The following is a 57671-nucleotide window of genomic DNA, read 5'->3' on the forward strand; positions in this document are numbered from 1 at the left end:
TTGTCCCAGAATTGCTGTAGCGTCAGGATGATTTGCTGAAATGTGAGCATGTGACAAAACCGGCGTGATTTGTGAAAGTCGCTATTTTATTCCAATTTCAATTGGATAGTGGAACAAGGCGGGGGCGAGCGAACAATGCAGAAAACATTGTCTGTTTTATGAAGACAAATATCGACTAGTAGATCGTTCCGTTAAAACAATTACAAATAATCCGTTCGGACTGAGCTTGTCGAAGGCCGGTATTGGCGCTGGACTAGCGGTTCGACAAGCTCACCGCGAACGGTAATGGTTTTGCTTGAACGCACCACTAGCCAAGTGATGCCCGTGTCGAAATCCAGCCATTCAAAAATGGGCCGGCTTCAACCCATTGGACTCCCACCTGTTCGAACGTAAGCCTGATTTCGGCTCATCGAAAGGCGGGAATAACAGCATTTTTAGAGGTTATTGGATTACGACTTTATAGCCCGTAATACCGTAGCTCCTATGTCGGCTGGATTACGCACAACGAACATACCCAGTGCTTCCATCATGTCAATTTTAGCGGTTGCGGTATCGGACTCATTGCTGATAATCGCGCCGGCATGCCCCATGCGGCGTCCAGGAGGGGCCGATAAGCCTGCGACATAGCAGATTAGCGGTTTGCGCATGTTTTTCTTGGCCCAGCGGGCTGCATCTACTTCCTGTGGACCTCCGATTTCACCAATCATGAGTACAGCATCGGTATCTGGATCATCTTCAAATGCCTTTAATACAGTCGCGAAGTCAGTTCCATTTACGGGGTCGCCTCCGATACCGATAGATGATGATTGACCGAGGCCGAGTTCGCTCATCTGGGCGACAGCCTCATAGTTCAGTGTGCCGGAGCGTGAAACAATTCCGATTCTCCCCGGGCTGTAGATGTGAGAAGGCATGATGCCAACCTTGCCCACGCCTGGTGTAATAATGCCGGGTGTATTCGGGCCGATGATAATTGAGTTGGTGCCCAGCCGGTAGCGCTCCACACGCACCATGTCCTGAACAGGTATGCCATCCGCGATGACAACAATCGTTTTGATCCCCGCATCGATAGCTTCCATGATCGCATCGGCGGCGAAGGGAGGAGGGGCGAAAATACCGGAAACGTCTGCGCCTGTTGCCTGCACTGCTTCCTCAACGGTATCAAATACAGGTAAGCCCAAGTGTTGCGTTCCGCCCTTGCCTGGCGTCACGCCACCGACCACCTTAGTGCCAATTTTCATCGCTTCTTCGGCGTGAAAGGTGGCGTGTTGCCCGGTAAATCCCTGAAAGATTACACGCGAATCTTTATTTAATAACACACTCATGAGTGTTCCTTTTTTAGCGGTATCACTTTTTGTACAATATTGTTTACTTCAGTTACCGCTTTTGCGGCAGCATCATTGAGATTGCTGGCGATAATGAAGGGGAATTTGGAGGTGCTGAGAATAGCTCGCCCTTCTTCAACATTTGTACCTGCCAACCGTACGATGATAGGCATTTTTATATTCTGGTCACGCATGGCTTGAATAATTCCTGTGGCGATCCAGTCACAGCGATTGATCCCAGCAAAAATATTAATCAGGATAATTTTAACGGCCGGGTCCTGCAACACGATGTGAAAAGCATTAGCAACCTTTTCCGGTGTGGCTCCGCCCCCCACATCCAGGAAATTTGCCGGTCTTCCGCCATGCAGAGTAATCGCATCCATAGTTGCCATTGCCAGGCCAGCACCATTGACGATGCAGCCAACATCACCGTCCAGTGCAATGTAATTCAAGCCATGTCCAGTAGCCTCCACCTCCTTTGGATCCTCTTCGTCAAAATCCCGGAGTTCGGAAATTGTTGGTCTGCGGTACAGTGCATTATCATCAAAAGACATTTTTGCATCCAGAGCTAACAGCTGACCACTGTCTACGATAGCCAGCGGATTGATTTCAGCCATGATGGCATCATTGTCTCGCATACAACGATAAAGACCCTTCATGACCTTTACTGCCTGCGGCAATAGCGTACCTTTTAACCCAACCTTATAGGCAACCTTACGACATTGAAAATCGAGCAGGCCCACCGCTGGATCAATTATTTCCCTGATGATTCGTTCCGGTGTTTGCTGCGCAACCACCTCTATGTCCACACCCCCTTCGGCGGAGGCAACCAAAGTGATTCGCCGCGTAGCACGATCAATAACCAGCCCGATGTAATACTCGCGCACAATAGTGCTCGCTTGTTCAACCAGGACACGACGGACAAGCCTGCCTTCAGCCCCAGTCTGATGGGTAACCAGAAGGCTGCCAATTATTTCATCGGCGATTACTCTTACTTCATCAATGCTATTGGCTACCCGGACACCACCCGCTTTGCCACGGCCCCCGGAATGTATCTGCGCCTTGACAACCCAACGTGCCCCTCCTATTTCTTCCGCAACAGTGGCCGCTTGGGCGTCAGTGTGAACGACGCGCCCCGGTGGTACGGGAACGCCATAATGTTTAAGCAAATCTTTAGTTTGATATTCATGAATATTCATGGCAAATTACTCACTTAAGTCCAGGCTTGGCCGCCTGTATCTGATCTGCCTTGGCAACTAAAACCTGTGCCTGTCTGATGGATGCCGCATCGATAAGGCGACCATTAAGCGAAACCGCCCCCTTGCCTTCGCGCGCGGCTTGTTCCATGTTTTCCAGAATACTTCTGGCGCGGCTAACTTCTGCCTCGCTGGGTGTGAACACTTCGTTGGCTAACGCAATTTGTGACGGATGAATGGCCCATTTTCCTTCAACTCCCAGTGCGGCTACACCGCCCGCAACTGCCATAAAGCCTTCCGGATCGTTAAAGTCACCAAATGGGCCGTCGATCGGTCTCAGGCCATAAGCGCGACAAGCAACTACCAATCTCGATAGCGCGTAATGCCATTGATCACCCCAATGACGTGTTCGCTTCCCAGCTTCATCGGCGTCGGTAAGCATGGAGTAATTAGGGTTAGCGCCGCCCATATTGGTCGTGCGTGCCTGTGTAGACGCTGCGTAATCGGCCACACCAAATACCATCGCCTCCATACGGGTTGGGCATGCTTGAGCGATTTGTTCGATATTCGCCATGCCGAGTGCTGTCTCAATAAGCACGTGGATATTGACCGGCTTGAATTTCTTTGCCGCCTCGATTTGTTCCATCAGCGTTGCGACAAAATAGACATCGTCTGGCCTGTTAACTTTTGGAATCAGGATGGTATCGAGCTTATCTCCGGCGGCCTCCATCACATCTACGATATCGCGGTAGCACCAATGCGTATCGAGTCCATTGATTCGCACTGAAACAGAACATGCAGACCAATCCATGTCATTTAATGCCGCTATGACATTTTTGCGTGCCTGCTCTTTATCATCCGGCGCAACCGCGTCCTCCAAGTCCAGAAAGACCACATCAGCACCTGCTGTTGGCGCTTTTTCAAGCATACGTAGATTACTGCCCGGAACGGCCAATTCGCTACGATGAAGTCGAGTTTTAACTGCCACTATATTTTCCCCTTGATTTGTATATTTATTTATTGAGGTGATGCAACACCATGTAATCGGTATGGTTTTCCTGGGTGCAAACTATATCACGATGTTAGCTCGTCTTCATATTTGACCATTATGTGCGTCAAGATCTCCTACCATATCGATGCAACCATCTGGCCAGAAGATTGAATATTCAAACCTCGTTAGTTTTCTGGTTCTCGCTTGGGCATTAGTCAGAAGATTAATTATCGGATGCAATGGAAGGATCTATGAAGATAGCGTACATCAAAGGGAAGTGGTCTGCGTCTACCAGATTGCGCTTGGCTCCTTGGACACCAACCAGATCACCTGCACGGATCCATGATTTTTTTCGAACTCATTTTATTCTCACTCATCTTTAGCCTTTGTTCTCCAGGAATTTTTCTTGTAAATAGCAAAAAATGATCAAAAACAAACAATTTTTGTTGCAGATCAGGCACAAATTCTGTGAATTTCTGTTATTTATCGGTATGGTTGACGATCAAACCGTTTCCCGGTACATTCAGATTCGGTGAAAAAGGACGTTTATTTTCCCTATACACTGAACAACAATTATATTCAAATTTGGAATTTATAATACTAACAATCACAAAGGAAAAAATATGTTCAGTAAAATTTTGGTAACAATGGCAATGATCGGTTCAATGTCCTTATTTTCACAAGCAGCTCTTGCCAATATTGGCGATGCTTGCAACAAAGACAACGCTACGACAGTATGTGACGCTAAGCATAATGAAGCATGCCTTTTGGCAGTTACACCATCTAAATGTATCGCGCTTCATTCACTTCCAAAAGGTACGGCGTGTGTGAAACCTGCCGTATGCTCATCAGACAAATGCACAGCTGGAAAATGTGAGTAACTATTGCTGAGATAGTTTCTAGTTGAAGAACCCCGAATTTAATAAATTCGGGGTTCTTTGTTATTTATAACTGTAGCGTTCGTACATGGATGACTATGCATTACGCCAGAATGCTATTTGAAAGGGGTCTCTACGCCATTTAGTGATTAGGCAAACCGGGCATGTCTTAAATGCTATAAGTCCAGATTTTTTGCGGGCTATAAGTAATTTTTTGCCAGTTGCATTTCTTGTCAAACTCTGCTGAAATTCAGCATCCCGTTAATTTTCTATATTAATTTTCATGCTAGCATCAGAAGATGGATTGCCATGCAATCGTGACGTGCATGAAGATCTGCTCCGTAAACTGCGAAAGCTGTTACCGCCAGAAGCCGTACTCACTGATAAAGAAGATCTACGTCCGTTCGAGTGCGACGGGCTATCGGTTTATCGCCGTTTGCCCTTGGTCGTAGTTTTGCCTGAAACGATCGCGCAGGTGCAGGCCATCATGCGTCTATGTCATGTGTTGCAGGTGCCCGTTGTGGCGCGTGGTGCAGGTACTGGTTTGTCCGGCGGGGCTCTGCCTTTGTCGGATGGCGTGCTGCTGAGCCTGGCAAAATTTAAGCGCATACTCCATATCGATCCAGAAAATGCGATGGCCACTTTGCAACCGGGTGTGCGCAACCTGGCAATTTCTGAGGCTGCCGCCGCGTATGGTTTGTATTACGCGCCTGATCCTTCCTCGCAGATTGCTTGCACCATTGGCGGCAATGTCGCGGAAAATTCCGGCGGGGTGCATTGCCTGAAATATGGCCTGACAGTACACAACATTTTGATGCTGAAAGTTGTGACGATGGAGGGAGAGTTGCTGACCATCGGTTCAGAAACACTGGATTCTCCGGGCTATGATCTGCTGGCATTGATGACTGGCTCGGAAGGCATGCTGGCGGTGATCGTTGAGGTTACGGTGAAGCTGCTGGCGAAGCCGGAGCGCGCGCAAGTTTTGCTGGCGGCCTTTGATGATGTCTTCAAAGCCGGGGAAGCAGTCGGCGCGATTATCGCTGCCGGTATTATTCCGGCCGGTCTGGAAATGATGGACAAGGTGGCCATTCAGGCGGCAGAAGATTATGCGCATGCCGGTTATCCTCGTGATGCAGAGGCGATTTTGCTGTGCGAACTGGATGGCACCAATGCGGAAGTATCCGAGCACATCATGGAAGTGCGCGAAATATTGCATCAGAGTGGCGCGACCGAGGTGCGCACTGCCGTTAACGAAGCAGAACGACAACTGTTCTGGAAGGGACGTAAATCAGCCTTTCCTGCAGTTGGGCGCATTTCACCGGATTATTACTGCATGGATGGAACGATTCCGCGGCGCCAATTGCCGCATGTATTGCGCCAGATTAGCTTATGGTCGGAAGAGTACGGCTTGCCGGTGGCGAACGTATTTCATGCCGGAGATGGCAATCTGCATCCACTTATTTTGTTTGATGCGAATAAGGAAGGCGAGTTGGCACGCACCGAGGAATTCGGTCAGCGTATCTTGCAACTGTGCGTTGAAGTGGGCGGATCCATTACCGGTGAACATGGCATCGGCATGGAAAAAATTAATCAGATGTGTATCCAGTTTAAAACAGCCGAACTCAGCCAATTCCATGCGGTTAAAGCTGCTTTCGATCCCGCCGGCTTGCTGAATCCCGGGAAAGCCGTGCCCACCTTGCAGCGCTGCGCAGAATTTGGCGCCATGCACGTCCATCACGGACAACTGCCCCATGCCGAGTTGGAACGCTTCTGATGTTGGAGCGCGATATCAGTGAGACACTGCAACAGCAGGTGCGCAACGCCGTCGGTAGTGGGACCCCACTCAAAATCGAAGGCGGCAATAGCAAAACATTTTTAGGGCGAGAGACGCACGGCGAAATTTTGGATGTCAGCGCCCATCGTGGCATCGTCGAACATGATCCACGCGAGTTGATTTTGACTGCACGTAGCGGCACGCCGCTCAAGGAAGTTGAAGCTGCGTTGGCAGAAGCCGGACAGATGCTCGCATTCGAGCCGCCGCATTTTGGTGACAACGCCACCTTGGGTGGCACTATTGCTTGCGGTCTGTCTGGGCCGCGCCGTCCTTTTTGCGGCTCTGCACGTGATTTTGTCTTGGGCTGTAGGCTGATCAATGGCAAGGGCGAGATATTGCGCTTCGGTGGCCAAGTGATAAAAAACGTGGCGGGTTACGATGTTTCGCGTTTGATGGTTGGCGCATATGGCACGCTGGGCGTGTTGCTTGAAATCAGCTTGAAAGTGCTGCCGCGTCCAGCCGCGAGTTACACTCTGGTACAAGAATGCACTCCAGCTGAAGCCATCAGCAAAATGAGTCGCTTGCTGTCCCAGCCCGTGCCGGTGGATGCGGCCTGTTATCATGCAGGGCATTGTTATTTCCGCGTGTCCGGTAGCGAGCAAGCGGTCAAGCATGCCCATGAGCATTTGGGCGGCGAAGTGATAGAAAAATCAGAACCCTTCTGGCATGCCTTACGCGAACATCATCTGCCATTTCTTGGTTCCGCGAATCTGCTGTATCGCGTGGTAGTGAAGCCCGCCGTGCCTCCTTTAGAAATTCCCGGCGAATGGTTGCTCGATTGGGGTGGTGCGCAGCGGTGGCTAGTGAGTGACGAACCCATTGCGTTGATACGCGAACGCGTCGGTACAGTAGGGGGGCATGTTACCCAGTTTCGGGGTAGCGAACACAATGGCGAAATATTTCAGCCGCTCGCCGCGCCCTTGTTCGTCATTCATCAACGCCTGAAATCCAGTTTTGACACAAACGGAATTTTTAATCGAGGGCGTATTTACGCCAACTTGTAAGCATTATGCAAACCGCCATTTCTCCTGAACTCCTTGTTAATCCCGAGATCGCCGAAGCCAATGCGATCCTGCGTTCTTGCGTGCACTGCGGATTTTGCAACGCTACTTGCCCCACCTATCAATTGCTCGGTAATGAACTGGATGGGCCGCGTGGGCGTATTTATTTGATCAAGGAAATGCTGGAAGGCAATCAATCCAGCGAAAAGACACAATTGCATCTGGATCGCTGCCTGACTTGCCGCGCCTGCGAAACAACCTGTCCATCCGGGGTGCAGTATGGCCGTTTGATTGACATCGGGCGGCAGGTAATTGAAGAACGCGCGCCGCGTCCACTGTGGCAAAAAATTGTGCGACGCAGTCTGTTGGCAGTGCTGCCGTATCCCAAGCGTTTTGCTTTCGTGCTAGGCATTAGCCGCGTAGTGCGCCCATTACTACCACTCTCTTTGCAACGTAAAATCCCAGCCCAACGATCGGCACAGTCAGTTCGTCCGCAAGCCACTCATCCACGCAGCATGCTGATATTGGAAGGCTGTGTGCAATCGTTGAGTGCGCCAAATATCAACACGGCTGCTGCATACGTGCTGGATAAGCTGGGCATTTCTTTAATCAGCGCCTCCAAGGCCGGATGCTGTGGTGCTCTGAACCAACACTTGGCTGATATTGATGGGGCACATGACATGATGCGCCGCAATATTGATGCTTGGTGGCCATATATTGAGCAAGGCGCAGAGGCTATTGTGATGAGCTCCAGTGGCTGTGGCTTAATGGTAAAAGAATACGGCATAACGCTGAAACACGATCCAAACTATGCCGCGAAGGCGGCACGTATCAGCGAACTTACACGCGATTTGAGCGAGATTCTGGGCCGCGAAGATTTGAGTGCATTGGCCGATGTAGGCAAAGGTGTGCGCGTCGCTTATCAATCGTCTTGCACCTTGCAGCACGGGCAAAAACTGCCTGGTGTTGTTGAAACTATCCTGCAAAACTGCGGATACACGCTGACTCCAGTTGCTGACAGCCACCTGTGCTGTGGTGCCGCGGGCACTTATACCCTGATGCAACCCGCGCTATCGCAACAGCTGCTCGAAAATAAACTGAGTGCGCTGCAACGTGGCGCGGCTGAGGTCATCGCCACCGCAAACATCGGCTGCCAGCTGCATTTGGAAAGTGCAGCCCGCTTGCCGGTGAAACACTGGATTGAGCTATTGCAGCCATTTCCCCTACAAGGGGAGACTGAAGAGCACCTCTAAAAATCCAATTTTCGTCACAATACGGCGTTACTCGAAAAAATTATCGCTTACATATCAATAATATATGCCGGGCTTAAATTTTTTTACTCGTGCCTTGTCTTGTTTAGAAATTGAATTTTTAGAGGCGCCCTGAAAGCAGTGAAAAAAGTTAAAATGCCGCAATTAATGAATCGCAACCCGCAAGGAGAAAAAGCATGGCAATAAAATCGTTCCATCCCCCGCAACGCATTTTGATGGGTCCAGGCCCTTCGGATGTCAGCTCACGTGTACTGGAGGCCTTGTCGCGCCCCACCATTGGCCATCTTGATCCAGTGTTCGTAACCATGATGGACGAAATGAAAGAGTTGTTGAAGTACGCTTTCCAGACTAAAAATGAATTGACTATGCCCGTTTCCGCCCCAGGCTCGGCCGGAATGGAAACGTGTTTCGTCAACCTGGTCGAACCCGGTGACAAAGTTATCGTATGTCAGAACGGCGTGTTCGGCGGACGTATGAAGGAAAACGTTGAGCGCTGCGGCGGTATTGCAGTGATGGTGCAGGACGATTGGGGACGCGCAGTTGATCCACAAAAAGTAGAGGATGCACTCAAGGCTAATCCTGATACCAAGATCGTTGCGTTTGTGCACGCAGAAACTTCCACAGGCGCTCAGTCTGATGCTAAAACCTTGTCGGCGCTTGCTCACAAACATGGTTGTCTGGTCATCGTGGACGCAGTCACTTCACTTGCCGGTTCGCCACTCAAGGTCGATGAATGGGAAATAGACGCTATTTATTCCGGCACGCAAAAATGTCTCTCCTGCACCCCTGGACTTTCACCGGTCAGTTTCAGTACGCTCGCGCTGGAGAAAATCAAGAATCGCAAGAGCAAAGTGCAAAGCTGGTTCCTGGATTTGAATCTGGTTATGAGTTATTGGGGCGGTTCAACTAAACGTGCCTACCACCATACCGCGCCGATCAACGCGCTATATGGCTTGCACGAAGCATTGGTGATATTGCAGGAAGAAGGTTTGGAAAATTCATGGGCTCGCCACACGAAAAACCACCTTGCCCTGCGCGCCGGCCTGGAAGCAATGGGATTGAAGTTTGTGGTACCAGAATCTGAACGTCTGCCGCAACTGAATGCCCTTACCATTCCAGATGGTGTGGATGATGGCGCTGTACGTTCCACTCTGCTAAACGATTACCAACTGGAAATTGGTGCGGGCCTGGGCGTAATGGCAGGCAAAGTGTGGCGCATAGGCTTGATGGGTTACGCCAGCAATCAGAGCAATATTTTGGTATGCCTCGGTGCGCTGGATGACGTATTAGGCAGGATGAAGGCACCGGTTCAGCATGGTGTGGCAGTAGCTGCAGCGCAGAAAGTACTAGCGAGCTGATTTGTTTATATGACCCTCAATGGATATTGAGGGTAAAAAATTATGATAATTATGATGTGAGTAAGTAGTCATGAGGTAGTACAGATATTTTTAATCAATATATACAATAATATTTGTTTTCCGGAATCCCCCTTTGTGTTGAAACAAAGGGGGATTTTTCATGGCGCATTCGGATACATCTGAACTAATGATGTAGCGGGTCCAATTCTGGTGAGTTGGCCCACCAAGTTGCTGGTTATGCATGGAATGCATTGACAATTGTATGAATTCTGGCCTTTGCCGGAATATATGACAATTGTGGTAAATGCAACCGTCATGAATTATGTAGATTAATAATATCGTGCTTTGTTTGTGTAAAGTAATACTTTACAGTTTGTGTCATGATTGAATCGTTCATGCACAAGGGACTGGAAGAGCTTTTCGAAAAAGGCAAGAGCGCTAAGGTGCAGCAAGCCTTGGTGGGGCGCGCATTGCGGCGACTGGATGCCATCAACACCGCCAAAACACCGGACGTGTTGAATCTTCCGGGCTTCGACTTCCATCTCTTGCAGGGCACGCCCAAGCGATACAGCGTGCATGTAAATAGGCCGTGGTTTATTACATTCGAATGGGAAGGCGAGAATGCGCTACGGATCAATTTGGAAAACTATCACTAGGAGGCATTATGCGGAAACGTAAACCGACTCACCCCGGCGCGATCTTGCGCGAAGACGTTCTGCCAGACTTGGGAATGTCTGTAAGCGCCTTTGCTCGCAATCTTGGAGTCTCGCGCCAAACCCTGCATGCGATACTGGCAGAGCGTAGCGGCATCTCCCCGGAAATGGCGCTCCGTTTGGGTGCATTGCTAGGTAATGGCGCTCAGTTGTGGGTGGACATGCAATCGAAATACGATCTATGGCAGGCTGAGGATAAACTTCACGACGTGCTGTCGAGTATCCAATGCCTTACCGACAACCAGGCATTGGCTTGATCCTCGATGTTGCCACTTGTGGCAGATCAAGCTGCGGAGCCGCAATCCTGCTGGTGGCGGTGATAGGACAGGACACCATTTCGCGCATTGAACGCCGCAGCGACTTGTTGCTCTTCACTCTATGCCATATATCCAGGCAATAGGCGGCGAGCTTGATCTAGTCGCTCGCTTCCCCCACCGTCCACCCATCTTGCTCGATCACATCGCTCAAGCTTCTACCAAGCCAATCGGCGCATCAAGCAAAGCGATTGCATGATGGCATATCAATCACCGGGAATTAATGGCACTAAAACAAATGCGAGGCTGAAGCTGACCCTTAGTTCTTCCTGTTGATACCGGTGGTTTGCTCAATAAGACAGCATTACAACCCGCCCTTGCTTTTAACGAAAAAGCGCTTAATATTGCCGCCATAAGGAGATTGATTATGCGAACAGTTAAATTTACATTTTGGCAGGACGGCGAGTTCTTTATCGGCTTCCTGAATGAATATCCAGACTACCAAACTCAGGGAATGCACAAGGAAGAGCTTGCCGAAAATCTGAAGGACTTACTGAATGATCTGGAATCGGGGCATGTGCCATATGTTCGCAAGGTCGAAGAGCTGATGGTTGCATAAATGAAAAGGCGTGACTTGGTCAAGGCGTGGAAGAAAGCTGGAAGCCAAGGAGTCGCGAACAGAAATTTATTGCTTCCGTAGGACAGGAACTGGAAGCCGTGGTGGGTAAGAAATTGCAACGCAATGTCACAGTCAGTGGCGTTTCCGGTCATCAGATTGAATTTCCTTTTGCCATTGACGATTCTGCGGCAGGCCGCCAGTTTATCCAGCCCGTGGCATATGGTGATAAGCGGGTTGGCTGGGGTAATGTGTACAAAGCTTCGGGCAAGATGTTCGATCTCAAATCCGCAGGTGCGGAAGACGGTCAGCGGATTGTCATTGTCGAAGATAGCCAAGACGATGAGGAATTGGGTAAAGCAGTAACGCTACTAAGCTACAACTCCAATGTGCTGCTGTTCAGCCACCGTACCCAGTGGCTGCCGCGTTTCCAACTCGCGGCCTGACAACTCGATTCGTTCCAACGAAATGTTGGAATGTTAGAACTGACCCCGCGATGCACTGACTGACCCCGCGATGCACTGAACCCCGCGATGCACAGGTGGCTTTTTTGACCTATCAACGCTGGCGATTTGCTGTGTTTGACACCGCCACAAGCCAGGCGCCTTAGAAGGGTTTACAAAGCGCTGCTGCTTTTGTACATGATGACAATGTCCGAGAAATTTGCTCTCCCGGCAGTGACCTGAACTCGCAGGGTGTTGCCGATTTTTTTGAACACGTTAGCGTCGATGATTTCTTGGCGAACATGCGGGCTCAGAGATGGGAGTTGGGTCGATGCGACGACTGGCGTTGTGATTTGCTGAGCGCTGTCGGGAATATCAAAATTGACGATGGACATCTTGAAGGTGACACCCGGCGAACCCGGATCCACCATGTACGAGAGAACTGACCGAATTCCAACGTTGATGGATGGGTCGAATCCCAACGGGAAATCCTTATCAGGATCCTGAGCAGCATCGATAAGGGTTATACCGTCCGATACCACATCGTAGTTTGCATAGTTTGGCATTTCTTTCCCCTGTTAACGTGTAGATTCCTTCATTCAGACCGCCGACCGGATCAATCGCTATTTCGCTTCCCGAATGCGATCGGACTTGTCCTCCAACCTGTCGGCACGAGATTCGGATGTATCACGTGCGGCTTCGGCCGCGCGGTCGGTAGCACGGCTGTCTATCCCCGGGTCTTGCCTTTCAATCCGGTCGGCTTTGGCCTCCCCGGCATTGCGTACGATATCCGCCTTCTTTTCCGCTAAATCCGCCTTGTTTTCCAGCACTTGTTCGCGGCGTTCTTCTCGCGGCGAATCGCAAGCGGTAAGAGCCAGCGCCAAAGTTGCTACGATGAGCACAGGTTTCAAGTAGTTCATGATTGATTACCTCCAGTCGGTGTTAAGGATCGGGAAAGCGGAGAATTGACATCCCGCTTCCTTCAGGCGAGTGTCTAAATAGACCTCGTTTCGCTTACGCGAGATAGAAGCATAATCAACGCAGCAATCGCATTCTGTGCGTTGCCGCACCGAGTGGACTAAAAATCATGAATGCGTAATCTGTCTATTGCCGGGTGAGCGTCCGGTAAGAGAAGCAAATCGGGTGGGCCGTCTTTGCTTCCAGCGCTTATTCCAAAAGGTTGCACGGGTATCTGAAACGCCAGCTTCGCGAAGGAATCTTCGTGCTATAGGCAAATCTCGAATATGCGGGAACACGCCATCTCCGGTTTTTGAGGGCAGGTTAATCACGTCCATTGCCGCATGGCCTGCCCCGCCAGTTAAGCTGATCATCCAAAACTTTAACACCTCAGGCGATACATCCATAGCCCCCGGCCTATAACCTGATAGATCGTTGATTGCTTCTGCGGTAGCAACATGGTGGAATCGTTTGAGGACTGGCGCTGGAGCAGTTACCCTTTTATCACGGGGCAGGAGGCACCCCCTTCGTGGCTGAATGCGGACTGGTTGCTTGGTCAGTTTGGTTTACAGCGGAGCAAAGCGCTCAGTGGCTATCGCCAGTTCGTGATGACGGACAGGGGTTTACCTAGTCCCATGCTGGAAACTCGCCATCAACTGTTGCTGGGTGACAATGCTTTCGTAGAACGCACTGGCAGACAAAAAATCCAGAAGAGCTACGGGAAGTTTCAAAGGCCCATCGAAGATCGGTCGCTTTGTCGCTGGATGAGTACCGGATGCGTCACCCGGATAGAGATCAGGTGATAGCTCAGGCTTACCTATCCGGGGCTTATACGATGGCAGAGATCGGGGGCCATTTCGGGGTACACTCCCATGACGATAAGTCGCGCAGTGCGGAAGTTTGAAGAAGACCGAAAAGAAATGTTGTAATGTTAGAACTGACCCCGTGCTTCGTGTGAGAACTGACCCCGTGCTTCGTGTGAGAACTGACCCCGTGCTTCGTGTGCTTTTTGGTGTCGATGCAAGCCCCAAATGCTCTCTAGGATCCGTTTTTTTATCCATTGCCTCGCCCTCTCATGACATTGTGTTGACGCCAAACTTCAAAACCTTACAATCCCTATCGATTCTGTTTTCCTATGGTTCAGTCCAACGAGGTTTATCCGCCGCGATAAGGATTAACTGGTTTGGGGAGGGTGGCAGATAAACGCTATACGTTGGGCATCATGGTGACCGAATTGCATAAAGCAGGAATACGCCTCATAGATAACATTTCCGGTGAAGCCTCTGAGCATTTCGCGGAATTTACAGATGGTGAATGGCGTCAACTGAATGACTACTTGAGTCATGTTGCTGATCTGCATTCCACCCAGTTCCTAATAAAAGGGGAAGGAGTTCAATTGAACTTCGCTTGGAACCAAGGAAGTAACCCGCAATGGCGGGCTAAAGCCCCTCCCGTCGACGACGTACTCGCTTTTCTTCATCGATTGCGCCCGCTGATCCTCCAAGAAGAGCCAGCCTGTTTCCAAAAGGTTCGTGCAGTTCTCAAGCGAAGATTGAAAGATGCTCCAATTCATCCATTCATGGGATGGCTCCTTGAAGTTTACGAGGGCAAGGAGATGCAAAAGATGATTTCCATACAGTCAAACAACTGCATAGTGAATTCAGAAAAGATGCTTTTTACATGGCTAAACGCATACGAATACCACCGGGAACGCGAGAAGCAGGAACTCCTCGAAAGCTACAGTAAGATCATGCCGACTGAATGGTCGCGTGGTGTATTTTTGACTTTACTGGTCGAGAAGGGAAAGGCCATCTCGAATCTTGGTGCTCTCGTCGAAGTTGTGCTCGGAAAGAGGAACGCACTATCGTTAAGTGTATGAGCCACCATGCTTTGCAGACTCTTAAGAAACACCTCCCAACCAACTGATTTTAAAAAGTAGAGTTAAGCGGGCTGTTCATTGACGACGAGTTTCATCCCCATTTTTTCAGCGCGCTGGGCTAGTTGCCGCAACACTCTTTCGCGATAGCGTTCTTCGTAGTAGTCCTGCCCTTGGTCGGTATATTCTTCTCCCTTGGTAAGCATGGTGTAAATCAGGCGTGCCAACTTGTGCGCGGCGGCGGTTACGGCTTTAGGTTTGTCCATGCGCCCGCACATCCTGCGGAAATATGCGCCCAGCGCCGACTGGCTGCTGCGCAATGCTGCTGCGGCCAATCTCAAGGCTTGGGCCGCCCGGTTGGCTACGCGCTTGGTCTTGCCGCTCATCACTTTGCCTCCGGTAATCTTGGTGCCGGGGCATAGCCCCAGCCAACTCGCGAAGTGCCCTGCCGTGGGGAAGCGCGACATGTCCGCCCCGGTCTCGGAGATCACCGCAAGCGCGGTGGTGACGTCGATGCCGTCGATGCGCGTAAGATCAACTCCGCACATCCTGAACAATTGCGTGCGCAGATCAAACTTCGGCGCGTTGCGGGCGCGACCACGCTTCTTTCCCTTCGCTGGTTCGCCGTCATGAACTTGCAGGCTTTGCAATTGCCCCTCGATCTCACGGTCGCACTCGGCTAGCTGTGTGCCGATGAAATCGAACATATCCAGCGCTTGCTTGAGCGCAAACAGATGCTCTGCGCGCCAGTTGCCTTGCAGGCTTTTTGCGATTTCGTCAGCGGTAGCGCGAATGCGCACATTCTTCATTGCGGCCAGCACTTGACCGTCGCGCTCGCCAGCGACAATGGCGCGCAGAATCTTTTGCCCCGTCTCGCCGACCACGTCCGAGATGACGTTGGTGAGCTGGATGTTCATCTGCGTGAGCGCCTTTTGCATGCGCTGCACATGCGTGCCCTGGCTTCTCAAAAGCATCCCGCGCTGGCGCCATAGAGAGCGCAATACGCACACGGCTTCGGTAGGACGAAATGCGCCGCGAAGCAAACCGTAGGTCATGAGTTGCTGCAACCATTGGCAGTCCAGCACGTCAGACTTGCGGCCCGAGACATTTTTGACGTGGCGCGCATTGACCAGAAACACTTTGAAGCCGCGCGATTCCAGAAGCTCGAACAAAGGGATCCAGTACACGCCCGTGGATTCCATCGCGACCGTGTCCACCCCGCAAGCGTCGAGCCAGTCGGCCAAGGCGTTGAGGTCAACCGTAAAGCTCGAAAACTCCCGGACAGGCTCGTCGTCCCTGTCCGGCGGCACAGATACGTAATGGGACGAACTACCGATATCGACTCCAGCCGCATGGGGATGGGTGATCGTTAAAGGCTCTCTGGATTTGCCGGGTTTGATACTGATTTTTTGCTTGCGTTGCACCATGATTATCTCCATCATTCGTTTTGGAATGTGGTGCCACATCGGGTACGTCGTCAAGCTCACTCTCTTAAACGGGATATCGGCCAAGCGTCCCAACAACGCCAAGCCAATTCACCAATGTCGATGACGTCACCCATGACCACGCTAACCCTCGGGCAATATGCACCATTGCTATTCCGGTCTTCCGTGGCACCTCATTCCACTTTGCCACATTCGGAGAGCGACGTGTTTCTTCGGCGCGATTTGCGGCACGGGGCCGATTACTACGCTAACCCGGCAGTCAAGAGGGCTGCGCGAATAAAAGCTCGCACAGCCCCCCTATTTTTAAGTTAGGTCTTTACAGGAGCGCCCGTGCGACATTTTGTTGCGTATCACAATGCTGAAAAGATGGGTTATGAATATGAGCCTATTGGCGAGTATGCGTTTTTCAGCCGAAAGACTCTCACATTCTTGGAACGAACAGTTGGTTCGATGGTGTGGGTTATAAATGGCTCTCGGTCGAAGGCACGCAATACGATCTATACACTTTGCGCGGTTTATATGCCGGATGAAGTCATTGACGCCAATGAAGCGGCTTTTGATTACATCATCGCGGGCACTGTCGGACATGACTTCGATCCGCCCATTGAATTAAATCATCTGCCTTGGTTAGCTGGTTTTCTCAAGTCTCAAAGCAACTTTAGCCTTGGCATCAGCGAAATAAAAGATTCAACTGCTATCGACTATTTGAACTCATTGGCGAAAAGCCCTGACGTTGAGCACCTTACGTCCACTGACGAGATTAACTTTCCGCTCGACTTGGATATTCTGGATGTCGAAGCATTAGAGGGCATGACAACTTACGTTTCTCATCTGCGTAGAGAAAGAAATAGAGCAGTCACAGACGCAAAAAAAGAACAGACCATTGCCCTATATGGTCAGCTGGTGTGTGAGGCTTGCGGGTTTGATTTCTCCGTTTTTTACGGAAAGCTGGGTGAAGGCTATTGTGAGGTTCATCACAAAATCCCCCTTGCCTCGCTTGATGGCAAGAGGGTTACCAAGCTTGATGATCTGGCTATCGTTTGCTCAAATTGCCATAGGATGATTCATCGAAGAACACCAATGCCGAGTGTGGCGGAACTTAAGGCGCAGATCCGGGGTGCAAAGACCTAACCCTACCTCAAGCGGGACTGCGTAAAAGCGCGCAGCTTTTTAGCTTCACGCTAGGCTTGCAAGACTTTCCAGTGCTAAAGCTGCTAAGATTTGCACATGGCTCCCACAGTATTTCGTCAAGGCGCATTTCGATTTTTCTTCTTTTCACGCGAAGAGCCTCGTATGCATATTCATGTTACACATACAGACGGTGAAGCCAAGTTCTGGTTGGAACCCCAGGTTGAGTTAGCCATGAATCAAGGGCTTTCAAAAAAGCAGATCAATGAAGCATCGTTGTTGGTGCAGGATCATTATGAGGAGATCATTCATGCTTGGCGTAGCTATTTCTAAAGTCGAAGTTTTTTTGGCGTCAAACAAGGGATTTTGGTTGCTGTTGAAGGACGAGGAACTTTTTGTATCCTATATAGAGTTTCCGTGGTTCAAGCAGGCTACTCTGGAGCAGATTACTACCGTTGAATGGCCAACCCCCAATCATCTTTATTGGCCTATGCTTGATGTTGATCTGGCTGTGGAATCTATTCGCAACCCCAGCCAATTCCCCTTAGTTGCCAAATCTATAAATGTACAGCGTACGGATAAGCCCTAGTTCTATGCGGAAGCGTGACAGGCCAGAAGGTATCCCTCGCCATCGCAATTTATTCGCCTGAAAGCCGATGGCCAAGGCAATGAAATAATTCATGCCAGTGCCGGCTTTACCTCTTCTGGCATACAGGTTGGGCATAAAACTGGTAACTTGATTATTCAGGTCGCCTTTTTTATTTTCTGCATCGTATCCGCTACAGCCGCATTGCTGACCTTGGTGGTAGCAGTCTTATCCACCAAGATTCCATCCACCAGAATATTCATATCCCTTTTTGCAATAGCCAACCCTTGGCCAGCAGTTTTTGTCCCAGCACCTTGCCGAATACATCTACCTGACTTGTCTTGAGGTATTCCACAAAGGGCAGGAAAGTATCGCGGCGCACTTCACAGGTCGATGAATAACGCCTCGCACCGCCATGAATTGCTGAGATCGGTTATGGAAGGTGTCGTCAGAAGGTATGCCATTCTCGATTGTCTGCAATATGTATTTCTGTTTTTTTTATATCTACTTGATCAGTCGAAACGATTTTCCTGAAATTTAATAGACTACGCTGGAAAAGGAAACACTTCCCACTGGTACTTGATGCGATAGCTTATGCGGTCTTCGGTAATGATACGAAAAGTTCGCTTTGTTCTGCTGCGGATGGTGACAAGCATGGCCTCATATCTTATGTGGGCTGCCGCACAGAGTTCGCAATGAGACAAATGTATTTTACGTTTATCGACGTTGGATTCGGTTCGAATGACGAACTACTTATCTACGCAACAATTCTCGATTGGTAACGGGGTGGGTGATCAGCCCAAGACCAGAAGTTAGCCAATTTATGAGCAATTCCAAACCTTTAGGGAGGTTCACATGGCAGAAAAAATTGATTGGAACTTTGTAGTACAGGCACTCAATGGCCCATCAGTCTCGGGGGCAGGCACGCTGAAGCTCGAAGCCTACGACAAGATCGCGGTGACGATCGCCGCTGGGGCGACCCAGCAGGTTAATCTGGCGCCCAGTGGGACTGTCTCGCTCCTCATCATCAATCCCGCCGTACCCGACGTTGACCTCAGCTATGAGGTCGGTGGCAATGCGGTTGCACTGGATGGCCCGCAAGTGTTGATCGGCGCGGGCGCAGTAAGCTTACTTGGGGGCGCGGCGAATCTTTCATTCACTAATAACACAGCCACCGACGCGACCATCGAGATCCTACTTGGCCGCGACGCTACACCGTAAATCCGTACCGTAAACATAACCATACTTTATTTAAAGGAGGAGCAACATGCCGGTCACCTTATCCTACCCTGGCGTCTATATTGAAGAGGTGTCCAGTGGCGTGCGCACCGTTACCGGTGTGGCTACCTCCATCACCGCTTTCATCGGGCGTACCCTGCGCGGCCCGGCAAATGATCCGGTGCGCGTGCAAAGCTTCGCCGAGTTTGAGCGCCGCTTCGGCGGGCTGTGGCGCGATAGCACGCTGAGCTACGCGCTACAACAGTTCTTTCAGAATGGCGGCACTGATGCCCTCATCGTGCGCGTTCACAATGGCGCGGCCACCGCCACGCTCACCTTGGCGGTAGGTTTCAATCTGGTTGCTTCCAATCCCGGTAAGTGGGGCGAGAAGTTGCGGGTGCGCATCGATCATCCTTCTCTTCCCCCCGATCTGACTAATACCCTGTTCAATCTCTCGGTGCGCGACACCGCTACCGGTGCGACCGAGCGCTTCCTTAACCTCTCGACCGATCCCAATAATGCGCGCTTTGTCACACGGGTACTCGAACAGGAGTCCAACCTTGTGCGGATCGTCACACCACCCGGCACGGTGCCTGTGCTGCGTCCCACTGCTCACGGCAATCCGTCCCCCGGTGCCGATCCTCTACTGGCCAACACTCCCCCCACATCTACAGCTTTCACCGCAACAACAGGAAACGACGGTTTGGCCATCACCGACGATCAAATCTCCTCCGGACTCGGGTTAGAAGCGGCGAAACAAGGCATCTGGGCACTGCAGAAGGCAGACCTGTTCAACCTGCTCTGTGTTCCGCCGCTGACGCGTGAGCCGGGCGGCGACGTGAATTCTCAAACCCGCAGCGCCGCCGCTGCCTATTGCCTCGCGCGACGCGCCATGTTTATCGTCGACCCACTTATGGCGTGGGACGAGCCCTCCGATCTTACTGGCGCCAGCGGCCTGGACAGCGTGGGTTGGGGCCTGGCCCGCAGCGCAAATGCAGCACTGTATTTCCCCTTTCTTCGCCTGCCCGACCCTTTACAGGAAAATCGCTTGGCTGACTTTGCCCCCTGTGGCGCGGTGGCTGGAGTCATGGCGCGCACCGACGGCCAGCGTGGCGTGTGGAAAGCTCCTGCCGGTAACGATGCCACGCTTAGCGGCGTGGCTGAGCTCACGGTGAAGCTAACCGATGGCGAAAATGGTCAACTCAATCCACTTGCAGTCAACTGCCTGCGCGCATTCCCGGTCACCGGCCGGGTGGTGTGGGGCGCACGCACGCTGCGCGGCGCGGACCAACTTGCCTCGGAATGGAAATACCTTCCAGTGCGCCGCACGGCGCTGTTCCTCGAGGAAAGCCTGTTCCGAGGTTCGCAATGGGTGGTGTTCGAGCCGAACGACGAACCGTTGTGGGCGCAGATACGCCTCAATCTCGGCGCCTTCATGCAGAATTTGTTCCGCCAAGGCGCCTTCCAGGGCCGCAGTCCGCGCGAGGCCTATTTCGTCAAATGCGATAAGGAAACCACCACCCAAAATGACATTGATCTGGGCATCGTCAATATCGTGGTGGGCTTTGCGCCCCTCAAACCCGCCGAATTCGTGGTGATCAAGCTCCAGCAGATCGCTGGCCAAATTCAAGTCTGACCCTGATAATTAGGAGACATCCATGGCAACATTCACCGTCAATGCACAGCGTTTCGATCCTTACAAAAATTTCAAATTCCGCGTCAAATGGGATGGCCGTTATGTCGCGGGCATCTCCAAGGTTGGCGCAATCAAGCGCAGCACCGAATTGGTTGAACACCGGGAGGGTGGCGATCCATCAACTTCGCGCAAGTCGCCCGGTCGCACCAAATTCGAGGCAATTACGCTGGATCGCGGCGTCACCCATGACACCGAGTTCGAAAAGTGGGCCAACAAGGTTTGGAACTACGGCTCCGGTTTGGGTGCCGAGGTCTCGCTTAAGGATTTCCGCAAGGACCTCATCATCGAGGTCTATAACGAGGCAGGCCAGCTTGCGCTCGCTTACAAGGTATATCGTTGCTGGGTGTCAGAATACCAGGCCTTGCCTGATCTCGACGCCAATGCCAACGCGGTGGCCATCCAGCACCTCAAGCTGGAAAACGAGGGCTGGGAACGCGATTATGATGTAACCGAACCCAGCGAACCCAGCTTCACGGAACCAGCCTGATGCACATGCAAGTTCCTGGCGAAGTGGAGATCCTCGCGCTGTGGGAGCGCGGCCTTGCGCGGCATCCGATTGACCGAGCACTGTTGCTTTACGCTTGGACCCGACCGGATTTACCGTCTTCCAGTTTCCCGGACCTGCCGCTGGGCACAATCAACAGGGCGCTATTACGCCTGCGCGAAACTTGCTTCGGACCGCGCATCATTGCCTGCATTGATTGCGAGCATTGCGGCTCACGTATGGAAATTGCTCTCGATACCGGGCAGCTACTCGCGGGAATCAACGAGGACGATTCATCCACCGAGTTCGACGATACACCGGCCGAGTTCGAGGTTTCCAGTCTTCGCTTTCGCGTACCATGCAGCCGTGATCTCGCGGCGGTTACCGGGGAGCGGGATCTCAAGGCGGCGGCAGTGAAGCTGCTGGAACAATGTTGTCTTGAACATCCAGAGAATATTGACGCAGGTTTTGCAAACCTGCTTGCCGAGGCCGAAGCAGCCATGGAGGAGCTTGATCCTGCAGCTGGCATCAACCTGTCCCTTAGCTGCGAGGACTGTGGCCACAGTTGGTTGGTTGAATTTAATATTGGCACGTTGTTGTGGGATGAAATTGATGTGCGTGCCCGGGCCTTGCTTGCCGAAGTGCATAGCCTTGCCCAGGCATATGGTTGGACTGAACCAGAAATATTTGCGCTCTCCCCGCAACGGCGTGCAGCTTATCTCGACATGGTGGGCGTATGAGTAGCTTCCTGAATCGACTCGCCGCGCAGGCCATGGGTAGCGCAAATACCCTGCGTTCCGCGGTACGCACCCCTTATGCAGCACCTCTTTCGCCTGCAAATAGGGTGGTGCCGGACAGGCAAGATCCTACGTTGAATACTGCTGGTAATGGGCGACAACATAGGGGCAATAGTGGTGCTGAATGGGATCCCGAGTCCTCTCAAGAAGAGCAGGTCAATATCTATAGGGAAGTCAGCATACAGCCTCGCGACAATGAAGTTACACCGTCGTCACCTGGGTCATCACCTGAAGAGTTCGTTGTCCAATCGGACACAGGACTTTACACAAAGCCGGACCGTCTCCGCGGCCGATCCTCATCGGCGAAAGCGATGCGACAATCAAATTTAGAAAAAACGGTTGCGGGCGAACCTCCAGTTTTGGTTGATGGAATTGAAATGCGTATCCCGGGGAATAATTCCACAACTCTCCCGGATAGCAATTATCCTTCGCCACTTTTGCCGTTGAAGAATGCTGCACGTCCCTCGGCTTTGAATGCGAGTGCGGCAGCGTCGAGTGTGGCAGCGAAACAGGGCGAACACAGCGGTACTGGCCGGCAGGGTCAGGTCGATCAAATCACAGAAGTGCATGTGAGCATAGGCCGCATCGAAGTCACTGCCGTACATGAGTCGCCGCCGCCAAAACGCCAGGGTCCGACGCCAGCCAAGCCGTTGTCGCTCGATGAATATCTTGCTCGCCGAGGGAGAGGAGCATGAGCAGCGCTCTCGCTATTGCCGGGGTGACCGCAGTGTTGCGCGATTTGCTTAATAACGGGCTGATCGATCAAAAAGCAGTAGATAGTCTTGGTTATTCCGTTTCAGTAAGCGTCGGCCCGCCTGATCGGGTGATACCGGCAAATGGTGGCACTGAGTCCTCCCAGCTCAATCTGTTCATGTACCACGTTACGCCCAATAGCGGCTGGCGCAACGAAGGGCTTCCTTCGCACGATGCCTCCGGTAGCCAGCGACTCTCCAACGCGCCGCTCGCCCTCAACCTGCACTATCTGCTTTCTGCTCACGGCAGCGAAGATCTGCACGGCGAGATTCTGCTCGGTTATGCCATGCAACTTCTGCATGAAATGCCTATACTCAGCCGTAAAGCTATTCGGAAGGCGCTCGATCCATCGCCTCCGATAGGCGGTACGGCACTTCCGCCGGCGCTGAAAGCGTTGGCGGATTCTGGACTGGAAAGCCAGATCGAACTGATCAAAATCACGCCGGAATATCTCAATACCGAAGAAATATCCAAGCTCTGGACCGCCACCCAAAGCCATTTGCGTCCAACCGCAGCCTACATGGCCAGTGTGGTGTTAATAGAATCGACCCAATCGGTCCGATCTGCCCTGCCAGTGCTTACGCGGGGGCCGGTGGTAAAGCCCGAACCGCTTAATGTAGATACGTGGTATGAAAGTGGCATCACTGCTGTGGCTGGCCTGACCCCCCCTTATCCGATGCTCGCTGGCATAGAATTGCCCAACAAGCAGATAGCCGCGCGCCTCGGCGAGGCAATCAAACTGACAGGATACAACCTCAACGGAACAAATCTTGTCGTGCGTTTCGCGCATCCTAGCCTGACGACACCGATTGATATCTCTTTCGGTACAAATGCAAACGAAGAGAGTTTTTCAGTGACCTTGCCCAATACAGCTCAGGACAATATCGACTGGTCTGCGGGTATCTGGGAAGTAAATGCACTTTTACAACGTCCCGGCGAGACCGAAACACGTAGTACAAATTTGCTTGCGCTGTTTCTGGCACCGCGTATCGACGTAGCGACTTCCACTGCCACACGCGATTCTACCGGTGTGACCATCAATCTTGCCTTTACGCCGCAAGCTCGACCCGCTCAACGAATAAGCCTCAACGCAGGAGGATATGAGGCGTGGCCGGAGAAATTTACCGTCCCGACAGCCAGCCTTCAATTCAAGTATGCGCAATTGCCCGCGGGGAACCACCTGTTACGCTTGCGCATCGATGGCGCTGACAGTTTATTGGTGATCCGGCTTACTGCGCCGCCGCAATTCGATAACACACAAGTGTTAACTGTACCATGAGTGCCTCCGACCCACGCCACGAATGGACTGATGCAAATCAACGCCTGATGGGGGCTGAACTTGCTCGCATCAAGGCGCGCTTGGGTGGTGAAGATCAGGGATCGGCAATGGCTACAGCAGCTGAAATTCGCGCTGCATTATCGGCACAGTCAGCCATAGATCGCTTGGTGGAATGCTTCGGTTTGAGTCCTTTCGAACGAGACATCCTCCTGCTTTGTGCAGGCGTGGAAATGGATTCAAATTTTTCCTTGCTGTGCGCTACTGCGCAAAGCAATCCCCAGCGATCCTATGCGACATTCAGTTTGGCGCTGGCGACGCTGGAGGAGCCGCATTGGAGTGCGCTCAGTTCGATACGCCCTCTGCGCCGGTGGCGCCTGATTGAGGTTACTGAAGAAACCAGCCTGGCGAATGCGCGTCTACGCATAGACGAACGGGTGCTGCACTTTCTGGCTGGCATAAATTACCTCGATACCCGCTTGGAACCGCTGCTGCAAAATAGCGGCGTAGCAGCAACGATGGCGGATGTCCAAAGCGAAACTGCACAAGCTATATTGGAGGCATTGCATGAGCGCAATGCACCTATCCCAGTGCTCCAACTACTAGGGGATGACCGCGACGGTCAGACGGATATTGCGGCCGGTGTCGCAGCCGAACTCTTCGGGATGCAACTTCATATCCTGCATGCGGAAGATATACCAGCGGGTGTTCATGAACGTAATGCTTTCGCCGTGCTGTGGCAGCGGGAATCGGCGCTACTGTCCAGCGCCTTGTTGATCGAATGTCGTGATCAGGCAAATGCAGCCGCAGTCACTTGGCTTGCCGAAAATTTAAATGGATTGCTGTTTATCTCCAGCCATAATCCGTTAGAACTGCAACGCAATACCCTGCGCTTTACCGTAAACAAACCGGGCGCCACGGATCAGAAGCGTTTATGGCAACAGGCATTGGGTTCGGCGGCGCAGAAGCTCAATGGTTCGCTGGAGGGAGTCGCGTCGCAATACAGATTGAGCGCACAAACGATTCTGAGTACCGGTGCCGAGATTAGTAGCGCTATCAGTGCGAGCGATAAGCCGGACGAATTGCTGTGGCGAGCCTGCCGTACTTTGGGGCGACGGCAGCTGGATGACTTGGCGCAGCGTGTTGAGCCCGTTTCCCGCTGGGAGGATCTGATCCTGCCGGAACATCAGAAAGTGATCCTGAGCCAAATCGTCAGCCACGTGCGTAACCGGCTTAAGGTCTGCGACGAATGGGGCTTTGCCGGCAAGAGTGCTCGCGGCATGGGCCTCAGCACACTATTCGCGGGCGAAAGCGGGACTGGCAAAACCATGACCGCCGAAGTGCTGGCCAACGAGCTGCACCTCGATCTTTACCGTATAGACCTATCCTCAGTGGTCAGCAAATACATCGGCGAGACAGAAAAAAATTTGCGCAAGGTTTTCGACGCTGCCGAGGACAGCGGCGTTATCCTGCTATTCGACGAGGCTGATGCTTTGTTTGGCAAGCGCAGCGAAGTGAAAGACAGTCATGACCGCTATGCCAACATCGAAGTGAGTTATTTGCTGCAACGGATGGAGGCTTACACCGGCCTTGCCGTTTTGACTACTAACCTGAAGACATCTCTGGATACAGCGTTTCAGCGGCGTTTGCGTTTCGTTGTGCAATTCACATTCCCCGATACCGAACAACGCGAGGGCATCTGGCGCAGTGTATTTCCCGACGCCACGCCGACTCAAGGCCTGGACTACCGTAAGCTGGCGCAGCTTCAGGTGGCAGGCGGAAACATCCGTAACATCGCTCTTAATGCCGCATTTTTGGCCGCTGATTCAGGCGAAGCTGTCGGCATGGTGCATCTGCTGCAAGCCGCCCACGGCGAGGGATCAAAGCGCGAGCGTCCTTTGACCGACGCAGAAACGCGGGGGTGGGTATGAAACGCGTCGTCTTGCACATTGACAGCTTGATCTTGAAAGGCTTCCGGCACGAAGACCGGCATGGTATCGCTGAGGGCCTGCAGCAAGAATTATCTCGTCTGTTCGCTGATCCACAGGCCGCCCAGCAGTTGACGGTGAATGGCGATGTGTCGCGGCTACGGCTCGGCAGCATATCGATCGACCAGAATTCAAAACCCCAGCGCGTCGGATCGCAAGTGGCGCAGGGTATCGGGAAGGGAATGAAGATATGAGCACTTTCGCGACGCAAGAGTACAGGACCGATAAGTCACTGCTTTTGGGCAATTCCCCTAACGCGGAGCGGTTGTTGCAGAGCAAATATGCTTTGGGCGTGCCAAATTCGTCACCGACCAGCGAATACGAGGGTAAGCCACGTTTGCAAGCCAAGCTCTCCATAGGCGCCAGCAACGATCTGCTGGAACAGGAAGCAGACCGGGTCGCGGATCAAGTATTGGCAGCATCCGCTTATTCCGCAGTGAGCGGAGCGGTGCCACGCATCCAGCGCTTCACTGGGCAAGGGACAGAAGATGCGGGCACTGCACCCGCCAGCGTAAACCGCGTGCTAACTGGTTCCGGCAGCCCGCTTGATCCGTCAATACAGCAATACATGGGGCAGCGCTTTGGTCATGATTTTTCGCAGGTGCGGGTGCATACCGGCTCTGCAGCTAAGCAATCGGCACAAGATATTAACGCTCATGCTTACACGGTGGGTCACAACATTGTGTTTGGTGCAGGTGGGTTCGCGCCAGAGTCGCACGAGGGACGCAAACTGATTGCCCATGAGTTGACGCATGTGGTGCAGCAAACAGGCGCGGCAGGAATGAATGTTTGCCAAAGCAAAAATAAACGTGGTCTGTCCTCCGTTATTCCTAATATTCAGGGAGCGATCGCGCAGCCAACGATTCAACGGACGCCGGTTTGCCCGGCCAAGCGGGACAGTGGCGAGGTGACCAAGTCCCAATCGCCGAATGGCGTACTGACCGTCGACACGAGTTTCGACGCGGCGAAAGAATGGTTGAGTGTGCAGGATTTCGGCATCGATCAGGACAGCGTGCCGCCCACCATGACCCAAAGCGACGACTGGCGCCGCATGATCTCCATGATCCTCGGCGACCCGAACACCCATGTCGCCGTGCTTGGGTTTTCCGACTGCATCGGCACCGAACAAAACAACCAGAATTTGCGCGATCGCCGGGCGGATGCCGTAGTAAAAGCGATGCCCGCCGAAGCTCGAGCCAAAGTTGGAGCCCTTAAAGGCTGGGCAGGCAGTCTGACGTATCTATTTCCAAACGGTACTGCAGAAAATCGGGCCCGTAACCGCATGGTCGTAGTCGGGTTGCTTCGCGCCTGGGGCGATTCCTGCGAGGGCTTGCCCAAAGCGACCAATATCGATCAGTTCATATTCCTGGTCAGCTGCCTGGAAAAACGCCTGGGCTTGACCAAGGCCGCCGACGCGCCGAAGACCCTGTCCGTACTTCGGCAATTGTATTTCGGGAACGCCGCGTGGAGCACGGCGCGCAATCGCAGTAAGACCTGGGACGACATCATTACCAGCCAGCCGTGGGCACCCGGTAACGATCCGACGCCCAAACTCGGCGCCAAACTCTTAAGTGCCCTACAGGACAGCAAGGACATAAAATTCGACAACGTTTCCAGTATGGGCATCGACATCAGCCATTTGCTCACCGGCCTCGACGCCATGATGAACCCGCAAAACCCTTTGCTCCATGCGGCCGGACCGATATACGTGCAAACCAACGTCCTCAATCACGCTCTGGCGACTTGGGCCGGCGACGTCGCCTCGGCGGCTACCAATTACACGATCTGCGTCGATTTCGGGAAATTCTCGGCCTCATACGACGATTTTTTCAAAGACCTGGCTGCAGACGCCGATCTCGAAGGCGACATTGACGCCTATGCTGTGTGGGCCGCGCTGAATTCGACACCCAACGCGCCCGTTCCGCTGCAATTGAATATCCCGGTTTCCGAAGTTCTGATGCAATACTATCGCCTGAAAAATACCCCCGGCGGACAGGGACGGGCCACGCGCTTCGAGATTTTCGCGAACTTTTATGGAGCAAACGTCAAAGGCAGAAAAATGCAAAACCGGCTCGGCTTCCAGCGGAATATAAATGCCTCGGTTAAGGAACTCGCTATTTTGTCACTGGCCAAACAAATGAAAGAGGTACTTCAAGGCAACGTGGCCAGCATCGGCAACTGTGCGGGAGGCAAACCGCCGGTCCAGACGGGACCACCCGCAACGGTCGACGCCTTTGCGTTGTTGAACAGGGTGGTAGCGGCCAGCATGGAAATGACCGAACGGTTCACGATTTGGCTGGAGCGACGGCTTTGAGTAAAAATTACAGAGGACACAGCCTGGTCTAGAATGATAAATGTTTGCACAGATTATCTACATAACAATGACTTACTGTGCATCATAATCCATGGTGGTTAGACTCGATTGATAGCGAACAATCATAATTGGAACGAGGGAGAGCTTATGTTAGCCAGGCGGAAGAAAAGCCATCAAATAAGTACATCGACACCCAGGAAATGAAGTAATGAGTACCGCTGCACTACTACAGAACACTGCTGCCAAGTCTCCCCTCGGGGACAAGTCATCTCATGCGGAATTGTTATTGCAGCGCAAGTGTACGTGCGGCAACTCGGCGTCCTCGTCATTAAGTGGTGAGTGCACGGAATGTAGCAAAAAGAAATTGCAGCGCAAGTTCAGCATAGGCGCAAGCAATGATCCACTGGAACAGGAAGCAGATCGAGTTGCGGATCAGGTATTGGCAGCACCCGCACATTCCACAGTCAGCAGCGCAACACCGCGCATCCAGCGCTACGCGGGGCAAGCGACCGAAGGATTGGATACTACGCCAGCCAGCGTAGACCGCGTGCTTTCTGGTTCCGGTAGGCCACTGGATGCGGCGATACAGCAGGATATGGGCCAGCGCTTCGGGCACGATTTTTCACAAGTGCGGGTGCATTCAGATGCTGCCGCTCAACAATCCGCGCAAGACGTCAGTGCCCACGCCTACACGGTCGGACATGACCTCGTGTTCGGCCCGGGACAGTTTGCACCAGGGTCGCACGCAGGACGCCGCTTGATAGCCCATGAGTTAACGCATGTGGTGCAGCAAACCGGTGCCGCCCAACCTACATCCACCGTTGCCACGGGCACGAACCGCACGCTTTCCAGATATCGCGATAAGGGTAAGGACACGATCGCTTTCGACGCAGCCAACGAAACCCTCAAGGATCCGAAGACCCAGCCATGGATCGACAATATCACCATTGCTTTTGACACGGCCACAGTCGATACCGGGCATGCGGCAGACGCGAAAGCTGCCGGGCAACTGGAACCCCGTATGCCCACTGGGACCTTGACGGCCAAATACAGTACGAAATCGAGCAAGGTTCTGTCCGATGTCGTGTTGCCGATCGTCGGCGGTTCCACCATGCTCGGCATTGGCTTGACCGATCGGGTGAAGGATTCCGAGGTCAAGCGATTGGAGGGGTTGGGTTACATGGATTCCGAGAATGTCCGTCTCGGCAACCTGAAAGATCCCGTCGCAAAAAGTGGCAAGGGCGCACGCTACTCAAAAAGTGGCGCCGGCAGTATGAACTACGCGATCTTTTTCAAAGGTATTCAGGCAATTCACGAAGGACTGTTGAATACCGGGTCGCATGCATGCGTGCATGTCGGTACCCAGTCCAAGATTCGCGATCTCAACTACCACTCGCGGATAGGGGTAACCACGGTGACGGTGACCTACGACAGCGCGGTACTGGATGACTTATGTTGCCATCGGAAGAAAACCGGCAATGCTAACTGGAATACCAATCCCTGCGAAAAAATCAAATGCCCTTAACCGATAACTAACGATCAATTAAAGACTTCGCCAACCAGGAAATGAAGTAATGAGTACTGTTGCATCACTACAGAACACTGCTGCCAAGTCACCGCTCGTGGGCAAATCGCCTTACGCGGGATTGCTGTTGCAACGCAAATGCGCGTGTGGTGGGCCGGCGTCATTAAGTGGTGAATGCGGGGAATGCAATAAAAAACGTTTGCAAAAGAAACTCAGCATAGGCGCTAGTAACGATCCGCTGGAACAGGAAGCGGATCGGATTGCTGATCAGGTACTGGCAGCGCCAGTACATTCCACTGTCAGTGGCGCGGCGCCCAGTATCCAACGCTTTATAGACCAATCGTCGGGAGAGACAGGCACCGCTCCTTCTAGCGTAGATCGTGTGCTTGCTGGTTCGGGTAGCCCGCTTGATACGGTATTACAGCAAGACATGGGGCAGCGCTTTGGCCATGATTTTTCGCAGGTGAGGGTGCATACCGGCCTAGCTGCTGAGGAATCAGCGCGGGACGTGCATGCCCATGCTTATACGGTGGGACACAACATTGTGTTTGGGGCAGTCGGATTCGCGCCAAGGTCGCACGAGGGGCGTAAATTGCTTGCGCATGAATTAACGCATGTGGTGCAGATGGAACGGGCACCAACTCAGATCAAGCGCAAGATCAGGAGTGATCCCCAAGCCTCGCTTAATAAATTCTTATCTGGAAAGGGGGTTCAACATTACACTGAAAGTAACAGCGTCTACGAACGTGCCAAAGGAGGAGCTGTGAATTTCGAACAGGAGATACTCATCGACATGCTGGCTTCACCGCGCATCTTTAACGTCGAAGGCGGCAGTGACTCAGTTGCAGCATCCAATCTGAACAACCACCTCAAAGCGCGGATTGGCATTGTCTTTTTTGCAGGGCAAAAGAAATACAACTTCGCTGCTTTGGCCGGATGGTCGATGAATCCTAAATACTATGAATGGGATGTCAGCAAAGGAACCTGGAAGATGAAGCCCGATGTGAATCGCCAAGAGGCTTGGGATGATCTTAATGTTAATGCAAAACTTTACGCAATCGGCTGTGCAGCGGCGACGGACCTGACGATGAAAGGAGGCAGCAAGGGTGCGGACATTATTGACAAGCCCAGCAGCGACATTAATGATTGGGTGCCCGGCGAAGCCGGTTACATCGAGAACACGAATTACCCACCAGGTGGCGGCATCGGCGTGTTGGGGGAGAATCTTATATATACCGGTAACGGAAAGTTTTGGGGACATTTGCCCGGTACAGACACTTACCGTACTCTTCCCGAGTGGATCAAGGAAGTTCATAGCTGGCATAAAGGTGCCAAAGTGCTCGACAAGCGCGAATTGCCAGCAACGGGATTAATGGACAAATAAGTTGAAATTTCAGCCAAATAGGAAACTGAATCAATGGGTCTCCATTGTTAATTATAAGAACCGTAGTTTTAATCATAATGAACCTGTAATAACCGTGCTAAATCAAGCAATGAGAACACCAGGAAAACCTAAATGACCGGCTATTCGAATTCTCCAAAAATTCTCAAAGGTGGCATCGTACTGATTGATGCCGAATCGGGCCGGGTGCTGCGCATTATTTCGCTGCAGTACAACCCGGAAAAATTAACGCGCACCCTGCAAGTACAGGGTGCCGGCGGCGAGGGTGGCAACCGCTCGGAGGCCATGCGCTTCAAGGGTCCTGCGGTGGAGACGTTCAAGCTGGAGGCGGACATCGATGCGGCGGATCAACTTGAATTTCCCGATCAACATCGCTCTGTGGTGGAAAACGGCATTCAGCCGCAAGTGTCAGTGCTGGAATCGCTGGTCAACCCGACCAGCAGCCAGTTGCTTGACCGCAATGCAATGTCACAGTCTGGTACGTTGGAGATCGCGCCGATGGAGGCGCCATTGGCCCTTTTTGTGTGGGGAAAAAATCGCATCGTGCCGGTGCGAATTACGGATTTCAGCGTGACCGAGGAAGCCTTCGACCCATCCTTGAATCCGATCGTCGCCAAGGTAAGTATCGGCTTTAGGGTGCTGAACGTGGACGATCTCGGTTTCAGTCATAAGGGCGGCAGTTTGTTCATGAGTTATTTGCAAAACAAGGAACGGCTTGCGGCTAAAGCCCAAGCGGGCGCTTTCTCCACGCTGGGAATAGGAGGTATTTGATGATAGACCCAATCCAGGCTTTCATGCAGGCGAATTCTCTGGTTACTCCGTTGTTTCCGCCAGAAAGCCGCTATCACGGCATCGCAGCGGTGCAGTCCACTCAACCGGACGGGACGGTCGTCGCGTATCTGAAGCGCCGCTTCGTACCGCCGCCGGAGAATTTCTCGCTATTGCAGGAGCACATGGTCACTGCGGGCGATCGGCTGGACAATCTTGCCGCGCGCTATATCGGCGATCCGTCGCAGTACTGGCGCATCTGTGATGCCAACGGCGCCATACGCCCGGAAGAATTGACAGAGACTGCAGGCAAGCGCCTGCGCATCACCTTGCCAGAAGGCATTCAGGGAGTAATCGATGCTGGCTAAAGGGATACATCTCACACTGATGATCGGCCCCATCGTGCCGGTGCCGGTGCCGCAGATGGTGATGAATGCGCTCGATAGCGTGCAGGTTACTACGGCGGCAGGCGCGGCGAGCGGCTTTCAGATGAGCTTCCAATTCAGCAGCAAGTCGGAACTGAACACGTTTTTCATTATCGCCGGTGCGATGAACAGCGGTCCCGCTACGCCGCCGCTACGCGTCATGCTGATTATCACCCTCAACGGTACGCCACAACCGCTGTTTGACGGGGTGATGACGAATGTAGAGGTGCAGGCGGGAAGCAACGGCGCTCCGGGCACGGTGACGGTTACCGGGGAGGATCTTACCAAGGTCATGGACATGCTCGATTTTAGCGGCCTGCCATACCCTGCAATGCCAATTGAGGCGCGCGTGGCGCTGATTTGTGCCAAATACGCGGCCTTCGGCTTGATTCCGCTGATTATTCCGGTGCTGTTTCCCGATGTTCCCATCCCGGTGGACAAGATTCCCGCTCATAGGGGCACCGACCTTTATTACATCGAACAGCTCGCTGAGGAAGCCGGCTACATTTTTTACATCGAGCCTGGGCCGGTGGCGGGTACTAACATCGCCTATTTCGGGCCCGAGATCAAAATAGGCGTACCGCAACCGGCACTCAACGTGGATATGGATGCACTAACCAACGTTGAAAACATGAGTTTTTCGTTCGATCCGACGAAGGGCGTGCTGCCGGTCGTGTTCATCCAGAACCAACTTACGCGCGTCCCGATTCCGATCCCGATTCCCAACATCAACCCGCTGCAACCACCGCTAGGATTGCTTTCCACAACGATCAGCAATCTTAAGATACTGAAGGACACGGCTAAGATGAACCCGATGCAGGCGATTTCAAGAGGGCTCAATGAAGCGAAGAAGTCGCAGGACTCAGTCAGCGCCAATGGCAGCATTAATGTGCTGCGCTACGGTCGACCACTGAAAGCCAGGCAGCTGGTTGGCGTGCGTGGCGCAGGCATCGCCTACGATGGCCTGTATTTCGTGAAAAGTGTCACCAGTACGCTCAAGCGCGGCGAGTTCAAACAAAGTTTCAACTTGACCCGTAACGGCCTGGTTTCAATCACCCCGAGGGTTCCCGTATGAGCGATAGCGGCAATTTCTTCGGCAAGTACCGCGGTATGGTGCTCAATAATATAGACCCGATGCAGATGGGACGATTGCAGGTGCAGGTGCCTGATGTGGCGGGGCTTATTCCCACAACCTGGGCGATGCCCTGCGTGCCGCTGGCCGGGATCAACATGGGCATGTTTGCGTTGCCTATCATCGGTAGCGGCGTGTGGGTAGAGTTCGAACAGGGTAATCCGGATTACCCAATATGGGTCGGCTGCTTCTGGGGCAGTGCCGCAGAGCTGCCGCTGCTATCGCATATGGTGCCGCCCGCAGTGCCCGGCATCACGCTGCAGACCCCGCTCAAGAATGGCCTGGTTATCAGCGATGTGCCTGGCCCCACTGGTGGCATTCAGTTGCAGACCGCGACCGGTGCCATGATCTCGGTGACCGATATCGGCATCATGATTTCTAACGGCAAGGGCGCAGTGATCAATCTCACCGGACCGACGGTGGACATCAATCTCGGGGCACTCACGGTGATATAAGGAGAACGCTACTATGCCCGCACCTGTCCTTCATCTTGGCGCCACGGTAATCTGCATGCACGCAGGGCCGGCGACGCCGCTCACCCCATTTCCGCGTGTGCTGCTGAGCGGCCAGCCGGTTACCACACTGGCCTCGCCCTATGCGATTACCGGCTGCGCTCTCACCGGCACGCCCAACCCGCCCTGCGTTACCGCGCAGTGGGTGGTGGGTGCAGTGCGGGTGCTGGCTGGTGGTATGCCGGTGTTGATACAAACGGGGCAGGCGGTGTGCGTGCCTACTGGCACCGGCCTATTACCGCTGGTAGTGCAACCCAGGGTACTCGCGACATGAGCCAGATCGACTTTCCATTTCATTTCGACGGTCGCGGCCGCACCGCGCAGACGGACGAGTCCGGCTACATTCGCGATCTCATCGAGCAGGTGTTGCTCACTGCGCCGGGCGAACGCGTGATGCGTCCCACCTTCGGCAGTGGCGTGATGCAATTGGTGTTTGCCGCCGCCAGCCCGGAAGTGGCGGCGACTACGCAATTTCTGATTCAAGGCGCCTTGCAGCAATGGTTGAGCGATGTCATCACCGTGGACACCGTCGATGTGCAGGCACAGGACGGCGCCTTGCTCATCACCGTGCAATATGTAGAACGCCGCACGCAAACTCGCGGCGTGGCGCAGATCAGCGCGCCGGGAGGCGGCTCATGAAATACTACTGCTGCGATCAGCGCCGTCGCGAAGTAGTGAAGTTAAACGGCACCCTCAACGGTCTGGAATATCTGGAGGTGCATGACAGCGGTATTTCCGGCGATTCCACGCGTCAGCTTACGCTGTTCGTGAAATTCCTGCGTGTAGTGCCCGCCACTCTTGGCAAGGACAACTTCCGCATTGAAGGCGGCGAACGCATCAAGAGCGTGGACATCGAGTGGGTTGCGATCGCTAATGCGCTGCCCGCCAGTGAGCCACCCGGCCTCGTCGACGGCCTCGTGCCTCTCGATAAATTTATGGTGATCCGCACCAAGATTTACGGGGATTTTTCGCTGTATACGCTACGCCTGTTGAGCGGTCCCGGTAACGACACGCCGCCGGCCGGTTTTGATCCGCGCTTGAGCGAGATTGAGTTCTCGTTCAAGGTGCAGTGCGAATCGGATTTCGATTGCGCCAGCGTTACCCCTTGTCCTACGCCGCCGGCGACGAATCCACGCCTCGATTATCTTGCTAAAGATTACGCCAGCTTCCGCCGCCTGATGCTGGACCGCATGAGCGTACTCATGCCGGACTGGAACAGCCGCAACGCCGCCGATATCGGTGTAACTTTGGTGGAAATGCTGGCCTATGTGGGCGATCAGCTTTCCTATCAGCAAGATGCCGTCGCCACCGAAGCTTATCTTGCTACCGCGCGCAAGCGCATTTCGCTACGCCGTCATGCGCGGCTGGTGGATTACAGGGTGCACGAGGGCTGCAATGCCCGCGTGTGGGTACAGCTATTCGTCAACGACGACGGTGTAAACATTCCACGCGGCACACCGTTGCTCACGCGCGTGCCTAACACACCCGAGCGTATCGCCCCGTCCGGCGACCAACTGCGCGATGCCTTGGCAAACGGTGCGCTGGTATTCGAGACGGTTGAAGACACTTTGCTTTATCAGGATCACGAACGCATCAGTTTCTATTCCTGGGGCGAGCGCGAATGCTGTCTGCCCAAGGGTGCGACGTGCGCGACGCTTAATGGGCACTATCCCAATCTCAAGGCGGGCGATGTGTTGGTGTTTGCAGAAGAATTTGGCCCGCGCACCGGATTTGCTACAGATGCAGACCGTGCGCATCGCTGGGCGGTGCGTCTCACTGATGTGCGTTTGAATAGTGACCCCTGCGGCGGTTTATTTCTGCCAGTACCCAACAATAATCCGCTGGATGTCACCGAGATCCGCTGGGCAGAACAGGATGCACTGCCGTTTCCATTATGCCTGTCGACCATCACTGACCTGGATCACGGCGCGACTTATCTCGGTGAAGTGAGCGCGGCCTACGGCAACATCGTGCTGGCCGATCATGGCCGCACCCTGACGGGCGAAGATTTGGGTGCCGTGTCCGCCTCGCAACTCACCCTGACATCTCAGAGCGACGTATTGAGTTGCAAGCGTCCGCTTTTGCAGGCCGTGCCACCACGTTTTCGGCCGCGACTTGCGGAACGTCCGCTCACTCATGCCTTGCTGCTGACAGCTCCGCCATTGTTCGGCTTTACCACGACCGCGGCCATCATCACCGCATTGCAGACCCGCAGTTTTACACCGGCACTGCACGACGCCTTGCAGGCGCAGGGCGTGCTGTTGCAGGCAGGGCCAGTGGTAGTGCAAGGCGGCGATGGCATGTGGTCGGTGTCTGACGGCGTGAGCGCCTATCGTCTGCGGTTGGACAGTGGCCAAGTGCAGGTGTTGCCGCTGGCCGATGCCGCCGCATTGATCACCGCCGCTGAGCCGCAGCGTGCCCGTCCCGCCATCTCTCTCGCCAGCAATTTCCAGGGCACGCCAGACACTTGGTTGCCACGCCCGGATCTGCTCGCCAGCGATGCCGAGGCGAGTGAGTTCGTGGTGGAGAGCGAACACGACGGCAGCGCCTTACTGCGTTTCGGCGATGATTATCACGGCAAACGCCCCGATGTCAGCACCACATTTAGCGCGAGCTATCGCGTTGGCAACGGTGTGGCAGGTAATATCGGTCTGGAGTCCATCGCGCACATCGTCAGCAACGATGCGCGGCTATTGCGTGCGTCGAATCCGCTGCCGGCGCGGGGCGGTAGCGATCCTGAGAAGGCCGAGGACATCAGGCGCGATGCACCAGAAGCGTTTCGCACTCAGGAACGCGCGGTCACCCCGGCGGATTATGCCGAGGTTACGGAACGTCATCCCAGCGTGCAGCGTGCTGCCGCTACCTTCCGCTGGACTGGTAGCTGGTACACGGTGTTTCTCACCGTCGATCGCAAGGGTGGTGGTGAGGTGGATGCAATCTATGAGCAAACCATCCGCGACCACGTTGAGCGCTATCGCATGGCGGGTTATGACCTGGAGGTGAATGGTCCGAGTTATGTACCCCTGCTGCTGGAAATGACGGTATGCGTCAAGCCAGATTATTTTCGCGCCGATGTACGCGCCGCGCTGATACGTGTATTTAGCCGCGGCTGGTTGGTCGACGGTACGCCTGCCTTGTTTCATCCCGATAATTTCAGCTTTGGTCAAGCGGTTTATCTCAGCGCGCTTTATGAAGCAGCACAGGCGATACAAGGCGTGGCCTCGGTAGTGATTAACACTTTTCAGCGTTTGCGTGCGCCACCTGACCCCAAGCCCATGGATGACGGCGTGCTGACAGTCGGACGCCTGGAGATCGCGCGACTGGACAACGATCCCAACTTCCCCGAACGGGGTGTGTTGAAGCTTTCGATAGGAGGCGGCAAATGAGCGGCGAAGAACAATCATCGCAAGACGCATGCGGTTGTTGCGCGGGTGTGGGGATCCAGACACCGGCGCTACTCTACAACCGCCCGGGGCTTGCGGCTATCGCCTATCGCATCGGCACGCACAGCGAAGTGCTGGCCAGTCTTCAGGCGCGATTGTCGTCGCAGGAATATCCCGCGCTGGCAAAATTGCGCACCCGTGACAGTGATGATTTTTCCATTGCGCTGCTGGACGCCTATGCGTGTATGGCCGACGTGTTAAGCTTCTATCAGGAACGTCTCGCCAATGAATCCTATTTGCGCACGTCAAGCGAACGTCTGTCGTTGAGCGAATTGGCGCGGCTGATCGGCTATCGTCTTAAACCCGGCGTTGCCGCGGAGACCTACCTCGCTTTCACACTGCAAGAACCGCCGCCACAACCCGTGAGCAGCGACCCCAAGCAGGCTACCGGCGTACCGGACAAAGTGACGCTGGACATCGGCATCAAGGTGCAGAGTATGCCCGGCCCTGACGAAAAACCGCAGACCTTCGAGACCGTCGAGAGTATTGAAGCGCGACCGGCATGGAACGTCCTGTTGCCGAAAATGCGTGAAATGAAACTGCCGGTGTTCGGCACCAAGGTCGTTTATCTGCAGGACACCGCGACGCAGCTTAAGGCCGGTGACGCGCTGCTGTTCGTCGGCACGGAACGTGAAAACAATACTGGCAACGAGAACTGGGATTTCCGTCGCGTCCAAAGCGTGGTGCTCGACAGCACTGCAGATCGTACCATCGTCACGCTGGATCACGGCCTGGGCACTGGCTCACCCTACGTCGCGCCGGCGGCTGAGCCCAAGGTATACGTGCTACGCCAGCGCGCCTCACTGTTCGGTTATAACGCCCCTGACTGGCGGATAATGTCCAACGACATTAAATGCGGCTATCTGGGGCTGCCGACCGGCTCGACTATCACCACCACCGAATGGCCCGGCTTCACCATCGCCGAGATTTCCGACCCGCCGACAGCCACTACTACCGGTACGGGTCTCTATGGCGAATATTTTGATAGTAAAGCTCTTTCGAGTCGTAAGCTCACTCGCACCGACACTACGGTGAACTTCGATTGGGGCAGCGGTTCGCCCAATGCGTTGATAGGCGCCGACACGTTCTCGGTGCGCTGGACAGGCTGGGTGTCTGCGCCCTCAACCGGCAGTTACAGCTTTCACACCGTTTCCGACGACGGTGTGCGCCTGTGGGTTGACAATCATTTGATTATCGATAAATGGATCCCTCAGGGCGCTACTGAACACAGCGGCAGTATTACGCTTACCTCTGGCAAAAAATACGACATCAAACTGGAGTATTACGAGGACGGCGGCGCGGCAATTATCAAGCTCTCGTGGACACCGCCGGGCGTAGCCAAGCAGATTATCCCGCAAGGACGACTCTATCCGCGTAACGTTCATACGCTACATCTTGATGCGCTCTATCCGCAGATTGTGCACGACGGCTGGCTGGTGCTGTCCATCCCCGAATATCAGGAACTGTACCAAGTTGACGCCGCAGGCGAGGATGCACGCGCCAGTTTTACGCTTACCGGCAAAACTACGCGGCTGAAGGTAAAAGGTGAGAATCTGCGCGAGCTCTTCAATGAACGGCTGCGCGAGACGGCGGTGTTCGCCCATAGTGAAAAACTGACGCTGGCGGAAACGCCCATCACTGCAGACGTGGCGGGAGATTCGCTACGTCTGGATCGCAAAGTGGAAGAACTTCCGTCCGACCGCAAGCTGATACTTAGCGGCACTACCACCGCCGGGGATGAGGTGTGTGAAGTGTTGACGTTGCTGAGAACTGAAGCGGACGGCAATACCAGCAAACTATTTTTCACTACCCCGCTACAACATCAATACCGGCGCGGCAGTGTCAAACTCTATGCTAACGTTGTGCTCGCCACTCATGGTGAGACTGTGAATCAGATTCTCGGCAGCGGTGCGGCGCGACTTTCCCATCAACGCTACACCCTCAAACATACACCGCTCACCTTCGTTGGCGCCGAGAACGAGACCGGTGCCGAGGCGGCATTGGAGGTGCGAGTCAACGATATCCGCTGGCACGAGACGCCCACTCTCTACCAGGCCGGTGCTACTGATCGCTCTTACGTGCTGCGTGTGGAAGAGGACGGTGCGGGGACCATCCAGTTTGGCGATGGTCGCCACGGCGCGCGCCTGCCGACTGGTCAGGATAATTTGCGTGCCGTTTATCGCAAGGGCATCGGTACAGCGGGCAATCTGCAAGCTGGACAGCTCTCGCAACTGCTCTCGCGTCCATTGGGCTTGAAAGCAGTGAGCAATCCGTTGCCTGCCACGGGCGGCGTGAATGCGGACAGTGCAGCCCATGCTCGGCGTAACATGCCTCTGGGTGTGCGCACACTCGGGCGTGTGGTCTCGGTACAAGATTATGAAGATTACGCACTCGCATTCACCGGCATCGCCAAGGCCCAAGCCACTGTGCTCAACACCCGTGCCGGGCGCACTGTATTCATCACTGTCGCCAGCGATAACGGCGTTCAACCGCCGGATTTGACTCTCGCCAAACTGCTCAATACTCTCAAGCAAAATGGTGACCCGCTGGTGCACTGCGAAACGAAGGCGTACAACGAGGCGACCTTTTATCTGGCACTGCGCATCAAATGCGATCCGGATTACGAGGGCAAGAAGGTATTGGCCGACGTCGAGATTGCACTGCGCACCGCCTTTTCCTTCGACGCACGCGACTTCGGCCAGATTGTCTCTCGCTCAGAGATTATCGCTATTGCGCAGGAGGTGCAGGGCGTGCTGGGCGTGGATTTGGATCGTTTCTATCGCGGCACCGCTACCACGCTAGAACAGCGACTGAAACCGACCGCCGCGATGGTTGATGCGCAGGGTAATGGCATCGCCGCCGAAATATTGTTGCTCGACACCGGCCCATTCGATTATCTGGAGGAGATGCCGTGAACACGACCGCCGACCGTCTCTACGAACTGCTGCCCGCAATCCACCGCATCCGCGATGCGGAGCAAGGCTATCCGTTGCGCGAGCTGCTCGCCGTCATTGCCGAGCAGGTGGCCGCCATGGAGGAAAATCTCGAACAACTCTACGACGACCAATTCATCGAAACTTGCGCGCCGTGGGTGGCGCCCTATATCGGTGATCTCATCGGCTATCGCACCCTGCACGGTGTGGTGCCCAATGTAGCCTCGCCGCGCGCCGACGTAGCCAACACCATTCGCTATCGCCGCCGCAAGGGTACGGCATCGATGCTCGAGCAACTGGCGCGAGATGTCACCGGCTGGCCGGCGCGGGCGGTGGAATTCTTTCAGCTGCTGGGCTGGACGCAGAACATGAATCATCTGCGTACCCATGCACACTACGCGCCGGATCTGCGCAACTGGGAAAAACTGCACTGGCGCGACACCGCCTTCGACACCATAGCTCACACTGTGGACGTGCGGCGCATCAGCACCGGTGCCGCGCGTCACAATATTCCCAATATCGGGCTTTACTTGTGGCGAGTACGTGCGTTTCCGCTAACCCGATCGCAGGCCGTAGCCGATCCAGATATTGGTGGCGGACTGCGCTTCCGCTTCAATCCGTTGGGTACCGACATGGCGCTTTACAACACGCCGGAGACGGAAGAAGAAATCAGTCATCTGGCCGAACCGCGCAATGTGCCTATGCCGCTCGCGCGCCGTTGGCTAAAGGCCCATCTTGACGACTACTACGGTCCAGGCAAGAGTTTATGGCTCGAATTGGACGGCAATCCACCGCAATTGATTGCGCACAATAATATCTGCATCTGCGATCTCAGCGACATCAAAGACGGTGGCGGCAATGTCATTGCCTGGGCGCACCAGCCGATTGCTGGTTCCGGGCTGGTGGCTGTCGACCCAGTATTGGGCCGCATCGCCTTCGCTGACGCGCCGGCCGCTGACCCGCTGGTGAGCTTTCATTACGGTTTCACCATCGCCATCGGCGGCGGCGAATACGAGCGCGGCGACCCCGCCGTTCCTGTTACGCCAGTGCAAGTTGTGCAGGGTGGCGCGGCACTGCAGCCAGCGCTCAACGCGGTGCAGAGCGGCGGCACGGTGGAAGTGCTCGACAGCCACCGTTATGTGGAGACGCCCTCAATCACCGTGAATGCCGGTAAGACCGTCGTGTTGCGGGCGGTCAATGGCGCGCGCCCGCTGTTGGCGGCGAGCGGCGACATCACGCTTACGCTCGGCACCGAAGCAACCTTGATTCTCGACGGCTGGGTAATCAGTGGCGGCACACTCATGATGGCCTCCTTTCCCGACACTCAACCGCGTTATCTCGTGCTGCGCGATTGCACTTTGGTACCCGGCCCGCGCACCAAAGGCGATGGCTCACCGCCACAAGCAGACGATCCCGGCTTGGTGGTAAATCATGCCTTCGCCAAGATAGAGCTGGAGCGCTGCATTACCGCACCGCTGCATATTGTCGCCGACGCCGAAGTCTCGCTGAATGAATGTATCGTGGATGCAACTGCGCAAAATCTTATCGCCTACCGCGGCCCCGGCATCGATGCACTTGCAGAAGGCGGTGCGCTCACGCTGGAAAGCTGCACCGTGATTGGCAAGGTTCACACCCGGCAATTGACGCTGGCCAGCGATTGTCTTTTCGTCGCCGCGCTAACCAGTGGCAGTGATCAGTGGAAAGCGCCGCTTTGGGCCGAACGCCGCCAGCAAGGCTGCGCGCGTTTTTCCTATATACCGCCCGGCTCGCGCACACCGTCCCGTTATCACTGCCAACCTGACGATAGCGATCAGCAGATATGGCCGCAATTCACCTCGTTGCATTATGGTGATCCCGGTTATTGTCAGTTGCTACAGAGCACCTCAGACAAGATACGTCATGGTGCCCATGACGAGAGCGAGATGGGCGTGCTACATGGTTTGTATCAGCCGCAACGCGAAACCAATCTGCGTGTGCGGCTGGAAGAATATCTGCGTTTTGGCCTGGAAGCGGGATTGATCTACGGAAGCTAAGGGCGGCATTGCCGCCACAATAAGGAGAAAGTCATGAGTGGAGATTACAGCCGAGTTCGATTCGATCCCCGCATCGACTTGTCCGGCGTTTTGATGCAGCAAGGGCGCGTGCAACTGGACTCGGATTGGAATGAGTGGGTGGCGGTGCTGGACAGACGCTTGCGCGCCGAGAGTGTGGATACGCTCGGCGTGCATGTTACGCCGGGCATCACGAGCGTGGCGGTGGTCTCGCCGCAGACGCCGGACGCTTTCAAGATCGAGGCCGCCGGCGGAAACATCAGCATCGGCCGCGGTCGCATGTATGTGGATGGGCTGTTGGCGGAGAACCATGGCGGCGGCGCGGCCGAGTTCGATGCTGTGCTCGCCGAACTGAGAGGAAAAACGGCGCTGGCGTATAATTTGCAGCCCTATTTTCCTGCGCCGCCAGCCTTGCCCGGCGGCGGACCGCATCTCGCCTATCTCGAAGTCTGGCAGCGCGAGGTCACTTATCTTCAGCAAGCTAATCTGGTGGAAAGCGCCGTGGGCGTGGATACCACCACGCGCCTGCAAACTGTCTGGCAGGTTCGCTTGCTGGCTAATGTCAGCGGCGCCAACTGCACCACACCCGACATCACGGTAGCGGGCTGGCAAGCACTTTCCCTTCCCTCCGGCGGGCGCATGTCCATCAAGGCGGAGGGCGTTCCGCCCGATCTTGATCCATGCGAACTGCCGCCCGGTGGGGGCTATCGCGGGCTGGAGAATCAGCTCTATCGCGTCGAGATTCACGATGGTGGCGCCGTGGGTGCGGCGAAGTTCAAATGGTCGCGCGACAATGCCAGCGTGGCGAGTAATGTAGTGGAAATTGTCTCTCAGACCGCGACCAGCACCGAACTCAAATTGGCCAGCCTGGGTCGCGACGCGGTGCTGCGTTTTAATACCGGTGACTGGGTGGAGATACTTGACGACCGGCGTGAACTCAGTGGTGAAAACGGCGACCCCGCGTTGCGTCGCGGTGTGATGCGTAAGATCAGCGTGGACGATGCCAAGCAAACCATCAGCTTCTCACCCGCGTTGCCGGCGAATCTCATTCCCGGCGGCGGCCTCGATACCCTGGATTCCCGCCACACCCGTGTGCGGCGCTGGGACCAGAAGGGCACAGTGCGCGATGCCAACAACAATGTCATCGTCAATCTCGACGCGGCCGGCAGCACCGGTCTGATCCCGGTGCCGGCTGCGGGCGTCTGGGTGGTGCTGGAAAACGGAATTCAAATTCAATTCAGTCTCGACCCCTCCGGCAATGGATTCCGCTGCGGGGATTATTGGGTATCCGCAGCACGTACCAACGACACTTCGGTGGAAACCTACACCCAAGCGCCGCCGCGCGGCATCCACCGTCATTATGCGCGGCTGGCCATCGTTACCTTCCCCGACGACGAAACCGACTGCCGCGTGAAATGGCCGCTCGAATGCGGCGGGTGCTGCACCGTCAACGTCGCGCCCGGTGAAAATATCCAAACCGCGATCGACTCGCTGCCGGACGAAGGCGGTTGCGTGTGCCTGAAAACGGGCGTGCACAACATCAGTGCTACTATTCAGATACTCTCCTCACACATCATCCTGCGCGGCGAGAGTCCTGGCACTATCGTGCGTGCGGCCGGGCTAGCCAGAACCTTGCAGATCGGCGACGCCCGTTCACCGGTCAGCGACATCATCGTCGAGGGCATACGTTTCGAGGCAACAGCCGCTGCTGCCGATATTGGCACGCTGCTGTACCTGGACAGCTGCACGCGGGTACGGGTGGAACACTGTGCGCTTGCGGTTGTGGATTCGTCGCTGCAAGCACCGCCGTCCTATGTCGGCATCAATTTGAGTAGCGTGACCGATGTCGACCTGATCGCCAATCACCTGGACAATTTCCTCGTCGGCATCCTGAGCCAGGATTATCAGGGCGGTCTGCACATCATCGACAACGCCATTGCAGGCATCACCGGTAAGTTCCTCGGTCAGGCCGATGGCTCTAACGGCCAATACGGCATCCGGATCGACACCGATCACACTCAAGCCTGCTGCATTGAGAACAACCGCATCCGCCATTTCTGGGTCGGCATCTCTCTGCTCCATAACGCCGCAGGTTCGCTCATATCCGGTAATCGCATCAGCCGTAGCGCCGGTATCACGCAAGATAACTTTCCATCCGATGTCGCACAAATGCGCAGCTACCTGGATGCCCGCCTTTACGCAATCGATATCGAAGCTTCTCGTTGCGAAGTGAGTGGTAACCAGATCGACCTGCTCTCCGCCGCATGGGGCGGTATTCGTGTCAGTGGTGACCACGCAATTATCGCCACCAACCGTTTGGAGGCAATCGTCAAAGTGAGTCAATTGGCGGTGCCCGCCGGTATCTATTGCCTCGCCGATGCGAAAAATGGCTTTAGTGCCGATCACGTCGTGGTGAGCGACAATCAATTGCTAGGTGCACAATCGGGCATTGTCGTCTCGCGTATCGCCTGCCCGGTCGTCGTCGGTAATCATATTGATGGAGCTGGCGCTGGATGGTACGGCGTGCGGGTGGATGATTGTAGCGACAGTCGTATCGACAACAACGACCTGCGCGAAGTGTTTTTCGCCGTGCATCTTAGTGAGGGCGAACGCAATTGTATAGTGGGTAATCGCATCGATCAGGCAGGCGCCGGCGTTACCGCCACCCAGCAAACTAACCTGGAGATCAGTGGCAATTTCCTGCAATCCTGCCTGCTCTTAGGCATGGTGATGTTCGTGCGTGGCACCACTGCGCTGCTCAAAAACCGAGTGCTCAACTGCGGCTACGCCCCCAATTTTGCGATAGGCATAGGCGTGTACGCTGAAGAGGTGTTGACGCCTTCCGGTGCCCATCTGCGCATTGAAGATTGCGAGGTGATCGATACTGGCATTTCTGCCGATGGCAGCCAGGCCACTACGGTCAATGCTATCGGCATCGGCGGCTGGATGCCCGCTTGCCAGATCAGCGGCAACCGTGTCGGTTATACCCAGCCCGCCATGCTCGAACCAGTGAATGAACATCGCGCATTGCTGTTGATCGGGCCGCTGGCAGTACGTTTCATTGGCGGCGCGGGCGAGTTCGCCTACATGTTCGGCAGCGCGCAGGTGAGTGATAATCACTTCAGTGGGCCCGGTCGTACTCATCTGGTGGAATTCATGCGTATTGTAATAAATGACAACATCGATTTCCGTTTCGAGAAGGTGACTTTTAACAACAATATCTGCGACCATCTCAGCGCCGAGGCCAACCCGCGAGGCGCGAGTGTGCTTTTGTGGGGAGGACATTTGATCGCTATGGGCAATCACATCAAGGCCGCGGCCAACGTCAATGCCATGTCGCTGACCAATCGTCCCAAAATCATACTCATGGGTAACATCACCACCGGGGATTACATCAATACCGGCACTGTCACTCCGTTGCCGATCATCAATTTCAACGTCAAAATTTAAGGGGTGTACAACATGGACATCAAAACATTGGAGCAAGTGCTCAAACTGCAAAATGATCTCACCGTCCGGCTTACACAAAGCATGGTACCGCAGCGCACGGGCAAGATGCCGACCATTAAAGTTACACTTAAGGAAAAGGAGGAATTGGTTGCCCGCGCTCAAGCGGAGGTCGAAACCGCCATCCAGGAGCGTGATGCAGCCGTAAGCCGCTGGAATGAGCGCGTCGCACAACGCAAAGCGATCGTCGTCAAACTGCAAAAGGAATTGGACGATCTTAAAGAACAACTTACGGAACGAAACGACCCAACCAAAGATAGAAAATCTGGAAATTTAAAAAAAGAAGTGCGCAGCAAAAAACCTCGGTAATCAGCGGTAAACAGGCGTTTTTTTGTTTGCTGCGATCGAAACGTTGGTGCGGGATGGTAATTTGTGTGCAATCAGGAAACTGGCTGAGTCAGGCGATGCAATATTTACATCCACAAAGCGCCCAGCCAAGGGACTGATTGATTCTCCACTTGGGTGTATTGCACCGACCATCACCTGGCGATCACCAAGATCAGGCCACGGCTGGGCGCGATCCGAAAGAGACGGTCGCTGCTATGTGCGTCGGCTGGAAGCGCTGCGCCGAGCGGGCATTGTCGAGAGGATAGCTGAGGAGGTCTGGCGCGTGCCAGCGGACCTGCCTGAGTAAGGTCGGCAATACGACATGCAGCGGCTGGGTGGCGTGTCGGTGGAGCTGCGTTCGGACTTGCCCATTGAGCGGCAAGCCCGCGTGATCGGCGCGATCTGGTTGGATCAGCAATTGATCGGCGGCGCCAGCGGTATCGTCGACAACGGTTTTGGCAGGGAGGCGCGCGGAGCACTGCGGCAGCGGTCAGATTTCCTGATCGAACAGGGATTGGCCGAGCGACGCGGGCAGCGCGTGATTCTTGTGCGCAACCTGTTGGAGACGTTACGCAGACGCGAAATTGACGCTGCTGCCAAGACCATTGCTGCGGAAACCGGCCTGACGCATTGTGTCGTGGCTAACGGCGAGCGCGTGACCGGCCATCTACCGTCGCAACGTACAACTCGCCAGCGGACGCTTTGCGATGCTCGATGACGGCATGGGTTTCAGCCTGGGGCCGTGGAAGCCCGTCATCGGGCAGCGACTGGGGCAGACTATGACCCCGACGCGCTGTCGTCGCGCCGCTGGCTGAGCAAGCAACTCGACATTGCCGAAGCCGCGCTGGCCGCGCAGAGCGAAATTGCATACACTGAGTATTGGGCAATACTGTCGCCCTCCGTCTTTGAGCGGAACAGAGCAGCAAAAAAATCTATCGTTGTGTCCGAAATTACTTGACCACTACAGTGTATCTATCAACCCAAAGCGTACCCGCTCCCTGTCTCATGAGCTTCTCGCGATGAACGTTCGCGACGTCGAACGGCCCGTGACCTTCCTCGGCGAGGTTTTGCTGTCGGGTGTTGGGGCTTTTCGAGGCGTGTGGCGTTTCCGCGCCGAAGACTTCGGTCGCGTCATGGCCGACTGCGGCTCCCGCGCTGTGCCCATCGTCTCGGTCGTGAATCTGCTGGTCGGCGCGATCCTGGCGTTCGTCGGCGTGGTACAGCTTGCGAAGTTCGGGGCCGGCCTCTTCGTGGCGGATCTGGTCGGCATCGCGGTGGCGCGGGAGATGGCCGCGATCATCACCGCCGTGGTCGTCGCCGGCAGGACGGGCGCCGCCTTCGCCGCCGAGCTCGCCACCATGCAGACCAACGAGGAGATCGACGCGCTCGAAGTGCTCGGCCTTCCCGCGGTCGACTTCCTGGTCTTGCCGCGCGTGGTTTCGCTGCTGGCGATGCTGCCCTTGCTCTACGTTTTCGCCTGCGTCGCGGGCCTCGTCGGCGGCATGGTGGTGGCGGTCGCCATGCTCGACGTTTCGCCGATTGCCTATGTTCAGCGCACGGCAGAGGCATTGACCTGGTCGCATCTGGGGCTCGGCGCCGCCAAGTCGGTGGCCTTCGGCGCTCTGGTCGGCCTGGTCGGCTGCTATTACGGCCTCTACGCCAGGCGCACCGCCGCCGGCGTGGGCGTGGCGACCACCGGCGCGGTCGTCACCAGCATCGTCGGGATCATCGTCCTGGACGCCGGGTTCGCGGTCTGCGCGAACGCGCTGGGGATCTGATGGCCTTGCTCGCAGTCGACGAACTGGAGATGCGCTTCGGCAGCCGTCTGATCCAGCAGGGCGTTTCGTTCACGGTCGACCCGGGCTGCATATTCGCCATCATGGGCGGCAGCGGCTGCGGCAAGAGCACCTTGCTCAAGCACATGGTCGGCCTGCTGGCGCCAGCCGCGGGTACGGTGAGCTACGACGGTGAAGATTTCTGGGCCGCTGACGCCACGCGGCGCGCCGCGATGCGCTCTCGCTTCGGCATGTTGTTCCAGAGTGCGGCCCTCTGGTCGTCGATGACCGTTCTGGAAAACGTCATCCTGCCTTTGACTCAACAGACGCGGCTCGACGCAAAGCAACGGGAATCCAGGGCGCGCGAAGTGCTCGAATGGGTCGGCCTCGACGAGTTCGTCGGGTTCTATCCGTTCGATCTGAGCGGCGGCATGAAGAAGCGGGCCGGACTGGCCCGCGCCATCGCCGCCGAACCCCCGCTGCTGTTCCTCGACGAGCCGTCGGCCGGGCTCGATCCGATCAGCTCACGCCGGTTGGACGACCTCGTTCTCGACATCCGCGAACGCACCGGCGCCGCAGTCGTCTTCGTGAGCCACGAGCTGCCGAGCCTGTTCGCCATCGCCGACGACGGCATCTTCCTCGATGCCGACAGCAAGATGCCCATCGCACACGGCCGGCCGAGCGACCTGGCCGGACAGCGCGTTCACCCGACGGTCCACGCCTTCCTGCATCGGGAAGTGCCGACCAGCGCCGCCGACCCCACACACCACGAGGTACCCACATGAAGCGAAACGCTTTGCTGATTGGAAGTTTCGTCCTTGCCGCACTGTTCATTGCCATCGGAGCCCTCTTTTGGCTGAGCGGCAGCGAGCTGTTCAGCAAGCAACAAAAGGCCAGCGTGTACTTCGACGGCAATGTGAGCGGGTTGTCGGTCGGTGCGCCGGTGACCTTTCGAGGCGTCACGGTCGGGCAGGTGGCGGACATCGGCATCTTGATGGACACGGCATCCCTGAAGACGACGGTGCCCGTCACGCTCAACCTGCAGTACTCGGGGCTGCGTCTGATCGGTGCGCCGGACCAGCCGCTCGAATTGCCGTATCTCGTGCAGCGTGGCCTGCGCGCGCGGCTCGCTTCGCAGAGCATCGTGACGGGGCAAAAGGCGGTCGAGCTCGACTTTCTCCCCGACTCGCCTGCGACCTTGCACGGACTCTCGGACAACCCCGAGATCCCGGTGGTCGGTGACCGCTTCGACGCCCTGATCGACCAGGTCGCCGATCTTCCCCTGCGTGACACGGTCGGCGACGTCCGATTGGCGGTACAGGAGCTACGCACGACGCTGCTGACCGTGCAACGGACGCTCGACAGTTCACAGGCCATTCTCGTAGCAGCATCTGAAGAGGTCCGAGCGGTCGGGACCGAGTCCCGAAAGACGCTCATGGCGGCGACGCAGGCGATCCAGCAAGTCCAGGTCAGCGCCGACACGACGCTTCGATCCATCACGTCGCTCACGCAGACGACGCAACAAACGGTTCTTGCTGCGCAGCCCGAGCTGCAGGCGACGCTCATGAATGCCCGCCAGGCCGCCGAGACCGCGAAGGTGGCCATGACGAGGATCGCCGACATCGCTGCCCCGGGGGCACCGCTGCGTTCGGATCTGGAGAGCACGGTCAGAGACCTGTCGCAGGCTGCACGGAGCTTGCGCTCCTTGAGCGAGTTGCTTGAAGAAAAGCCCAACGCCATCGTCTTTGGAAACACACGCAAATGAAAGTGCCGGTGATCAAGTCTCATGTGCCTACGTTGGCCGTTCTGGCGGCCTGTCTCGGCGGCTGTGCTTCCACACCGGTGCCGACGCTCCTGACCCTGCCGCCGGCCGTCTTCGGGCCTGCCTCCGCCAGTGGAGGCGGCGCGTCAATGCCTGTGATGTCGGTCGCCAGGATCGATGTGCCGGAATATCTCCTAGCGCGGCGGGTTCGCTACCGCGCCGACGACAGCAGTCTGGCGGAATGGCCTGACACATTCTGGGCCGAGCGCGTCGAGATCGGCATATCGCGCGAGTTCGCTGCGGCCGTCCGACAGATGTTGCCCGGTTGGCGACTTTGCGAAACGAATTGCGGCGAACAGCCACTGCAGATGTCGCTTCAAGTTACGCTCGATCGGCTCGACTATGTGCGCAGCAGTCGGCAGTTGCATGCGGGTGCTCGGCTCATGTTGTGGTCGCCGGAGCGGCCGGCGCGCTTGCTGCGAACCGAGGAGCGCAGGTACGCTATCGCGGGCCACGACGACACCGCGCAGTCGCAAGCACGGACCGTAACGGAGCTGCTGAGGCGAATCGCCATGGATGCCTCGGCGATGATTCCCCTGCCTGCGCCGGCCTCGCCGCATCGATGACGAGGGGCAACCAAATGCGTTCGATCTCGAACTCCTGCTCGAAGCGTAAGAGATTGCGGACGGCGACCTTTGACCGCAGTCGAGGCGATGTCGCCGCCGCGTCTCGTTGCTGTCGATCTGCCAAGCGACTGGCCGCTGTGATGCGGGTGCTCATACGATGCCGCCATCGGCGGCCGCGCCAGCCCGATGAAGAAAACCGGATCGATCCAGCTTCGACGTGCACCGCGTATTCCTTGACCCGAGCCGCTACAAACCCGATGGAGAACACCGGATGAATCATGCTTCGACTTTGATCGCACCCGCTACGGCTGTCACCATGGTGGCCGCCGCCGGCCCGGCCGGCGCGGGCAGCGCCTGAAGTATCGGGCTGCGTGGGCGATCGACGACGAGGTGCGGCGACTGGCCTGCTATGACGACGCTCATGGGCGCCCCGGACGCAACGCGGCCCGCGATGAAGCGCGACCGGCGCCGGCCGGGACGGCATCGACCGCGCCGGTGCCATCGACTGCACAGTCTTCTGTGGCCGCGTCGACTGCACCGACCGCATCGATCGCACCCATCCCGCCCGCCACCGCGCCGACGTGACGGCCGCTGCCGACGCGAGCCAGTGGCTCTCGACGCTGTGGGATCTGCAGCCAGCCGACAAGCGCGGCACGCTGCAACTGCGGCCGCACCGCGCCAACTGCCTCCTGCCGGCGCGGCATCATTTATATTCAACGATTGCTTAATCGAGTGCCATAACCATCAGATCCGAAAATGCTTGGACTGGAAAACCTCTCATAAGGTATTATTTGGTCAACGCAGTACACGACTAATCCGGCACTGAATGCTGCAATATGAATGGAAGAGAGGAAGTAGATGAAGATTGCAAAAAATGTTTCGGAACTGATAGGTAACACACCACTGGTGCAATTAAATCGCGTGAGCGAAGGCATAGATGCCACCATCCTTGCCAAGTTGGAATACTTCAGTCCTGCGCTCAGCGTCAAAGATCGTATCGCCGTGGCAATGATTGATGATGCTGAAAAAGCAGGTAAAATTAAACCAGACACAATTATTTTGGAACCAACATCGGGCAACACCGGCATCGGCCTTGCTATGGTTTGCGCAGCTCGCGGTTATAAGTGCGCTTTCATAATGCCGGAAAACATGAGCCGTGAACGCCGTCTGTTGATGAAGGCTTATGGCGCAGAGCTCATTCTAACTCCAAGCTCGGACGGCATGCCCGGGGCTATGAAGAGGGCAAAAGAAATGGCTTTGGCCGATTCGCGCTACCTCGTAATGCAGCAATTCTCTAATCGCGCTAATCCTGCCATCCATCGTACTACCACCGCCGCAGAAATCATGCGCGACACCGACGACATGATTGATATCTTTGTTGCGGGTGTGGGAACTGGGGGCACTATCACTGGTGTGGGTGAAGCATTGAGAGAAATCTTGTCGGCCGTGCAAATAATTGCCGTGGAACCCGATGCCTCACCCGTACTTTCCGGTGGCCAGCGTGGCCCGCATGCTATTCAAGGGATAGGGCCAGGTTTTGTGCCTGAAGTACTCAACAAAAATATATTCCACGAAGCAATACGGGTTAAAGATGCCGATGCATTCAATATGGCACGGCGCCTGGCAAAGGAGGAAGGCCTGCTGGTGGGTATTTCCTCCGGCGCGGCGGTTTGGGCTGCCCTTGAAGTTGCCAAGCGTCCGTTGAATGTTGGCAAGATGATCGTGGTGATGATTCCATCATATGGCGAGCGTTATTTGTCCACTCAATTGTTTGCCGACCTGGATGTGGATTAACCAGCTGTTGTCGGAATACAGGACACAGAATTGGCGGCTGATAACGCTTTCATTAAAAACCATTTTGACGGCTAGGGCCATTTGTGTATAATGCGCGACTCTGTAAAACCGCATTCAAGCGAGGTTGTTATGTACGCAGTAATCAAGACTGGTGGTAAGCAATATCGTGTTGTCGCAGGCGAAACCCTGAAAATTGAAACTGTTGCAGGTGAGGTCGGCAGTGCTATTGTGCTGGACAAGGTGCTAATGGTTGGCAATGGCGATGTAGTATCTGTTGGCCAACCTTTATTGGCTGGCGCTACTGTCACGGCAACCATAGTATCGAATGGTCGTGGCGAGAAGATCAGAATTTTCAAGATGCGTCGACGCAAGCATTACCAAAAACATCAAGGTCATCGTCAAAACTTCACTGAGATCCGCATTGACGGCATTTCGGCGTAATATTGAAGGAGAAGAAACATGGCATCAAAAAAAGGTGGCGGCAGTACCAGTAACGGTCGCGATTCACACTCAAAACGCCTCGGTGTGAAAACCTATGGCGGCGAATTAATTAGCGCTGGCAGCATTATCGTACGTCAGCGCGGTACGCGATTCCATGCTGGTGACAATGTTGGCATGGGCAAGGATCACACCTTGTTTGCAAAGATTGCTGGCAAGGTATTGTTCGCCGTCAAAGGTGCACAAAGACGCAAGACTATCTTCGTGGTTCCAGTTTAAGTACTCCTAGCTCAAGTACAATGAGCCCTATCGCGAGATAGGGCTTTTTTATTTGTAGGATACCCACATCATGAAATTCATCGACGAATCAAAAATTGAAGTCATCGCAGGCGATGGCGGCAACGGTGCGGCCAGCTTTCGGCGAGAAAAATATATCGACAAGGGCGGCCCAGATGGCGGGGATGGCGGTTGGGGTGGCAGCGTGTATGCGCTCGCAGACCGCAACATCAACACCCTGGTGGATTACCGTTTTGCGCGCCATCACCGCGCGCGCAATGGTGAAGCGGGGCGTGGCGCGGATTGCTACGGTAAAGGTGCGGAAGATATTGTACTGCGCATGCCAGTCGGCACTGTCATCACTGATATCAATACCGGTGAATTGATTGCTGACCTGGATCACGATGGCCAAAAAATGTTGCTTGCCCAAGGTGGCAAAGGTGGCTTAGGCAATCTGCACTTTAAATCCAGCACCAACCGCGCCCCGCGTCAATGCACTCCAGGCGTTGAAGGTGAACGGCGCGAACTGCAATTAGAGTTAAAAGTACTCGCCGACGTGGGTTTGTTGGGTATGCCCAATGCAGGCAAATCTACCTTCATTCGCGCGGTTTCCGCTGCCCGCCCCAAGGTAGCCGATTATCCCTTCACCACGCTACATCCGAACTTGGGTGTGGTGCGGGTATCGGCTGAAAAAAGCTTCGTTATCGCCGACATTCCTGGCCTGATTGAAGGCGCTGCCGAAGGTGCGGGACTGGGACATCAGTTCTTACGCCATTTGATGCGTACCCGTTTGCTATTGCACTTGGTCGACATTGCCCCGATGTACGAGGGAGTCGATCCGGTGCATGAAGCCCATTCAATCCTGAATGAACTAAAAAAATATGATGAATTGCTGTACAACAAGCCGCGCTGGCTGGTACTCAACAAACTTGACCTGCTACAAGATAAAGATGAAAAGATCGCTGCTTTTCTGCAAGGGTTCGGCGACTACACGCGTTATTTCGCTATCTCCGCGATTAATGGCGAAGGCTGTAAAGAATTGAGCTATGCCATCATGGAGCATGTGGAGCAGGTTGCTAAACAGGAAGAGTTGGCCAATGCCGAAAATGCCCAAAAAACCGATACCATAATACTTTAATGCATCATGAAAACCATTCTGACCCAGTGCAAACGCATCGTCGTCAAAGTTGGCAGCAGCCTGGTCACCAACCAGGGTGAAGGACTGGATATCCCCGCAATCCGAAATTGGGCGCAGCAAATTGCTACGCTACGTGAAAATGGGCACAAAGTAATATTGGTTTCCTCTGGCGCGATTGCCGAAGGTATGCAGCGACTAGGCTGGAAACAACGCCCCAGCGCCGTGCATGAATTGCAGGCAGCTGCCGCAGTCGGTCAGATGGGCTTGATACAGGTGTATGAAAGTTGCTTTAGCGCACACGGCCTGCATACAGCACAAATATTGCTCACCCATGCCGACCTCGCGGATCGTGAACGCTATCTAAACGCCCGCTCTACACTGCGCACCCTGCTGACCCTTGGTGTTATTCCCGTCATCAATGAAAATGATACTGTGGTCACCGATGAAATCAAGTTTGGCGACAACGACACTTTAGGTGCACTGGTTGCTAACCTGATTGAGGCTGATGCGCTCATTATCCTCACTGACCAGATCGGCCTTTACACTGCTGACCCGCGCAAGGATCCAAATGCTACGCTAGTCAGTTTGGCGCAAGCTGGCGATGAAAAGCTTGAAGCCATGGCAGGTGGTGCGGGTAGCCACATCGGGAGCGGCGGCATGCTCACCAAGGTACTCGCCGCGAAACGTGCTGCACGGAGCGGCGCACACACCGTGATCGCGTCTGGCCATGAAATAGATGTGTTACCACGCCTGATGAGTGGTAACAGTATCGGCACTCTGCTGGAAGCGCAGCCTTTACCTCTGAATGCGCGCAAGCAATGGCTGGCGGATCACCTGCAAATCAGCGGCAAGGTGACGCTGGATGCCGGCGCAGTGCATGCGTTGCGTAACGAAGGCAAGAGCCTGCTACCGGTCGGTATCACCAAAGTTAGCGGGGAATTCGAGCGTGGCACCGTGGTCGCCATTTTCGATACGCATGGACAAGATATCGCGCGCGGTCTGATCAACTACAATGCGACAGAAACGCGTCGCATCGCTGGCCATCCCAGTAACGAAATTGAATTCCTCTTGGGCTATGTTGATGAGCCAGAGCTGATACATCGAGACAACTTGATTTTATTGTGAGCAGCAAGCCTAATTTTTTGGCAGTAATCGCAACTGATTTCTTGTTGTATTTGAGTGCTTAGTTTTGTCGGTAAGTTAGTGGATATTCCATCGAAAATGATTTATAGCCCGCTCCCTGAGGTTGGGTGGCAACTGCGTAGCCGCACGTGGCATCGACGTTCCTGGTATTTCACATGTGATCAACTTCGGCCTGTCCAAAGCCGCCGAAGACTATGTACACCGTATTGGCCGCGCCGCCCGCGTCGGATCTTCCGGAATTGCAGTGTCGTTTGCATCCAACCGCTATGCCGGAAACCTGCAAAAATTTGCCGGCTTCCTTCTGGTTAATTTTTCCTGCCGTCAGCAGTTCCATTATTTGTGCTCGCTTCACTTCTTTTTGACTCATCATATCGTCCATTTCAAAATGTCTGCCTCTGGTTTTTACAGGCGCTGAGTCGAATCACTGAGGGGACATTTCTATTTGGGAGAAAGGGGACATTACTACTTTGCGCTGACAGGACAAGGCTTACAGTGTTCAGCAAGATGAAAGTTTGGTAGTATCAACCCGCCTGTTGAAAGATAAAAAACCAAGGGAATCTCAGGCAGCCCACTGTCACCAAAAATGAAGACCATAAAACCGGGTGTACAAGTTACGCGATATGCCCTGATTGGCGTATGTAATACAACGGTACACTTGCTTATTGTAGGATTGTTGACGTGGCTCGCGGAATTCAATCAGATGTATGCCAATGTCATAGCTTACATTGTGGCCTCATCTTTTTCATTCTTGATGAATGCTCGATGGAGTTTCCAGAGTAGGCCGGGAGCGCGAAATTACGCTCGGTTTCAGCTTGTTTCGTTACTCGGGTTGATCGCTAGCGCAACTTTGGGTCACCTTGGCGATCATTTCGGCTGGCATTTCGCCGTAACCGTTTTTCTGATTGCGCTCACGGTTCCCGTTATATCTTTTTTGCTTCATCGTTCTTATACGTTTTCAAAATGACTAGTGCAGACAAAGCAAGTGAAGATGCCATCTTTAGGCAATTCCCCAAATACCGCCAGCCGTTACCCGATGAATATTTATCTATCTATGACAGAGAATACGTGGCTAACCGTACTGCCGGGGGACTTGGAAATAATATTGCCAGAGCGCTTGAATCGTGGATGCACAAGAAGGTCGCAACAAGCGCAGTCACTCAATCCGAGGTAATTCTGGAGCTTGGAGCCGGCTCCCTTAACCATCTATCCTGGGAGGGAGGTTACGCCAGTTATGACGTCGTCGAACCTTTTCAGAAACTATTGGATACATCCTCAAACTTGGGGTTGGTACGCCATACATACGCACAGTTAAGCGAGATTCCCTATGAGGCGCAATATGACCGGATAATATCGGTTGCGGTGCTAGAACATCTGCTGGATTTGCCGACAGAAATTGCCCGCTCGGGACTTTGCTTGCGAGAGAACGGAAGATTTTGTGCAGGAGTTCCCAGCGAGGGGGGCTGGCTATGGGAAATGGCTTGGAAGTATGGAACCGGCCCTGGATTCACCAGGCGTACCGGACTGGATTATGAAAAATTAATGCGGCATGAGCATGTTAATACCGTTGATGAGATTGAGGAATGTGTACGCTATTTTTTCGATGAAGTCACCAGGGAGCGCTTTCCCTTGCCAGCCAAGTCGTTCAGTCTGTATTCGTTTTTTATCGCGACTCGCCCCAATAGAAAGCGTTGCGAAAGTTTTTTGGAAAAATCATGCAAACAACGCAACCCATCGTTGTAATTTTGGTTTCCATAATCCTCCCTTTTTTCAACGAAGCAGAAGGCATCCCACTTTTCTTTGAGCGGCTTGATAATGCTATATCAAATATTCCGGATTGCCGATTTGAATTGATTTGCATCAACGACGGCAGTCGCGATAGGACGCTCCCGGCGCTGGAATTTGCAAAAAAACGCTACCCCGCAATCACCATCATTGACTTCACCCGTAATTTCGGCAAAGAAGCGGCATTGACGGCCGGGCTTGAGTTTGCTGCCGGAGATGCAGTGATAATCATGGATTCAGATCTTCAGCACCCTCCCGAATTGATTCCGGCATTCATACAGAAGTGGCGTAGCGGAGTCCCAGTGGTACTAGCTAAACGAAACTCAAGATCAACCGAAAGCGTTCTCTATCGGTTGTTGGCGGGAATGTTTTATCGTCTTCATAACAATATATCCAATATAAAAATCCCTACTAACACGGGTGATTTCAGACTGATTGACCGCCAGGTCTGTGACGCCCTGAAGCGACTTCCGGAATCCCACCGCTTCATGAAGGGCTTGTTCGCTTGGGTCGGTTA

The 57671-nt window shown here is 54.6% G+C and carries 59 protein-coding genes and 2 pseudogenes (2 of these 61 running past the window's edge); 52 read left to right on the top strand and 9 right to left on the bottom strand.

Going from position 1 to position 57671, the window contains the following annotated elements:
• The 4 genes from glyQ to MKZ32_RS02740 all read right to left on the bottom strand — a co-directional run.
• A protein-coding gene (gene glyQ, locus MKZ32_RS02725) for a glycine--tRNA ligase subunit alpha (RefSeq protein WP_239795860.1) crosses the window boundary here: on the bottom strand, positions 1-50 show its beginning. Its footprint begins 847 nt before the window's first position; only the first 50 of its 897 coding nucleotides appear in the window; the start codon lies at positions 48-50; the stop codon falls past the left edge of the window.
• Between the two features lie 399 nt (positions 51-449).
• Positions 450-1322: a succinate--CoA ligase subunit alpha gene (gene sucD / locus MKZ32_RS02730; protein WP_239795861.1), complete on the bottom strand. Its 873-nt coding sequence runs from the start codon at positions 1320-1322 to the stop codon at positions 450-452.
• On the bottom strand, positions 1319-2521 hold the full coding sequence (gene sucC / locus MKZ32_RS02735) for an ADP-forming succinate--CoA ligase subunit beta (protein ID WP_239795862.1): 1203 nt from the start codon (positions 2519-2521) through the stop codon (positions 1319-1321). The genes sucD and sucC overlap by 4 nt, the downstream gene beginning before the upstream one ends.
• 10 nt (positions 2522-2531) lie before the next feature.
• A complete protein-coding gene (locus MKZ32_RS02740; RefSeq protein WP_239795863.1) occupies positions 2532-3506 on the bottom strand; it encodes an HpcH/HpaI aldolase/citrate lyase family protein in 975 nt (324 codons plus the stop codon).
• A gap of 626 nt (positions 3507-4132) precedes the next feature.
• Between MKZ32_RS02740 and MKZ32_RS02745 the strand changes: the two genes are divergently transcribed.
• The 10 genes from MKZ32_RS02745 to MKZ32_RS02785 all read left to right on the top strand — a co-directional run bounded on the left by MKZ32_RS02745 (position 4133) and on the right by MKZ32_RS02785 (position 11880).
• Positions 4133-4390 (top strand): hypothetical protein, encoded by a 258-nt coding sequence (locus tag MKZ32_RS02745; RefSeq protein WP_239795864.1) that lies wholly within the window; start codon positions 4133-4135, stop codon positions 4388-4390.
• A 280-nt stretch (positions 4391-4670) separates the two neighbouring features.
• A complete protein-coding gene (locus tag MKZ32_RS02750) occupies positions 4671-6161 on the top strand; it encodes an FAD-linked oxidase C-terminal domain-containing protein (protein ID WP_239795865.1) in 1491 nt (496 codons plus the stop codon).
• Positions 6161-7225, top strand: coding sequence for a glycolate oxidase subunit GlcE (gene glcE / locus MKZ32_RS02755; RefSeq protein ID WP_239795866.1), 1065 nt, complete (start codon positions 6161-6163; stop codon positions 7223-7225). The genes MKZ32_RS02750 and glcE overlap by 1 nt, the downstream gene beginning before the upstream one ends.
• 5 nt (positions 7226-7230) lie before the next feature.
• The gene (gene glcF / locus MKZ32_RS02760) at positions 7231-8475 is read left to right on the top strand and encodes a glycolate oxidase subunit GlcF (protein WP_239795867.1); all 1245 of its coding nucleotides are present in this window, start codon (positions 7231-7233) and stop codon (positions 8473-8475) included.
• A 194-nt stretch (positions 8476-8669) separates the two neighbouring features.
• Positions 8670-9851: a pyridoxal-phosphate-dependent aminotransferase family protein gene (locus MKZ32_RS02765; protein ID WP_239795868.1), complete on the top strand. Its 1182-nt coding sequence runs from the start codon at positions 8670-8672 to the stop codon at positions 9849-9851.
• A 380-nt stretch (positions 9852-10231) separates the two neighbouring features.
• Positions 10232-10507 carry a type II toxin-antitoxin system RelE/ParE family toxin gene (locus MKZ32_RS02770; protein WP_239795869.1) on the top strand — a complete coding sequence of 92 codons (276 nt, stop codon included), beginning with the start codon at positions 10232-10234 and terminating at the stop codon, positions 10505-10507.
• Between the two features lie 8 nt (positions 10508-10515).
• Positions 10516-10821: a HigA family addiction module antitoxin gene (locus MKZ32_RS02775; RefSeq protein ID WP_239795870.1), complete on the top strand. Its 306-nt coding sequence runs from the start codon at positions 10516-10518 to the stop codon at positions 10819-10821.
• 121 nt (positions 10822-10942) lie between these two features.
• Positions 10943-11077, top strand: coding sequence for a hypothetical protein (locus MKZ32_RS15365; protein ID WP_275584242.1), 135 nt, complete (start codon positions 10943-10945; stop codon positions 11075-11077).
• Positions 11078-11245: 168 nt separating this feature from the next.
• Positions 11246-11437, top strand: coding sequence for a hypothetical protein (locus MKZ32_RS02780; RefSeq protein WP_239795871.1), 192 nt, complete (start codon positions 11246-11248; stop codon positions 11435-11437).
• Between the two features lie 26 nt (positions 11438-11463).
• The gene (locus MKZ32_RS02785) at positions 11464-11880 is read left to right on the top strand and encodes a hypothetical protein (RefSeq protein ID WP_239795872.1); all 417 of its coding nucleotides are present in this window, start codon (positions 11464-11466) and stop codon (positions 11878-11880) included.
• Positions 11881-12050: 170 nt separating this feature from the next.
• On the opposite strand, the gene MKZ32_RS02790 is transcribed toward MKZ32_RS02785, so the two are convergent.
• From MKZ32_RS02790 to MKZ32_RS15820, 3 genes are all read right to left on the bottom strand, one after another.
• The gene (locus tag MKZ32_RS02790) at positions 12051-12443 is read right to left on the bottom strand and encodes a hypothetical protein (protein ID WP_239795873.1); all 393 of its coding nucleotides are present in this window, start codon (positions 12441-12443) and stop codon (positions 12051-12053) included.
• 57 nt (positions 12444-12500) lie between these two features.
• Positions 12501-12797 carry a hypothetical protein gene (locus MKZ32_RS02795; RefSeq protein ID WP_239795874.1) on the bottom strand — a complete coding sequence of 99 codons (297 nt, stop codon included), beginning with the start codon at positions 12795-12797 and terminating at the stop codon, positions 12501-12503.
• A gap of 165 nt (positions 12798-12962) precedes the next feature.
• Positions 12963-13208 carry a hypothetical protein gene (locus tag MKZ32_RS15820; RefSeq protein ID WP_478210032.1) on the bottom strand — a complete coding sequence of 82 codons (246 nt, stop codon included), beginning with the start codon at positions 13206-13208 and terminating at the stop codon, positions 12963-12965.
• An 84-nt stretch (positions 13209-13292) separates the two neighbouring features.
• Between MKZ32_RS15820 and MKZ32_RS02805 the strand changes: the two genes are divergently transcribed.
• Both MKZ32_RS02805 and MKZ32_RS02810 read left to right on the top strand, forming a co-directional pair.
• The gene (locus tag MKZ32_RS02805; RefSeq protein ID WP_239795876.1) at positions 13293-13637 is read left to right on the top strand and encodes a hypothetical protein; all 345 of its coding nucleotides are present in this window, start codon (positions 13293-13295) and stop codon (positions 13635-13637) included.
• Between the two features lie 389 nt (positions 13638-14026).
• Positions 14027-14713, top strand: a complete 687-nt coding sequence (locus tag MKZ32_RS02810) for a hypothetical protein (RefSeq protein ID WP_239795877.1) — start codon at positions 14027-14029, stop codon at positions 14711-14713.
• A 62-nt stretch (positions 14714-14775) separates the two neighbouring features.
• Here MKZ32_RS02810 and MKZ32_RS02815 read toward each other — a convergent pair whose 3' ends face one another.
• Positions 14776-16137 (bottom strand): IS110 family RNA-guided transposase, encoded by a 1362-nt coding sequence (locus MKZ32_RS02815; protein ID WP_239795878.1) that lies wholly within the window; start codon positions 16135-16137, stop codon positions 14776-14778.
• A 348-nt stretch (positions 16138-16485) separates the two neighbouring features.
• On the opposite strand from MKZ32_RS02815, the gene MKZ32_RS02820 reads away from it, so the two are divergent.
• The 3 genes from MKZ32_RS02820 (at position 16486) to MKZ32_RS02830 (ending at position 17872) form a co-directional block, all read left to right on the top strand.
• Positions 16486-17286, top strand: coding sequence for an HNH endonuclease (locus MKZ32_RS02820; RefSeq protein WP_239795879.1), 801 nt, complete (start codon positions 16486-16488; stop codon positions 17284-17286).
• Positions 17287-17382: 96 nt separating this feature from the next.
• Positions 17383-17616, top strand: a complete 234-nt coding sequence (locus MKZ32_RS02825) for a DUF4160 domain-containing protein (RefSeq protein ID WP_239795880.1) — start codon at positions 17383-17385, stop codon at positions 17614-17616.
• On the top strand, positions 17594-17872 hold the full coding sequence (locus MKZ32_RS02830; RefSeq protein WP_239795881.1) for a DUF2442 domain-containing protein: 279 nt from the start codon (positions 17594-17596) through the stop codon (positions 17870-17872). Before MKZ32_RS02825 ends, MKZ32_RS02830 begins: the two co-directional genes overlap by 23 nt.
• A 256-nt stretch (positions 17873-18128) precedes the next feature.
• Here the strand turns inward: MKZ32_RS02830 and MKZ32_RS15370 are convergent, their stop codons facing one another.
• Positions 18129-18251 (bottom strand): hypothetical protein, encoded by a 123-nt coding sequence (locus MKZ32_RS15370; protein WP_275584243.1) that lies wholly within the window; start codon positions 18249-18251, stop codon positions 18129-18131.
• A 473-nt stretch (positions 18252-18724) separates the two neighbouring features.
• On the opposite strand from MKZ32_RS15370, the gene MKZ32_RS02835 reads away from it, so the two are divergent.
• The 37 genes and pseudogenes from MKZ32_RS02835 to MKZ32_RS03010 all read left to right on the top strand — a co-directional run.
• The gene (locus tag MKZ32_RS02835) at positions 18725-19090 is read left to right on the top strand and encodes a hypothetical protein (protein WP_239795882.1); all 366 of its coding nucleotides are present in this window, start codon (positions 18725-18727) and stop codon (positions 19088-19090) included.
• 46 nt (positions 19091-19136) lie between these two features.
• Positions 19137-20723 (top strand): phage tail sheath family protein, encoded by a 1587-nt coding sequence (locus tag MKZ32_RS02840; protein ID WP_239795883.1) that lies wholly within the window; start codon positions 19137-19139, stop codon positions 20721-20723.
• Positions 20724-20745: 22 nt separating this feature from the next.
• On the top strand, positions 20746-21270 hold the full coding sequence (locus MKZ32_RS02845) for a phage tail protein (RefSeq protein WP_173053303.1): 525 nt from the start codon (positions 20746-20748) through the stop codon (positions 21268-21270).
• Positions 21270-22007 carry a hypothetical protein gene (locus tag MKZ32_RS02850; RefSeq protein WP_239795884.1) on the top strand — a complete coding sequence of 246 codons (738 nt, stop codon included), beginning with the start codon at positions 21270-21272 and terminating at the stop codon, positions 22005-22007. Before MKZ32_RS02845 ends, MKZ32_RS02850 begins: the two co-directional genes overlap by 1 nt.
• Positions 22004-22759, top strand: coding sequence for a hypothetical protein (locus MKZ32_RS02855; protein ID WP_239795885.1), 756 nt, complete (start codon positions 22004-22006; stop codon positions 22757-22759). Before MKZ32_RS02850 ends, MKZ32_RS02855 begins: the two co-directional genes overlap by 4 nt.
• On the top strand, positions 22756-24096 hold the full coding sequence (locus MKZ32_RS02860; protein ID WP_239795886.1) for a Pvc16 family protein: 1341 nt from the start codon (positions 22756-22758) through the stop codon (positions 24094-24096). The genes MKZ32_RS02855 and MKZ32_RS02860 overlap by 4 nt, the downstream gene beginning before the upstream one ends.
• The gene (locus tag MKZ32_RS02865) at positions 24093-26024 is read left to right on the top strand and encodes an ATP-binding protein (protein WP_239795887.1); all 1932 of its coding nucleotides are present in this window, start codon (positions 24093-24095) and stop codon (positions 26022-26024) included. The genes MKZ32_RS02860 and MKZ32_RS02865 overlap by 4 nt, the downstream gene beginning before the upstream one ends.
• Positions 26021-26275, top strand: a complete 255-nt coding sequence (locus MKZ32_RS02870; protein ID WP_239795888.1) for a hypothetical protein — start codon at positions 26021-26023, stop codon at positions 26273-26275. Before MKZ32_RS02865 ends, MKZ32_RS02870 begins: the two co-directional genes overlap by 4 nt.
• Positions 26272-28395 (top strand): eCIS core domain-containing protein, encoded by a 2124-nt coding sequence (locus tag MKZ32_RS02875; RefSeq protein WP_239795889.1) that lies wholly within the window; start codon positions 26272-26274, stop codon positions 28393-28395. Before MKZ32_RS02870 ends, MKZ32_RS02875 begins: the two co-directional genes overlap by 4 nt.
• A gap of 208 nt (positions 28396-28603) precedes the next feature.
• Complete coding sequence (locus MKZ32_RS02880; RefSeq protein WP_239795890.1) at positions 28604-29920, top strand: eCIS core domain-containing protein; 1317 nt, start codon at positions 28604-28606, stop codon at positions 29918-29920.
• Positions 29921-29969: 49 nt separating this feature from the next.
• The gene (locus MKZ32_RS02885; RefSeq protein ID WP_239795891.1) at positions 29970-31304 is read left to right on the top strand and encodes an eCIS core domain-containing protein; all 1335 of its coding nucleotides are present in this window, start codon (positions 29970-29972) and stop codon (positions 31302-31304) included.
• 132 nt (positions 31305-31436) lie between these two features.
• Positions 31437-32093 (top strand): CIS tube protein, encoded by a 657-nt coding sequence (locus MKZ32_RS02890; protein WP_239795892.1) that lies wholly within the window; start codon positions 31437-31439, stop codon positions 32091-32093.
• A complete protein-coding gene (locus tag MKZ32_RS02895; protein WP_239795893.1) occupies positions 32093-32458 on the top strand; it encodes a LysM domain-containing protein in 366 nt (121 codons plus the stop codon). Before MKZ32_RS02890 ends, MKZ32_RS02895 begins: the two co-directional genes overlap by 1 nt.
• Positions 32448-33590 (top strand): hypothetical protein, encoded by a 1143-nt coding sequence (locus MKZ32_RS02900; protein WP_239795894.1) that lies wholly within the window; start codon positions 32448-32450, stop codon positions 33588-33590. The genes MKZ32_RS02895 and MKZ32_RS02900 overlap by 11 nt, the downstream gene beginning before the upstream one ends.
• Before the next feature lie 35 nt (positions 33591-33625).
• Positions 33626-34102: a phage baseplate assembly protein V gene (locus MKZ32_RS02905; RefSeq protein ID WP_239795895.1), complete on the top strand. Its 477-nt coding sequence runs from the start codon at positions 33626-33628 to the stop codon at positions 34100-34102.
• A gap of 13 nt (positions 34103-34115) precedes the next feature.
• On the top strand, positions 34116-34433 hold the full coding sequence (locus MKZ32_RS02910; protein ID WP_239795896.1) for a hypothetical protein: 318 nt from the start codon (positions 34116-34118) through the stop codon (positions 34431-34433).
• Entirely contained in the window at positions 34430-34798 is a 369-nt protein-coding gene (locus tag MKZ32_RS02915; RefSeq protein ID WP_275584312.1) for a GPW/gp25 family protein, read from the top strand. The genes MKZ32_RS02910 and MKZ32_RS02915 overlap by 4 nt, the downstream gene beginning before the upstream one ends.
• Positions 34795-37545, top strand: a complete 2751-nt coding sequence (locus MKZ32_RS02920; RefSeq protein ID WP_239795897.1) for a putative baseplate assembly protein — start codon at positions 34795-34797, stop codon at positions 37543-37545. The genes MKZ32_RS02915 and MKZ32_RS02920 overlap by 4 nt, the downstream gene beginning before the upstream one ends.
• Entirely contained in the window at positions 37542-40517 is a 2976-nt protein-coding gene (locus MKZ32_RS02925) for a putative baseplate assembly protein (RefSeq protein WP_239795898.1), read from the top strand. The genes MKZ32_RS02920 and MKZ32_RS02925 overlap by 4 nt, the downstream gene beginning before the upstream one ends.
• Before the next feature lie 116 nt (positions 40518-40633).
• Positions 40634-42568, top strand: a complete 1935-nt coding sequence (locus tag MKZ32_RS02930) for a hypothetical protein (RefSeq protein WP_239795899.1) — start codon at positions 40634-40636, stop codon at positions 42566-42568.
• A 33-nt stretch (positions 42569-42601) separates the two neighbouring features.
• Positions 42602-46036, top strand: a complete 3435-nt coding sequence (locus MKZ32_RS02935; RefSeq protein WP_239795900.1) for a DUF6519 domain-containing protein — start codon at positions 42602-42604, stop codon at positions 46034-46036.
• Positions 46037-46048: 12 nt separating this feature from the next.
• A complete protein-coding gene (locus MKZ32_RS02940; protein WP_239795901.1) occupies positions 46049-46402 on the top strand; it encodes a hypothetical protein in 354 nt (117 codons plus the stop codon).
• Between the two features lie 46 nt (positions 46403-46448).
• Positions 46449-47138: pseudogene (locus MKZ32_RS02945) on the top strand (DUF3363 domain-containing protein).
• 24 nt (positions 47139-47162) lie between these two features.
• A complete protein-coding gene (locus MKZ32_RS02950) occupies positions 47163-47378 on the top strand; it encodes a hypothetical protein (RefSeq protein WP_239798180.1) in 216 nt (71 codons plus the stop codon).
• A gap of 61 nt (positions 47379-47439) precedes the next feature.
• Positions 47440-48198, top strand: a complete 759-nt coding sequence (locus MKZ32_RS02955) for an MlaE family ABC transporter permease (protein ID WP_239795902.1) — start codon at positions 47440-47442, stop codon at positions 48196-48198.
• The gene (locus MKZ32_RS02960; protein ID WP_239795903.1) at positions 48198-48980 is read left to right on the top strand and encodes an ABC transporter ATP-binding protein; all 783 of its coding nucleotides are present in this window, start codon (positions 48198-48200) and stop codon (positions 48978-48980) included. Before MKZ32_RS02955 ends, MKZ32_RS02960 begins: the two co-directional genes overlap by 1 nt.
• Positions 48977-49960: an MlaD family protein gene (locus tag MKZ32_RS02965; protein WP_239795904.1), complete on the top strand. Its 984-nt coding sequence runs from the start codon at positions 48977-48979 to the stop codon at positions 49958-49960. The genes MKZ32_RS02960 and MKZ32_RS02965 overlap by 4 nt, the downstream gene beginning before the upstream one ends.
• Positions 49957-50583, top strand: a complete 627-nt coding sequence (locus MKZ32_RS02970) for a PqiC family protein (RefSeq protein WP_239795905.1) — start codon at positions 49957-49959, stop codon at positions 50581-50583. Before MKZ32_RS02965 ends, MKZ32_RS02970 begins: the two co-directional genes overlap by 4 nt.
• 858 nt (positions 50584-51441) lie before the next feature.
• A complete protein-coding gene (gene cysK, locus MKZ32_RS02975) occupies positions 51442-52377 on the top strand; it encodes a cysteine synthase A (protein WP_239795906.1) in 936 nt (311 codons plus the stop codon).
• A 129-nt stretch (positions 52378-52506) separates the two neighbouring features.
• Positions 52507-52818 (top strand): 50S ribosomal protein L21, encoded by a 312-nt coding sequence (gene rplU, locus MKZ32_RS02980; RefSeq protein ID WP_239795907.1) that lies wholly within the window; start codon positions 52507-52509, stop codon positions 52816-52818.
• A gap of 18 nt (positions 52819-52836) precedes the next feature.
• Positions 52837-53094, top strand: a complete 258-nt coding sequence (rpmA, locus tag MKZ32_RS02985; RefSeq protein ID WP_239289476.1) for a 50S ribosomal protein L27 — start codon at positions 52837-52839, stop codon at positions 53092-53094.
• A 70-nt stretch (positions 53095-53164) separates the two neighbouring features.
• Entirely contained in the window at positions 53165-54229 is a 1065-nt protein-coding gene (gene obgE, locus MKZ32_RS02990; RefSeq protein ID WP_239795908.1) for a GTPase ObgE, read from the top strand.
• Positions 54230-54235: 6 nt separating this feature from the next.
• Entirely contained in the window at positions 54236-55354 is a 1119-nt protein-coding gene (gene proB, locus MKZ32_RS02995; protein ID WP_239795909.1) for a glutamate 5-kinase, read from the top strand.
• Positions 55355-55490: 136 nt separating this feature from the next.
• Positions 55491-55658, top strand: a pseudogene (locus MKZ32_RS03000) (helicase-related protein); the annotation flags it as partial.
• 297 nt (positions 55659-55955) lie between these two features.
• Positions 55956-56336, top strand: coding sequence for a GtrA family protein (locus MKZ32_RS15605; RefSeq protein ID WP_420887715.1), 381 nt, complete (start codon positions 55956-55958; stop codon positions 56334-56336).
• A complete protein-coding gene (locus tag MKZ32_RS03005) occupies positions 56333-57112 on the top strand; it encodes a class I SAM-dependent methyltransferase (RefSeq protein ID WP_239795910.1) in 780 nt (259 codons plus the stop codon). The genes MKZ32_RS15605 and MKZ32_RS03005 overlap by 4 nt, the downstream gene beginning before the upstream one ends.
• Positions 57085-57671, top strand: the 5' portion of a protein-coding gene (locus MKZ32_RS03010; RefSeq protein ID WP_239795911.1) for a glycosyltransferase family 2 protein. The gene runs 364 nt beyond the window's last position; 587 of the gene's 951 nt are visible here — the first part of the coding sequence; the start codon lies at positions 57085-57087; its stop codon lies off the right edge, out of view. The genes MKZ32_RS03005 and MKZ32_RS03010 overlap by 28 nt, the downstream gene beginning before the upstream one ends.

The organism is Candidatus Nitrotoga arctica (assembly GCF_918378365.1).
Classification (GTDB): domain Bacteria; phylum Pseudomonadota; class Gammaproteobacteria; order Burkholderiales; family Gallionellaceae; genus Nitrotoga; species Nitrotoga arctica.

Bases quoted from the DNA above. Each gene is read 5' to 3' on its own strand.
- sucD (WP_239795861.1), bottom strand. From the start codon at position 1,322: ATGAGTGTGTTATTAAATAAAGATTCGCGTGTAATCTTTCAGGGATTT.
- sucC (WP_239795862.1), bottom strand. From the start codon at position 2,521: ATGAATATTCATGAATATCAAACTAAAGATTTGCTTAAACATTATGGC.
- MKZ32_RS02745 (WP_239795864.1), top strand. From the start codon at position 4,133: ATGTTCAGTAAAATTTTGGTAACAATGGCAATGATCGGTTCAATGTCC.
- MKZ32_RS02750 (WP_239795865.1), top strand. From the start codon at position 4,671: ATGCTAGCATCAGAAGATGGATTGCCATGCAATCGTGACGTGCATGAA.
- glcE (WP_239795866.1), top strand. From the start codon at position 6,161: ATGTTGGAGCGCGATATCAGTGAGACACTGCAACAGCAGGTGCGCAAC.
- glcF (WP_239795867.1), top strand. From the start codon at position 7,231: ATGCAAACCGCCATTTCTCCTGAACTCCTTGTTAATCCCGAGATCGCC.
- MKZ32_RS02765 (WP_239795868.1), top strand. From the start codon at position 8,670: ATGGCAATAAAATCGTTCCATCCCCCGCAACGCATTTTGATGGGTCCA.
- MKZ32_RS02770 (WP_239795869.1), top strand. From the start codon at position 10,232: ATGATTGAATCGTTCATGCACAAGGGACTGGAAGAGCTTTTCGAAAAA.
- MKZ32_RS02775 (WP_239795870.1), top strand. From the start codon at position 10,516: ATGCGGAAACGTAAACCGACTCACCCCGGCGCGATCTTGCGCGAAGAC.
- MKZ32_RS15365 (WP_275584242.1), top strand. From the start codon at position 10,943: ATGCCATATATCCAGGCAATAGGCGGCGAGCTTGATCTAGTCGCTCGC.
- MKZ32_RS02780 (WP_239795871.1), top strand. From the start codon at position 11,246: ATGCGAACAGTTAAATTTACATTTTGGCAGGACGGCGAGTTCTTTATC.
- MKZ32_RS02790 (WP_239795873.1), bottom strand. From the start codon at position 12,443: ATGCCAAACTATGCAAACTACGATGTGGTATCGGACGGTATAACCCTT.
- MKZ32_RS02795 (WP_239795874.1), bottom strand. From the start codon at position 12,797: ATGAACTACTTGAAACCTGTGCTCATCGTAGCAACTTTGGCGCTGGCT.
- MKZ32_RS15820 (WP_478210032.1), bottom strand. From the start codon at position 13,208: ATGATCAGCTTAACTGGCGGGGCAGGCCATGCGGCAATGGACGTGATT.
- MKZ32_RS02805 (WP_239795876.1), top strand. From the start codon at position 13,293: ATGGTGGAATCGTTTGAGGACTGGCGCTGGAGCAGTTACCCTTTTATC.
- MKZ32_RS02815 (WP_239795878.1), bottom strand. From the start codon at position 16,137: ATGGTGCAACGCAAGCAAAAAATCAGTATCAAACCCGGCAAATCCAGA.
- MKZ32_RS02825 (WP_239795880.1), top strand. From the start codon at position 17,383: ATGGCTCCCACAGTATTTCGTCAAGGCGCATTTCGATTTTTCTTCTTT.
- MKZ32_RS02830 (WP_239795881.1), top strand. From the start codon at position 17,594: ATGCTTGGCGTAGCTATTTCTAAAGTCGAAGTTTTTTTGGCGTCAAAC.
- MKZ32_RS02835 (WP_239795882.1), top strand. From the start codon at position 18,725: ATGGCAGAAAAAATTGATTGGAACTTTGTAGTACAGGCACTCAATGGC.
- MKZ32_RS02840 (WP_239795883.1), top strand. From the start codon at position 19,137: ATGCCGGTCACCTTATCCTACCCTGGCGTCTATATTGAAGAGGTGTCC.
- MKZ32_RS02845 (WP_173053303.1), top strand. From the start codon at position 20,746: ATGGCAACATTCACCGTCAATGCACAGCGTTTCGATCCTTACAAAAAT.
- MKZ32_RS02850 (WP_239795884.1), top strand. From the start codon at position 21,270: ATGCACATGCAAGTTCCTGGCGAAGTGGAGATCCTCGCGCTGTGGGAG.
- MKZ32_RS02855 (WP_239795885.1), top strand. From the start codon at position 22,004: ATGAGTAGCTTCCTGAATCGACTCGCCGCGCAGGCCATGGGTAGCGCA.
- MKZ32_RS02860 (WP_239795886.1), top strand. From the start codon at position 22,756: ATGAGCAGCGCTCTCGCTATTGCCGGGGTGACCGCAGTGTTGCGCGAT.
- MKZ32_RS02865 (WP_239795887.1), top strand. From the start codon at position 24,093: ATGAGTGCCTCCGACCCACGCCACGAATGGACTGATGCAAATCAACGC.
- MKZ32_RS02870 (WP_239795888.1), top strand. From the start codon at position 26,021: ATGAAACGCGTCGTCTTGCACATTGACAGCTTGATCTTGAAAGGCTTC.
- MKZ32_RS02875 (WP_239795889.1), top strand. From the start codon at position 26,272: ATGAGCACTTTCGCGACGCAAGAGTACAGGACCGATAAGTCACTGCTT.
- MKZ32_RS02880 (WP_239795890.1), top strand. From the start codon at position 28,604: ATGAGTACCGCTGCACTACTACAGAACACTGCTGCCAAGTCTCCCCTC.
- MKZ32_RS02885 (WP_239795891.1), top strand. From the start codon at position 29,970: ATGAGTACTGTTGCATCACTACAGAACACTGCTGCCAAGTCACCGCTC.
- MKZ32_RS02890 (WP_239795892.1), top strand. From the start codon at position 31,437: ATGACCGGCTATTCGAATTCTCCAAAAATTCTCAAAGGTGGCATCGTA.
- MKZ32_RS02895 (WP_239795893.1), top strand. From the start codon at position 32,093: ATGATAGACCCAATCCAGGCTTTCATGCAGGCGAATTCTCTGGTTACT.
- MKZ32_RS02900 (WP_239795894.1), top strand. From the start codon at position 32,448: ATGCTGGCTAAAGGGATACATCTCACACTGATGATCGGCCCCATCGTG.
- MKZ32_RS02905 (WP_239795895.1), top strand. From the start codon at position 33,626: ATGGTGCTCAATAATATAGACCCGATGCAGATGGGACGATTGCAGGTG.
- MKZ32_RS02910 (WP_239795896.1), top strand. From the start codon at position 34,116: ATGCCCGCACCTGTCCTTCATCTTGGCGCCACGGTAATCTGCATGCAC.
- MKZ32_RS02915 (WP_275584312.1), top strand. From the start codon at position 34,430: ATGAGCCAGATCGACTTTCCATTTCATTTCGACGGTCGCGGCCGCACC.
- MKZ32_RS02920 (WP_239795897.1), top strand. From the start codon at position 34,795: ATGAAATACTACTGCTGCGATCAGCGCCGTCGCGAAGTAGTGAAGTTA.
- MKZ32_RS02925 (WP_239795898.1), top strand. From the start codon at position 37,542: ATGAGCGGCGAAGAACAATCATCGCAAGACGCATGCGGTTGTTGCGCG.
- MKZ32_RS02930 (WP_239795899.1), top strand. From the start codon at position 40,634: ATGGAGGAAAATCTCGAACAACTCTACGACGACCAATTCATCGAAACT.
- MKZ32_RS02935 (WP_239795900.1), top strand. From the start codon at position 42,602: ATGAGTGGAGATTACAGCCGAGTTCGATTCGATCCCCGCATCGACTTG.
- MKZ32_RS02940 (WP_239795901.1), top strand. From the start codon at position 46,049: ATGGACATCAAAACATTGGAGCAAGTGCTCAAACTGCAAAATGATCTC.
- MKZ32_RS02955 (WP_239795902.1), top strand. From the start codon at position 47,440: ATGAACGTTCGCGACGTCGAACGGCCCGTGACCTTCCTCGGCGAGGTT.
- MKZ32_RS02960 (WP_239795903.1), top strand. From the start codon at position 48,198: ATGGCCTTGCTCGCAGTCGACGAACTGGAGATGCGCTTCGGCAGCCGT.
- MKZ32_RS02965 (WP_239795904.1), top strand. From the start codon at position 48,977: ATGAAGCGAAACGCTTTGCTGATTGGAAGTTTCGTCCTTGCCGCACTG.
- MKZ32_RS02970 (WP_239795905.1), top strand. From the start codon at position 49,957: ATGAAAGTGCCGGTGATCAAGTCTCATGTGCCTACGTTGGCCGTTCTG.
- cysK (WP_239795906.1), top strand. From the start codon at position 51,442: ATGAAGATTGCAAAAAATGTTTCGGAACTGATAGGTAACACACCACTG.
- rplU (WP_239795907.1), top strand. From the start codon at position 52,507: ATGTACGCAGTAATCAAGACTGGTGGTAAGCAATATCGTGTTGTCGCA.
- rpmA (WP_239289476.1), top strand. From the start codon at position 52,837: ATGGCATCAAAAAAAGGTGGCGGCAGTACCAGTAACGGTCGCGATTCA.
- obgE (WP_239795908.1), top strand. From the start codon at position 53,165: ATGAAATTCATCGACGAATCAAAAATTGAAGTCATCGCAGGCGATGGC.
- proB (WP_239795909.1), top strand. From the start codon at position 54,236: ATGAAAACCATTCTGACCCAGTGCAAACGCATCGTCGTCAAAGTTGGC.
- MKZ32_RS15605 (WP_420887715.1), top strand. From the start codon at position 55,956: ATGAAGACCATAAAACCGGGTGTACAAGTTACGCGATATGCCCTGATT.
- MKZ32_RS03005 (WP_239795910.1), top strand. From the start codon at position 56,333: ATGACTAGTGCAGACAAAGCAAGTGAAGATGCCATCTTTAGGCAATTC.